Origin of the sequence: Streptomyces sp. NBC_01446, assembly GCF_026340095.1 — a bacterium.
GTDB lineage: Bacteria > Actinomycetota > Actinomycetes > Streptomycetales > Streptomycetaceae > Streptomyces > Streptomyces aureus.
The window spans coordinates 3176389-3234059 of the sequence record NZ_JAPEPO010000001.1 but is presented as its reverse complement, the minus strand read 5'-3'; the positions used below and the strand labels follow the sequence as shown (position 1 = coordinate 3234059).

Annotated in this window: 40 protein-coding genes and 1 pseudogene (2 of these 41 only partly in view); 31 read left to right on the top strand and 10 right to left on the bottom strand. The window is 68.6% G+C overall.

The features are described 5' to 3' along the window. The 3 genes from OG456_RS14315 to OG456_RS14305 form a co-directional block, all read right to left on the bottom strand. Nucleotides 1-1578, bottom strand: partial view of an FG-GAP-like repeat-containing protein gene (locus OG456_RS14315; RefSeq protein WP_323136329.1) — the 5' portion only. The gene continues 1104 nt to the left of window position 1, outside the view; the window shows 1578 of its 2682 coding nt (coding positions 1-1578); its start codon is at nucleotides 1576-1578; its stop codon lies off the left edge, out of view. A 217-nt stretch (nucleotides 1579-1795) separates the two neighbouring features. Beyond that, on the bottom strand, nucleotides 1796-4192 hold the full coding sequence (locus tag OG456_RS14310; protein WP_266560918.1) for an N-acetylmuramoyl-L-alanine amidase: 2397 nt from the start codon (nucleotides 4190-4192) through the stop codon (nucleotides 1796-1798). After that, nucleotides 4189-4812, bottom strand: a complete 624-nt coding sequence (locus OG456_RS14305) for a hypothetical protein (RefSeq protein WP_266560916.1) — start codon at nucleotides 4810-4812, stop codon at nucleotides 4189-4191. The genes OG456_RS14310 and OG456_RS14305 overlap by 4 nt, the downstream gene beginning before the upstream one ends. A 1621-nt stretch (nucleotides 4813-6433) precedes the next feature. On the opposite strand from OG456_RS14305, the gene OG456_RS14300 reads away from it, so the two are divergent. The 7 genes from OG456_RS14300 to OG456_RS14270 all read left to right on the top strand — a co-directional run bounded on the left by OG456_RS14300 (nucleotide 6434) and on the right by OG456_RS14270 (nucleotide 18693). Next, nucleotides 6434-14164 carry a DNRLRE domain-containing protein gene (locus tag OG456_RS14300; RefSeq protein ID WP_266569229.1) on the top strand — a complete coding sequence of 2577 codons (7731 nt, stop codon included), beginning with the start codon at nucleotides 6434-6436 and terminating at the stop codon, nucleotides 14162-14164. Between the two features lie 66 nt (nucleotides 14165-14230). Next, nucleotides 14231-14863, top strand: coding sequence for a hypothetical protein (locus OG456_RS14295; protein WP_266560914.1), 633 nt, complete (start codon nucleotides 14231-14233; stop codon nucleotides 14861-14863). Between the two features lie 329 nt (nucleotides 14864-15192). Continuing rightward, nucleotides 15193-15654 carry a hypothetical protein gene (locus OG456_RS14290; RefSeq protein ID WP_266560912.1) on the top strand — a complete coding sequence of 154 codons (462 nt, stop codon included), beginning with the start codon at nucleotides 15193-15195 and terminating at the stop codon, nucleotides 15652-15654. Continuing rightward, nucleotides 15647-16219 (top strand): SMI1/KNR4 family protein, encoded by a 573-nt coding sequence (locus OG456_RS14285; protein ID WP_266560910.1) that lies wholly within the window; start codon nucleotides 15647-15649, stop codon nucleotides 16217-16219. The genes OG456_RS14290 and OG456_RS14285 overlap by 8 nt, the downstream gene beginning before the upstream one ends. 80 nt (nucleotides 16220-16299) lie before the next feature. Continuing rightward, nucleotides 16300-16782: an SUKH-4 family immunity protein gene (locus OG456_RS14280; RefSeq protein ID WP_266560908.1), complete on the top strand. Its 483-nt coding sequence runs from the start codon at nucleotides 16300-16302 to the stop codon at nucleotides 16780-16782. Nucleotides 16783-16957: 175 nt separating this feature from the next. Beyond that, nucleotides 16958-18082, top strand: coding sequence for a hypothetical protein (locus OG456_RS14275; RefSeq protein ID WP_266560906.1), 1125 nt, complete (start codon nucleotides 16958-16960; stop codon nucleotides 18080-18082). Nucleotides 18083-18123: 41 nt separating this feature from the next. Beyond that, nucleotides 18124-18693, top strand: coding sequence for a DinB family protein (locus tag OG456_RS14270; protein WP_266560904.1), 570 nt, complete (start codon nucleotides 18124-18126; stop codon nucleotides 18691-18693). Nucleotides 18694-18702: 9 nt separating this feature from the next. Here OG456_RS14270 and OG456_RS14265 read toward each other — a convergent pair whose 3' ends face one another. Both OG456_RS14265 and OG456_RS14260 read right to left on the bottom strand, forming a co-directional pair. After that, nucleotides 18703-18957 (bottom strand): DUF397 domain-containing protein, encoded by a 255-nt coding sequence (locus tag OG456_RS14265; RefSeq protein WP_266560902.1) that lies wholly within the window; start codon nucleotides 18955-18957, stop codon nucleotides 18703-18705. Next, nucleotides 18947-19755, bottom strand: a pseudogene (locus OG456_RS14260) (Scr1 family TA system antitoxin-like transcriptional regulator). Before OG456_RS14260 ends, OG456_RS14265 begins: the two are co-directional and overlap by 11 nt. Nucleotides 19756-19873: 118 nt before the next feature. Here OG456_RS14260 and OG456_RS14255 point away from each other — a divergent pair. From OG456_RS14255 to OG456_RS14200, 12 genes are all read left to right on the top strand, one after another. After that, nucleotides 19874-20092 carry a hypothetical protein gene (locus tag OG456_RS14255; protein WP_266560900.1) on the top strand — a complete coding sequence of 73 codons (219 nt, stop codon included), beginning with the start codon at nucleotides 19874-19876 and terminating at the stop codon, nucleotides 20090-20092. 196 nt (nucleotides 20093-20288) lie between these two features. Further along, nucleotides 20289-21098: a hypothetical protein gene (locus OG456_RS14250; protein ID WP_266560898.1), complete on the top strand. Its 810-nt coding sequence runs from the start codon at nucleotides 20289-20291 to the stop codon at nucleotides 21096-21098. Between the two features lie 119 nt (nucleotides 21099-21217). Further along, nucleotides 21218-22027, top strand: a complete 810-nt coding sequence (locus OG456_RS14245; RefSeq protein WP_266560896.1) for a hypothetical protein — start codon at nucleotides 21218-21220, stop codon at nucleotides 22025-22027. A 233-nt stretch (nucleotides 22028-22260) separates the two neighbouring features. Then, nucleotides 22261-30885, top strand: a complete 8625-nt coding sequence (locus OG456_RS14240; protein ID WP_266569227.1) for a DNRLRE domain-containing protein — start codon at nucleotides 22261-22263, stop codon at nucleotides 30883-30885. Nucleotides 30886-31011: 126 nt separating this feature from the next. Beyond that, the gene (locus OG456_RS14235; protein WP_266560894.1) at nucleotides 31012-31455 is read left to right on the top strand and encodes a hypothetical protein; all 444 of its coding nucleotides are present in this window, start codon (nucleotides 31012-31014) and stop codon (nucleotides 31453-31455) included. Continuing rightward, complete coding sequence (locus tag OG456_RS14230; RefSeq protein ID WP_266560892.1) at nucleotides 31452-31904, top strand: hypothetical protein; 453 nt, start codon at nucleotides 31452-31454, stop codon at nucleotides 31902-31904. Before OG456_RS14235 ends, OG456_RS14230 begins: the two co-directional genes overlap by 4 nt. A 142-nt stretch (nucleotides 31905-32046) precedes the next feature. Further along, on the top strand, nucleotides 32047-32967 hold the full coding sequence (locus OG456_RS14225; RefSeq protein ID WP_266560890.1) for a L,D-transpeptidase family protein: 921 nt from the start codon (nucleotides 32047-32049) through the stop codon (nucleotides 32965-32967). Between the two features lie 248 nt (nucleotides 32968-33215). Next, nucleotides 33216-33626 carry a hypothetical protein gene (locus tag OG456_RS14220; protein ID WP_266569225.1) on the top strand — a complete coding sequence of 137 codons (411 nt, stop codon included), beginning with the start codon at nucleotides 33216-33218 and terminating at the stop codon, nucleotides 33624-33626. 97 nt (nucleotides 33627-33723) lie between these two features. Further along, nucleotides 33724-34341: an RNA polymerase sigma factor gene (locus OG456_RS14215; protein WP_266569223.1), complete on the top strand. Its 618-nt coding sequence runs from the start codon at nucleotides 33724-33726 to the stop codon at nucleotides 34339-34341. Then, the gene (locus OG456_RS14210; protein WP_266560888.1) at nucleotides 34338-35075 is read left to right on the top strand and encodes a hypothetical protein; all 738 of its coding nucleotides are present in this window, start codon (nucleotides 34338-34340) and stop codon (nucleotides 35073-35075) included. Before OG456_RS14215 ends, OG456_RS14210 begins: the two co-directional genes overlap by 4 nt. Nucleotides 35076-35397: 322 nt before the next feature. Then, on the top strand, nucleotides 35398-36084 hold the full coding sequence (locus OG456_RS14205; protein WP_266560886.1) for an RNA polymerase sigma factor: 687 nt from the start codon (nucleotides 35398-35400) through the stop codon (nucleotides 36082-36084). Further along, nucleotides 36084-37238 carry a hypothetical protein gene (locus OG456_RS14200; protein ID WP_266560884.1) on the top strand — a complete coding sequence of 385 codons (1155 nt, stop codon included), beginning with the start codon at nucleotides 36084-36086 and terminating at the stop codon, nucleotides 37236-37238. The genes OG456_RS14205 and OG456_RS14200 overlap by 1 nt, the downstream gene beginning before the upstream one ends. 210 nt (nucleotides 37239-37448) lie before the next feature. Here the strand turns inward: OG456_RS14200 and OG456_RS14195 are convergent, their stop codons facing one another. Then, nucleotides 37449-38291, bottom strand: a complete 843-nt coding sequence (locus tag OG456_RS14195; RefSeq protein WP_266560882.1) for a L,D-transpeptidase family protein — start codon at nucleotides 38289-38291, stop codon at nucleotides 37449-37451. Between the two features lie 232 nt (nucleotides 38292-38523). Between OG456_RS14195 and OG456_RS14190 the strand changes: the two genes are divergently transcribed. Both OG456_RS14190 and leuE read left to right on the top strand, forming a co-directional pair. After that, entirely contained in the window at nucleotides 38524-40113 is a 1590-nt protein-coding gene (locus tag OG456_RS14190) for a methylmalonyl-CoA mutase (protein ID WP_266560880.1), read from the top strand. A gap of 65 nt (nucleotides 40114-40178) precedes the next feature. Next, a complete protein-coding gene (gene leuE, locus OG456_RS14185) occupies nucleotides 40179-40835 on the top strand; it encodes a leucine efflux protein LeuE (RefSeq protein WP_266560879.1) in 657 nt (218 codons plus the stop codon). A 50-nt stretch (nucleotides 40836-40885) separates the two neighbouring features. Here the strand turns inward: leuE and OG456_RS14180 are convergent, their stop codons facing one another. From OG456_RS14180 to OG456_RS14165, 4 genes are all read right to left on the bottom strand, one after another. Beyond that, entirely contained in the window at nucleotides 40886-41785 is a 900-nt protein-coding gene (locus tag OG456_RS14180; protein WP_266560877.1) for a class I SAM-dependent methyltransferase, read from the bottom strand. A gap of 94 nt (nucleotides 41786-41879) precedes the next feature. Beyond that, nucleotides 41880-43025: an acyltransferase gene (locus OG456_RS14175; RefSeq protein WP_266560875.1), complete on the bottom strand. Its 1146-nt coding sequence runs from the start codon at nucleotides 43023-43025 to the stop codon at nucleotides 41880-41882. Then, complete coding sequence (locus OG456_RS14170; RefSeq protein ID WP_266560873.1) at nucleotides 43022-44359, bottom strand: polysialyltransferase family glycosyltransferase; 1338 nt, start codon at nucleotides 44357-44359, stop codon at nucleotides 43022-43024. The genes OG456_RS14175 and OG456_RS14170 overlap by 4 nt, the downstream gene beginning before the upstream one ends. Beyond that, nucleotides 44356-45336: a glycosyltransferase family 2 protein gene (locus tag OG456_RS14165; protein WP_266560871.1), complete on the bottom strand. Its 981-nt coding sequence runs from the start codon at nucleotides 45334-45336 to the stop codon at nucleotides 44356-44358. The genes OG456_RS14170 and OG456_RS14165 overlap by 4 nt, the downstream gene beginning before the upstream one ends. 198 nt (nucleotides 45337-45534) lie before the next feature. Here OG456_RS14165 and OG456_RS14160 point away from each other — a divergent pair, with 198 nt between their 5' ends. The 10 genes from OG456_RS14160 to OG456_RS14115 all read left to right on the top strand — a co-directional run. Continuing rightward, nucleotides 45535-46851: a DUF6716 putative glycosyltransferase gene (locus OG456_RS14160; RefSeq protein WP_266560869.1), complete on the top strand. Its 1317-nt coding sequence runs from the start codon at nucleotides 45535-45537 to the stop codon at nucleotides 46849-46851. A 26-nt stretch (nucleotides 46852-46877) separates the two neighbouring features. Continuing rightward, nucleotides 46878-48179: an N-acylneuraminate cytidylyltransferase gene (locus OG456_RS14155; protein ID WP_266560867.1), complete on the top strand. Its 1302-nt coding sequence runs from the start codon at nucleotides 46878-46880 to the stop codon at nucleotides 48177-48179. A gap of 14 nt (nucleotides 48180-48193) precedes the next feature. Next, nucleotides 48194-49132 (top strand): N-acetylneuraminate synthase family protein, encoded by a 939-nt coding sequence (locus OG456_RS14150; RefSeq protein WP_116510705.1) that lies wholly within the window; start codon nucleotides 48194-48196, stop codon nucleotides 49130-49132. An 86-nt stretch (nucleotides 49133-49218) separates the two neighbouring features. Next, complete coding sequence (locus OG456_RS14145; RefSeq protein ID WP_266560863.1) at nucleotides 49219-50307, top strand: hypothetical protein; 1089 nt, start codon at nucleotides 49219-49221, stop codon at nucleotides 50305-50307. A gap of 181 nt (nucleotides 50308-50488) precedes the next feature. Further along, nucleotides 50489-51271, top strand: a complete 783-nt coding sequence (locus OG456_RS14140) for a glycoside hydrolase domain-containing protein (protein ID WP_266569221.1) — start codon at nucleotides 50489-50491, stop codon at nucleotides 51269-51271. A gap of 158 nt (nucleotides 51272-51429) precedes the next feature. Next, nucleotides 51430-52689, top strand: coding sequence for a M20 family metallopeptidase (locus OG456_RS14135; protein ID WP_266560861.1), 1260 nt, complete (start codon nucleotides 51430-51432; stop codon nucleotides 52687-52689). A gap of 209 nt (nucleotides 52690-52898) precedes the next feature. After that, nucleotides 52899-53960, top strand: a complete 1062-nt coding sequence (locus tag OG456_RS14130) for a BMP family protein (RefSeq protein WP_266560859.1) — start codon at nucleotides 52899-52901, stop codon at nucleotides 53958-53960. Nucleotides 53961-54183: 223 nt separating this feature from the next. Then, nucleotides 54184-55722: an ABC transporter ATP-binding protein gene (locus OG456_RS14125; protein WP_266569219.1), complete on the top strand. Its 1539-nt coding sequence runs from the start codon at nucleotides 54184-54186 to the stop codon at nucleotides 55720-55722. Beyond that, a complete protein-coding gene (locus OG456_RS14120; RefSeq protein ID WP_266560857.1) occupies nucleotides 55719-56864 on the top strand; it encodes an ABC transporter permease in 1146 nt (381 codons plus the stop codon). The genes OG456_RS14125 and OG456_RS14120 overlap by 4 nt, the downstream gene beginning before the upstream one ends. Further along, a protein-coding gene (locus OG456_RS14115) for an ABC transporter permease (RefSeq protein ID WP_266560855.1) crosses the window boundary here: on the top strand, nucleotides 56861-57671 show its 5' portion. The gene runs 479 nt beyond the window's last position; only the first 811 of its 1290 coding nucleotides appear in the window; it begins with the start codon at nucleotides 56861-56863; the stop codon falls past the right edge of the window. The genes OG456_RS14120 and OG456_RS14115 overlap by 4 nt, the downstream gene beginning before the upstream one ends.

The window sequence follows — 57671 nt, the reverse complement described above, 5'->3', positions numbered from 1 at the left end:
GCCGTCGCCGTTTATGTCACCTTCGGCGACGGCCGCGCCCCACTGGTCGCCGGACTCGTTCGAGCCGGGGACACCGGTGCTGGACTGGGTGAGGGTCTTCTTCGCCGTGTACACCGGCCCGTTCGTGCCGCCCGGCAGGACGGTGATGGAGCCGCCGGAGGACGCCTTGGGGGTGCCGGCGACGAGGTCGGGCAGGCCGTCGCGGGTCGTGGCCGTCGGCGCGGCGGACGAGTAGATGTCCGACGTCTTCAGGGCGTGCGAGACGCCCGGGGCCGAGGCCAGGGTCCGGATGGTGGCGAGCTTCTTGTAGAGGTTGTCGCCGGGGCACAGCGTGGTGCCGGTGTCACGGTGTCCGAAGACGCGGTCAAGAGTGATCGACTGGCCCATGGGGATCTTGTTGTCGGACACGCCCTGATCGCCGTTGGACTGCAGCGTCACCTTGCTGTTCGCGGTGATGCCGTACTGGCCGAACTTCCAGGCGACGACCCGGGCGATCGAGTTGAGCGCGGCCTGAGTAGGCGTCGCCGACATGAAGTTGCCGATGTACGAGATGCCGACCGTGTCGGTGTTGAAGCCGTAGTCGTGGGCTCCGTGCACCGGCAGGTCCATGCCGCCGCTGCGGCCCTCGAATATCTGCCCGCACCGGTCGACGAGGAAGTTGTAGCCGATGTCGTACCAGCCCTTGGCCATGTGCTCCTGCTGGATGGTGTGCACCCGCTGGCGCGACTGAGAGCAGGGCACCGTGTTGTCGGGGTCGACACCGGTGTGGTGGATCACGGCGGCCTTGATCGAGTCGTCGTACTCGGGCGTGCCGTTGTAGTCCGTGTCCGCGCCCCACTCGGCCTGCGTGATGATCGGCGGCTTGACGACCGTCGACGGGCGGGCGGCCGGGACCGTCTCGGACGGCTCGGGCGACGCGGACGCGCTCGACGACGGGTCGGCGGAGGCCGAGGAGGACGCGGGCGCGGAGGGGGTGCCGGAGTCCGAAGGGGCTACTGCGGGGGCGCTGCTCGCGGGGTCCACGGACGCGGAGTCGGTGGTGGCGGGGGGCGTCGTGTCCTCGGAGAACGCGGCGGGCTGGGCGGCGCCCGCACCCTTCGCGGGGGCGAGTGTGCCCGGGTCGAGCAGCTTGACGTCCATGCCGGACGGCAGGCCGGATGCTGTGCCGTCCTTGGCCACGACCCGCACCTCGACGGCGTCGGAGTCGCCGGTCCACACGGACTCGGTGCCGCCGCGGACGCCGCCGTCGGCCTTGGTCTCCTTGCCGTCGGTGCCGAGCTGCTCGACCGGCATGGTCAGCCAGTCCGTCCAGTCGCCGGTTGCGACGTTGCGCGCCCGGACCTGGGCGGTCCCGTCGAGGGTGGTGTGCGGGTTCTTCCACGTGACGACGACGGCGCTGAAGCGGTCCGTCGACTTCTGCGGGACGACCTTGCGGTCGGCGCCCTTGGTGGTGAGCCCGAGTGTGTGGATCGCCGACGCGCGGCGCGGCTCGCCCTGGGGAGACGCGCCGTTCCCGGGGTCGGCCATGGCGTAGGTCATGACGCCCGCGCCGCCCAGGACGACGGCTCCCACTGTCACCCAGGCCCTGCGCTTGAGACTCAGCGGTTTGTACGCATGTGATCTGCGCGCACGCGAATTACGCGGGCTCAAATGCCCCACCCCTCGAAGAAGTTCACAAATGCCACACCAGTTACACGGGTAACTGCTCTATTCAGCGGTTGACCGTCGGTAAACGTCACTGGTTGTACTGGTGTGCTGTAACTCACCTGTAAGTAGTCCGGAAGACACCTGGCGGTCACCTGGTCAGTTCACCGCCGATACCGGCACCGGCGGTCGTTCCGAGAGCGGTCGGCCCGTACGAGGTTCCCGTTCCGCCGCTCACGGTCATCACGGTCCCGTCGCCCGCGTTCTCGCCTTCGGCGCCGATCGCCAGACCGGCGATGCCGTCCCCGGTGAGATCGGCGACGGTGACGGCGGAACCGAACCGGTCACCGGCCTCGGCCGCGCCCGGCACCGGGCCCGCTCCCTGGACGTACGTGACTGCGCCCGCCACGCCGAGCCCGTTCGCGCCACCGCGCAGCAGGAACGCGCGGCCCGCGCCGGAGTCGTCTCCGGGCGCACCGGCGAGCACGTCGGCGTACCCGTCGCCGTCCGTGTCGCTCACGGCCACGGAGGCACCCAACTCGCCCCCGGATTCCGCTCCTTCCAGCTCACCTCGCGCCACGACAGCCGCACCGGTCGTCGTGAGCCCGTCCGCCGAGCCGTGGTACGTGGTGATCTCGCCGCCGTCCACCACGTCGGGACGCCCCACGGCCAGGTCGGTGAAGCCGTCGCCGTTCAGGTCGCCGGAGGCCAGGGACCGTCCGCCCGCGCCCGCGAGGACGGCGGGCTCGGAGGTATCCAGTCCGCTCGACGAACCGCGCACCACGACGAGGGGCCTGTCGCCCGCCGCCGTGCCGAACGTGATCGCCGCGTCGTCGAATCCATCGTGGTCGAAGTCCCCGGTGGCCACGGAGGCGCCCTGCACCGGACCGTCGGAGAGGGCGATCGCGGGGGAGAAGGCCCGGTCGGCGCCGTCGACGGTCCAGGCACGCCCGGCTCCGGGCGCCACGGCGAGGATGTCGTCGCCGCCGTCCCCGTCGAAGTCACCGGTGGCGAGCGTGGCCCCGAACTTCGCGCCGTTCGTGCGCACCGCAGCCGGCTCGTTGATCATTCCGGCCTGTCCGGTGAGCCCGTTGGCCGTGCCGCGCAGCACGCTCACGCCGCCCTCGTCGCTCGCGCCCGCGGTGACCTCCTCGCCGGGAGACGCGACCACGAGGTCGGTGTAACCGTCGTGGTCGAGGTCGCCGTACGCGGTCGCGGAGCCGAAGCCGTCTCCGGCCTCGGAGCCGCCGGGCACGCCCTCGGACTCCTGCGTGACGACTGTCTTGTTTGCCGCGTAGGGCGAGGTCCGGGCGCCGGGTACGACGCTGACCTGGCCGGCTCCCGCCAGATTGTTCGCGGTGGCTTTCGGGATGTCGGCGGCCAGGTCGGCGTGGCCGTCCCCGTTCACGTCGGCGCCCTTGGCGGGTGTGTTCTTCGACGCGGCGAGCGTGCGGATGGCGGGCAGGTCGCCGTAGAGGTTGGTGCCGGGGCACTCGGTCGGGTAGCCGTCGCGATGCCCGGAGATCCGGCTCATCGTCACCAACTGGCCCTGCGTGAACTTCCCGTTGTCCGCCCCGGCCGCCATCACCACGGTGCCCGCCGGATTGATCCCGTACAACCCGAGCTTCCATGCGGCGAGTTGGGCGATCGAGTCCCGCACCGCGGGGGTGGAGGTCGCGGTGTTGAAGTCGCCGAGGACGGCGACTCCGCTCGTGTCGGTGTTGAAGCCGTAGGTGTGGGCGCCGTACACGGGCTTGTCGAGCCCGCCGGCGCGGCCCTCGAAGATCGTGCCGCACTTGTCGACGAGGAAGTTGTAGCCGATGTCGTTCCAGCCGTTGCTCTTCACGTGGTACGTGAGGATGCCGCGGATGATCGACGCGGACTCGGCGCACGTGTAGTCGTTCGTCCCCGCCGTGTGGTGCACGAACACGGCCTTCGTGTCGGTCGTGTACGTCGGCGGGTCGGGGACGATCGACTCGTCGGCGCCCCAGCCGGCGCGCGAGGTGATGTCCGGCTGCCCGGCCGCCGAGGCGGTCCTCTCCGTCGATTCCGCGGAGACCCGTGCTCCGGCGTCGGGGTCGACGAGGTCCATGCGCAGCCCGGCGGGCAGCTTCGCGCCGGTGACGCGCGCCTGCACGCCGTCGGACGCGCCGACCCACAGGGGCTGGGTCCCACCGCGCACGCCGGCCTTCGTGTGGTCGGGGCCCGACTCCGGTGCGTGGACGTCCAGTTCCAGCGTGCGCCAGGCCGACCAGCGCCCGGTCTCCGCGCTGCGGGTACGGATCTCGGCGGTGCCGTCACCGAGCGTGGCGTCAGGGTCGGACCAGGTGACGCCGAGCATGCTGAACGGCTCGGTCGAACGGGCGGTGAGGACACCCCTGCCGGGGTCGGTCCCGTGCGGCACGGCGACAGTGTGGACGGCTCCCTTGTGCACGGTGGCATGCGCGGCGGCGGGCTGCGACCGCCCCGACAGGGAGACGACGCTGAGCACGACGGCGGCGGCGAGCGCGGTACGGGCGGCCTGGCGGCCGAGACTCGGGTACATCATTGCTCTCCCTGCGCGCTCGCCGGGGACTCGGAGACCTCGGGCGCGGGCAGCTCGCCCTGGCACGTGGCGCGGCCGAACTTGCCGTAGGCGGTGGCTGTTTGGACGTGCTTGCCGCGGACGGCGAGCTGGCAGCTGGCCCGCCCGCCCTTCTCGCCGAGCGTGATGGTCACGATGGGCGGCTTGCCGAGCGGCACGCGCACCGTCTTCTTCCAGGGCAGCGTGACGCCGCGCGCTTCGACGGCCTTGCCGGACTCGCTGCGGGCCTGCCAGGTGAGATCGGCGGTGCCTTCGCCACTGACCTCGTATGTCACGGAGGCGGTGGGGACGTGACGCTCGGGCTTCTCGTCGGTGTCGAGCACGCCGTAGAGCACGAGCCCGGCACAGGCGGCGACGACGACGGCGCTGGCGGCTATGCCTCGACGGTCAACGCCCTTGCCGTGCTTGGCGTCGTCGGCGCCATCCGTGTTCTTGGACTCGTCCGAGGACTGCGGCTCCTTCGCCTCCTTCGCTCCCTCGGTGTCCTTGGTGCCCGCGGCTTCGTCGGGCGCCTCGGCTGCTTCCGTGGTCGTTTCCGCCGTGTCGGTGGGTTCGGTCGGCTCTGACTGTTCGGGCGATGGCATGGGCCTGGCTTTCGTGAGGCGAGCATTCCTCGCGCGAATGCGTCGCGCTCGGCGGAGAACCGGGCGGTTATACCGCATCGGGGCGCGGCGGTTCCAGCGTCCGGAACAAACGGGCGAAAGGGACGGAGCCCAAACGTACTCAGAACACCCCGCGGAACGCCCCGAATTGTGCCCGCAGTTGACCCGGAACTGTTTCGGTGAATAGAAACCGCGCCGTCGTTTGTCCCGCCGGCTGTATACCGGCCCGGCATGCGCTTGGAGCGGGTGCCGGGTCTAGATCATCTCCGGGTGATCCGACCCGTGACGGGCCAACTGCCCGATTGATTCCCCCTGTTGACATGGCCATGTGCGCCTGATTAGAAATCGTCCGCCCACGAAGGAGGAAACCAGAAACCGACCGACGCATGCCCGGAAGGCCTTTTCGGCCATGGGCCTTCCGGACGTACGTCGGTCAATCCGCGCTGCCCAGATGCCGACCCTCCCGAGTGGCACACACCAGACGTCCGGACGCAATTCGCCGTTCGGAGATCAGGCGTGCCCGCATTACGTGCGCAGGGAATACCGCACGGAAGGGGGGCGTGCCGCAAAGGAAAGGGCACAGGACGTGAAAGTCCGCTATGGGAGATTGATCTCCTGCCTTGTGGTGTCGGCGGTGGCGAGTACCGCACTGCCGCAGATCGCCTACGCCTCCGCGCCGGGTTCCGGCAAGCACGGAGACGACAAGGGCGTCTTCGACACGGTCAAGGGCTGGTTCTCGGACGACGACGGCGAGGATCAGGCCAAACCGCCGACGGGCGGGAAGCTGGAGATAGCCAGTCGCGAGAAGCTCCCGAAGGGCAAGAAGGCCGCTAAGCCCAAGCGGGTCAAGGAGCTGACGTCCCGCCGCACGGAGCACGCGCGCTTCTGGCGGCTGTCCAACGGGCAGATCCAGGCTGAGCTCTCCCAGGTACCGACCGCGTACCCCACGGGTTCCGGCAAGAAGAAGTCGTGGAAGTCGATCGACACGGGTGTCGACGCGACCAAGGCCAAGGGCTACGACTTCGCCAACACATCCAACTCTGCGCGCAGTTGGTTCGGTTCGGACCCGGACAAGCTGCTGAAGTTCCAGGCGGGCGCGGACGGTCCGGCGGTGACGCTGGGTCTCAAGGGCGCCGGGAAATCGGTCGACCCGAAGGCCAAGGGTTCGACCGTGGTCTACAAGGACGCGGCGGCCGGCGGTGCGGACCTGGAGTACCGGGTCGGTCCTGGCCGGGTGAAGGAGAACATCGTCCTGGCGAAGGCGCCGGACGGGCCCGTCTCCTACACCTTCACTCTCGACACGGACGGTCTGACGCCGAAGGCGCGGAAGAACGGCTCGATCGAGCTGTACGGCGAGCTGCCGAACACGCCCGTGATGACGATTCCGGCCGCGTACATGTCGGACACCCACAAGAACGCGGGCTCCCCGTACGGGGTGTCGTACAGCCCCAAGGTCCAGCAGAAGCTGGTCAAGGACGGCAAGCACTGGCAGATCGTCGTCACGCCGGACGCCAAGTGGCTGGCTTCGCCGAAGCGGCAGTACCCGGTGTCGATCGATCCGACGATCACGATCACGCCGACTCCATCGCAGTCGCAGGACACGATGGTCCTCTCGGACCAGCCGGCGGCGAACTTCAACAACACCTGGAAGATGTCCGCCGGCAAGACCGACACGGGTATCGCGCGGTCGCTGATCCAGTTCCCGCTGGACGAGATCCCGGCGGGGACGAAGATCGACTCGGCGCGTCTGGGTATGTACTTCGACCAGGCGCACACGACCAACGCCAATGACGTCACGATGGAGGTCCACCGGGCCACCGGCCCGTGGACCGAGTCGGGCGCCACGTGGTCCAACACCAGTGCGCTGTCGGGTGAGCTCTCCGGTACCACCGTCCAGATCGATGACGGCGACACCGGTACGGCCGCCGTCGGCGAGTGGCCCCGGGCGACGACGACCGGCGGGGCTGCGACCAACGACGACTTCGCCTACAACAAGAACAGCCTGACCGGCGAGACGTACACCTGGCAGCCGCAGATCGCGGAGACGGCGTCCTACCGGGTCGAGGCGCACTTCCCGCCGGCCTCGGACGGGGCGACAGCGGCGCCATACACGATCACGCACCGGGACGGCACCGGGACCGGGACGGTCAATCAGTCGGGCACCGCGGCCGCGTGGAAGACGGTGAACAGCACCCAGTTCTACTTCTCCAAGGGCAACGCGGGGAAGATCGTTCTGGGGGACACCGGCAGTTCCACGACCCGGAACATCGCGGACTCGATCCGTCTGGTGAACCCCGCCCAGATCGTCAAGAACACGGGCGAGTACAACCAGTGGCACGACTTCGCGGTGACGGACACCGTGCAGAAGTGGGTCTCGGGCACGGCCACGAACAACGGCTTCGTGATCCAGGCGAAGGACGACACTCTGGCCGCGACGCCCACCGGTGGTCCGCGGTACGAGTCCGGTGACGGCGACTACGGCGGCGAGACCTCCTCGTACCCGCGCCTGACCGTCACGTACGGCAAAGTCGGCTCGGCGCTCAACTCGCCGACGATCGTGCACGACACGGGCCCGGAGCTGTCCTGGTCGAAGTACATCAACTCGACCGGCGACACCGGCCAGGACATCGTCGAGTACCAGCTGCACCGCTCCACGCAGCAGGTGTTCACGCCGAGCGCGGCCACGCTGGTGGCCCCGGTCGACAAGGCGAGCACGGTCTACACCGACACCACCGCGACTCCGACGCCCGATTCGTCCACGGACGAGATCGGCCGCTCGTACTACTACCAAATCGCGGTGAAGACGAAGGACGGCTCCGTCATCGGGTCGCCCACACGCATCGTCGGCGTGCCGAAGGCGGGCCGGACGATGAAGCTGATCCAGGGCACGGCGGGCGGCGTCACCGACACCACCCTCTCGTCCCAGCAGCCGACGACCAACGAGGACACGATCCTCTCGTACACGCCGCAGAAGTGGCTGAGCGTCGGCAACAACTCGGGCACGTACGGCAAGACGCGTTCGGCGCTGAAGTTCCCGACGAGTTCGATCCCGGCAACGGCGACGGTCCTCGACTCCAAGCTCTACATGTGGGGCGCGGAGACGACGACCGACACCAACGGCGCGATCTACGAACTCCACGGCCTGAACAAGGACTTCGACGAGACGACGGCGACCTGGAACAACGCCACGTCGACCACTCCCTGGACGGCTCCGGGCGGCGACTTCTCCGCCACGGTGTCCGACACGGTCGCGCAGGTCTCGGAGGTCGGGCGCCACTGGTGGGACGCCACGTCGCTCACGCAGGGCTGGGTGAAGACCCCGTCCAGCAACAAGGGCGCCATGGTCAAGCTGGCCAACGAGGCCACCGGGCCCCAGGAACGCACCCTGTTCCTGTCATCGGAGACCGCCGACCAGCAGCTCGGCCCGCTGCTTCGCGTGATCTACGTGGACGCCACGTCGGAGAACACGTACTACGCGCCGCAGACGCCGGCCCGGATGACGCCGAACTCCACGTACTCCGTGGACGTGACGGTGACGAACACGACCGGCACCGAGTGGCTCGCGGGTGAGCGGCAGCTCTCGTACACCTGGAAGCTGCCCGACGGCACGGATGTCACCAACGGCGGCAACCAGCTCTCCACGGCGGTCCCGAACCTGAAGCCGGCCCAGTCGGCGACGGTCCACGCCCAGGTCAAGACGCCGATCAACTCGGACGAGGGCAACAAGCGCACGGACTACGTCCTCGGCTGGGACGTCCGCAAGATCTCGGACGGCAGCTGGCTCTCGGCGGGAACGGGCGGCATCCCGTCCCTGAAGCAGAACGTGGCGGTCGAGGACCCGACGTCGAACTCGCTGGGCCTGGAGAAGTTCTACTCCTACACCGGCAAGAACACCGGCGCCGGTTCGACCGTGATGAGCAACCTCGCCTCGGGCAACACGGTCTGGTCGTACAACGCGTTCACGAACCCGGGCCGTGGCCTCACCACCTTCGCCCGGTTCTCGTACAACTCCCTCGATACCTCGGACACCGTCTCCGGCGCGGGTTGGTCGGCGCAAGCGGCGGGGCCGATCCGGCTCGGCGCCCCGCTGGACTTCCATCCGAATCCGAACCCGACTGAGATCCGGCTGCCCGACGGTGACGGCACCACGCACGTCTTCACCAAGCAGGCGGACGGGACGTGGAAGGCTCCGGCGGGCGTCCACTACAAGGTCACGATGAAGTCGGGCCTGGACTGCACGCCGAACAACGACCCGATCCCCGACGCGTGGACCCTGACGCGCCCCGACGGCACGCGCTTCGTCTTCGGTTGCGACGGCTACATGACGTCGGCGATCGACAAGAACGGCAACACGCAGACGTACACGTACGAGGAGCGCAAGTCCAACAACAAGCCGACCAAGTTCCTCACCTACATCACCGACCCGGCCGCGCGACAGTCACTGACGGTCGACTACTACAAGAAGGGCGACGCGTCGTACGACTACATTGACGACACGGGCGCCAAGGTAACCGGCACGAACCTGACCAACTCCAAGATCTACGACCACGTGAAGTCCATGACGGACATCTCGGGCCGCAAGATCTCCTTCTTCTACACGGACAAGGGCCTGTTGGGCCAGTTCGTCGACGGTGACGGCTCCACGCAGCCGAAGGTCTTCAAGTTCACCTACGACGCCACGCAGGGCAACAAGAACGTCAAGCTGGTCAAGGCCACCGACCCGCGCGGCAACTCGACGTCGATGGCGTACTACGCGCCCTCGACGGGCGACAACCCGAAGTACCACTGGTGGACCAAGACGATCAGTGACCGCGTTGGCGGCGGCACTGGATTCGCGTACGCGGTGAACGCCACGAACGCCAAGTTCGTCGACGCGACGGTGACGGACGCTGAGTCGTACGCCACGAAGTATGTGACGGACGACTTCGGGCGTCCGGTGCAGACGACGAACGCGAAGTCGCAGACGTCGAAGATGAGCTGGGACGCCGACAACAACGTCACCTATGTCGAGGAGGCGAACGGCGCGAAGACCGCGTACTGCTACGACCAGAAGACGGGCTTCCCGTTGTGGTCGCGCGACGCGGAGAACAACAAGGCGGGTGTGCCTCCGGCCTCGGACTGCGTACCGGGCACGTATCCGGCGAACTCGCAGCAGTACGCATACCAGACGCGTCTCGACGGCTTCTCGGCCGACCTGTTCACGAAGACGTCTCCGGAAGGCCGCAAGTGGCAGTTCGGGTACGACTCGTTCGGCAACCTGAAGACGGTCACGGACCCGAAGGGCGTCGCCACGGCGACGGCAGGGGACTACACGACGTCGTACGAGTACGACGCGTACGGCCAGATGACCAAGGTGACGGACGCCAACGGGCACGCCGGCACGAACAGCGAGTTCGGTCCGACGGGATTCCCGGCGACGATGACCGACGCGCTGAACAAGGCGACGACGTTCGTCTACGACGAGCGAGGCCAGGTCACCGAGGTCACCGACGCGCTGGGCAAGAAGGTCACGCAGACCTACGACGCCTTCGGGCGGGCGCTGGTCAGCACCGCGCCCAAGGACCAGGCCGCGGGTGTACTGATCACGACACCGGCGCCGGTGTACGACGCCAATGACAATGTCACCAAGTCGACGGCGCCGAACGGAGCGGTCTCGACGGCGGTGTACGACAACGCGGACCAGGTCACGTCGGCGACCGCGCCGACGAATAACAACACGACGGTTCCCCGTACGTCTTCGTACACCTACGACAAGGTCGGCAACCTGAGGACCACGACGGAGCCCAAGGGCTCCGTGACCACGTCCGACGCCACCGACTACGTCACGACGAACAAGTACGACGAGCTGTATCAGCTCAGCTCCGTGGTCAACGCAGACCAGGGCAAGATCTCCTACGAGTACGACACGGTCGGCAACGTCACCAAGGTCATCGCGCCGACCAAGAACGCGTCGGCGGACACCACGGACTTCACGTCCAGGACCGATTACGACATGGACCACCGGGTCACCCAGGTCACGGACGCGGCGGGCAAGTTCACCAAGCAGTCCTACGACCGCGACGGCCTCGTCACCTCTTCCACGGACCAGGAGAACAACACCTCGACCGTCACCTACGACGAGCGGGGCATGCAGTCCGAGGTCAAAGTGCCCTACGACGGCACCACCTACCGGATCTCCAAGTTCGAGTACGACCAGGTCGGCAACACCACCAAGGTGATCACGCCGCGCGGTACCGCGACGGCGAACGCGGACGACTTCGCGTCCCGCACCACGTACGACGAACTCAACCGTCCCAAGCGGCAGTACCAGCCCTATGACCCGAACGACGCCCGCTACAACAAGGCGGACGTGTATACGGAGACCACATACGACGCAGTCGGGCGGGTGGCGAAGACCTCGATGCCGCCGTCACAGGGCGAGACGGTTCGCAACGACACGGTCTTCGAGTACTTCGACAACGGCTGGCCGATGAAGTCCACCGATCCGTGGGACATCGTCACCACTTACGAGTACGACGACCTGGGCAAGCAGACGAAGCGCACGCTCACCTCGGCGGGCGGCTCGTCGGACCGCACCATGACGTGGGACTACTACCCGGACGGTTCCCTCAAGTCCAAGGCTGACGCCGGTGTTCCGGTGGGCAAGTCGGTCGTCCTGACCGACAACTCCGACACCCAGAACACCTCGTCCACGGGCACGTGGACGAAGGGTGACATCACCGGCCAGCAGGGCTACGACCACCGCACCCACGCGGCGGGCACGGGCACTGACGCGTACACGTGGACGCTGAACGTCCCCACGGACGGCACGTACACCGCGTACGTGAAGTTCCCGAAGGTGACGGGCGCCGCAACCACGGCCAAGTACACGCTCACCCATGGCACGACGGCCGAGCCCCCGGTGTCGAAGGACCAGAGCGCGGGCACCGGCACGTGGGTGTCCCTGGGCTCGTACAGCCTCAAGCAGAGCGAGGAGACCAAGCTCAAGCTCGACCAGAACAGCGCCGGCACCGCCGTCGCGGACGCAGTCAAGCTGGTCCGTGACACCACGGGTGTCACGGACAACGAGAAGAAGTCGTTCACCTACGCGTACGACGTCAACGGCAACCTCACGTCGATCGACGACACATCGTCCGGCGCGGTGATCGACGCGTACACCGTTGCCTACACGGGGCTCAACCAGGTCCAGAAGGTCACGGAGGCGCTGGCCGGCCAGGAGAAGAAGGCCACGTCGTACACGTACGACGCCAACGGTCAGCCGGAGACGGTCACGCATCCCGACCAGTTCTCCAAGTACACCTACGACCTGCGCGAGCTGGTAAAGACGGTGTCGGTCGGCAATACGCCCACGGACGCCTCGCCGAAGGTCACCGCGTACACGTACACGGACCGTGGGCAGGCGCTGCGGGAGACCAAGGCCAACAGCAACACCGTCGACTACGAGTACTTCGCCAACGGTGCGCTCAAGTCGACCACGGAGCAGAAGGGATCGGGCACTCTCGTCTCCTCGCACACCTACGCCTACGACGCCAACGGCAACAAGGCGCAGGACGTCGCGAAGAAGATGAACGCCGACGACCATGCGGCGTACCTGGCGTCCACCACGGACTACAGCTACGACCCGGCCAGCCGGCTCACGAAGTCGGTCAAGACCGGTAACGGCGCGGCGGCGGAGACCTACGTCCACGACGACAACGCCAATGTCGTCAGTCAGACGGTCGGCGGCGTGTCCACGACATTCGACTACGACCGCAACCGGCTTCTGAGTGTCACCTCGGCGGGCGCGTTGCCGACGAACTACACCTACGACCCGTTCGGGCGTCAGGAGTCCGTGCAATCGGGCGGCAAGGTCATCGAGCGGAGCGTGTACGACGGCTTCGACCATGTCGTCGAGTCCGAGAAGACGGACGACGCCGGCACTGTGAAGTCGACCAAGTACACCTTCGACCCGCTGGACCGCACGGCGTCGAAGACGGCGGACGGAAAGACCACCGACTTCGACTATCTCGGCCTGTCGGGCGAGGTCCTCGATGAGAAGGTCGCGGGTCAGCTGACCAAGTCGTACCAGTACAGCCCTTGGGGACAGCGGCTTTCCCAGGCCACGCGCAACAGCGACGGTACGACGGAGGACGGCTACTACGGCTACAACAGCCACACCGACGTCGAGACCGTCACCGACAAGAACGGTGATGCCAAAGCCACCTACGGCTACACGGCCTACGGAGCCGACGACAAGTCCGAGTTCACCGGCATCGACAAGCCCGACACCGCCGACCCCACGAAGGAGGCGTACAACCCCTACCGGTACAACGCCAAGCGCTGGGACGCCCAGTCGGGCACGTACGACATGGGCTTCCGCGACTACAGCCCAGGCCTGAACCGCTTCACCACCCGGGACATGTACAACGGCGCGCTGGCGGACATGGACCTGGGCGCGGACCCGTTCACGGGTAATCGCTACGCGTTCGGCGGAGGCAACCCGACCAGCTTCGTCGAACTCGACGGACACCGTCCGGCCGACTGCAACGAGCCCGGTGCCACGTGCCGCATGAACAGTGCCGGCGGCTGGGACGTCGGGTTCGCCGCAGCTGCGCTGCCCGGAAAGTACGGGAACAAGACGTCACGTCACGATGAGGCCCAGGCACGGGCGATCCTGGAAATCGAAGCACAGGCGGCCAGCGCCGGTGCGACGGACTTCCAGGTGCTTCCGCCGACGAAGATCGCCGGAGCCAACAAGGAATGCATGTACCCCCGCAATGGAGACCGCGGAAAGGTGCGTGGAAACCGTGGCCTTGCGGTTCCCGACTGCAGCTACGGGACGCCGGACATTCTGGGCTATGACGCCAAGTCGGATGTCTATTACGTCTGGGAGGTCAAGTCGGCCGGTGACGCGAACAAGGCAGTGCCCGAGGCGCAGTGGTATGTGAATCGGTTGCGCTCACAAGGCAAAAAGGCTGTTCTCGGTTGGATGATGGGCGGCCCTTACGATGTCGGAAACGGCGACAAGGTAATGGGTCCAGAGGAGGGTGCCGTTATCTACGGTCGGCAGTCCAACAAGAAATTCCAGAAGATCTACAACAACAGTCCGATGGCGGTGGCGCGACAGGCGCTCCAGAACAACACGCCACAGCCTTCGGCAGGTCCTGGGCCCGGAACCTATCCGGGAACGGTGTACCAGCCGGGCGTGGGGACAAGACCGCAGTCCAGCTCGGGGGGATTCGACCCGATGCTCATCCCCATTGTTGTTCTGGTGGTGGGCGGAGGCATAGCCCTGGCGCCTGAAGAGGCCGCGGCGACAGTCGTCGCGGGAACCATCTACGGTTTGGCGGCATGATGTTGGTTCGGGTCCTCGCGTGATAGATTCGCGAGGGCCCGGGCCCTCTCTTCTTTGGCGGTTTTCGTGAAGATTCTCAATGATTTCCTTCGGGAGTACGTGACTCCCGTGATGAGTGCGGCTGGGTTCAGGAAAAAGGGAGCAGAGTACAGATTTAAGAATGAATCCGGAGATTCAGTATTCCTGACCTTCTCGACCACGAGGATCGACCCCGAAGCGTGCGTCTTCTTCGCTACCTGCTCCTTCGTTCCCGAGCCCTACTGGGAATGGCTGAACAGGCAGCACGTGGAGGCCGGACTTCCGCCGGCTGATTCGTCCGGAGTGCTTGCCGCGTACTCCGTGCTGCCGCCGGACTCCTGTGCCCACGCGCCGACGGCCCCCGGGCTAGCCCGCGCGCGCTGGGCTTTCGGTGGCCGGAACCGGTCCATCGTGGGTGCGGGACTCGCCGGTCAGCTGGAGGCGGAGGAACTTCCCAGGATCGGACGCCTTCTGGTGCGACCCGGGCTTTTGGCGGAGATCACTTCGTCCCGGTCGCCTTCCGTCCGGCGCTGGGGTGTGGTCCAGTCCGAACTGGTGCTCATGGTCGACGACTACACGGCCCAGCAGAAGGAGGCACTCCTCGCGGTGCCCGAGTTGGATGACACTTTCCGGCGGGACTACCGGGAGTGGGCGGGGAACCGGGCGAAGTCGGGTGTGTGACGGCGCGCGCACGCCGCACCGTTGACGACTGAAACTCATGCAGACGAAGGCGCGAGAGGGCGGATGGGTTTCGGGGGATCTTTGCTCCTCGTGAGGTCGGATGACCCGGTGAGCGCACAACTTCCGGCCGTCGCGGAGTCATTGCACGGGAGGTAAAGGGCTTGTCCCCTAGGGCTCCATGGAGTCGGCCGATCTGGCCCATCGGAGGATCGACAGGTTCTTATCGCCTGAGTACCGTTCAATAACGTCTTGGTCCAGAACAGCACGGATTGGTAGACGACATGACTGGTCGGAGTTCCCGGTTGGTGCCGTTTTGATATCGGGGAGTCATGTTTAGCGTAACCTTCGCCACGGAATCGCTGCGTGAAATGACCGATAAGCAGCGTGAGAAGCTGGAACGTGCCAGTGAAATGGACCTGCGCTACGAGTACTTCTGGGCGGATTTTCGGCTGGCCGCAGGTGGCCTTGGGGTCGAGGAGTTCCCAGGAATTCCGGTGCTCGACTTCATGTTCTGCCTCCTGCTTTCCTCGCAGGAAATCAGAGAGGGGGACGCTGGCAGCGTCGCCTTCACGGAGAGTGACCTGTTGATTGAACTCGTGCCCAGTGGTGAAACCCTGACCATCTCGAGGTCTTGGGACCCGGTGGCGGGGAACTGCACAATTGCAGAGTTTCTGGTCGACGTCTCCAGGTTCTCCGGCGATACGTTGGAGTACATCGCTCGCAGGTACCCGGACTTCCAGGGGCACCCCACTCACCGAAAGTTGATGGACATGCTGGAACAGCTTGGGTGAACAGCCCGGATTGGCGGACGACATGCTGAAGATCGAAGGACTGGAGGCCGCGCTTCCGTCGATGACGCAGTGGCGTGTGGCGGCGGGGCGCAGCGTGGACTGGGCCGCCCTTGAGGCGGTCCTCGGGACGGCGCTGCCCTCGGACTTCCGTTCTTTGGCGGAGGCGTATCCGGTTCTGGTCATCGACGACTTCCTGAGCGTGTCCGTTCCCCGACCCGGCACCGAGGAGTCATGGGCGTCCCAGTCCAGGGAGGACGAGATCCTTCAGGATCTGTACGAGATGGGCGATACGGAGGACTACGTTCCCTACCCGCAGTCGGGAGGCCTGATTTCCTGGGGGGATTCCAATTCGGGGGACGTCTTGTACTGGAAGACGAGCCCCGCGGACCCGGACGCTTGGCCGGTGGTCGTCCGCACGGACAACGCCGAGTGGTTCGAGTTCCCGGTCGGCGCCGTCGAGTTCCTGGCCGGCGTGTACGGGCGCACCATCGATGTGCCGGGCATGCCCAGGAACTTACCCAGAAGCAACCCGCAGGTGCTGGGCCTGAGCGACCGTATCGACTGAGTGGCAGCCCGGGTAGGCCGAAGGAGTCCGTGCCACTGTTGGCGGCGCCACCTCTGCCCGTCGTCCAAGAGGAGCTGACCATGGGCGCCACCCCTCCCGAAATGCCCGCCTTTTCCATGGTTCTGCTTGAGGCGGACCGGTCGTCGCTCGAAGTTCCGGCGGAGTCGATCGGGTACGCGTACTGGGCGGCGGAAGAGCTGGAGCCCGTCGTCATCGGCGGGACGCGGTTCATCTGCTTCGGGCATACGGGTGCCACTGGTTCCATCTTGCTGAATACGGTCACCGGTGCCGTGGTCGAGTCTCACGATGAGTTCGAATCGACAAGCCTCGTCAACTCGTCCCTGGAAAAGTTCTCCGCGTGCGTCAAAGGCGTGATCGAGCAGTTCCCGTTCTATTCGGAAGACGCCGAAGGGAGCGAATGGGAATCAGCGGCTGACGATGTGGTGGGCCTTGTGCGGAAAGTCGACCCTGCGGCATTCATCGAGGGCGGATATTGGCATGAGTTGACCTCGGACATCATGATGGGCGACTACGCGACGGAAGCCGTGCTGGGTGCCGAGTGAGATTTTCTGTTGAGCGTGGAAAGCTGTCGCCGTCCGAAGAGACTCCGGCGTGCCTTCACCACCAGCCGGCGCGACCGGATCGCTTCGGTTGCTTCATTCGTTCCGTTTGTTTCGTCGTTCGCGTGTGAGGGGTGCCGTGTTGTAGAACCGGGGCCGTCGTCGGGCTGGAGGGGCCATGAACCGGCTGCTCGGTTATGGGATGTGCTGGGTGGCCGTCATGGGGTCGATCGCCCTCGGGGCAGGGGAGTCCGGTGTCGACCGGCTGGCGTCGGGGCTCGCGACGCTTCCCGCGTGGGCGTACATCGGCTTCCGTGTCCGGCGGGAGATACGGGCGATCAGGGAACACGGCGGGCTCGCGCGTGAGCGCGGGAAGCGGAGGAAGTTCATGGAGCGCGACGAACTGGTCGACGCCGTCACGCGGTTGGTCGGAGGCGACCCGGAGCCGTTGAAGTGCTGCGGGAAGGGGCACAGCGCCGGGCACGTGTGCGTCGCTATATCCGATGAACTCGACCTCGCCGGCGTGGTGGACGGAATCAGCAGCCGGTACGGGTCCTCCCGCAGTCTCGCCCTGCGCGGCTTCGCCGATCCCACCGTGGACGCGACGACCGGGCTTCCCCTGCTCGCGCCCTTCGGCACCGACGTGATCGACATGCGGGCCTGGGCACACGCCGGTTCGTGGATAGGGGCCGGGACGGTCCGGACGGGCGGCGACGTGCAGCATGTCGTCCTCGTCGCCGAGCGGGCCGTGCCCGTCGTGGAGGGGCTGCCCGCCGACGCGACGTGGGTGGACCGGGTCGTCGCCGTGACCGGGTGGGCCGGTGAGGCCCGTACGGTCGACTGGGATGCGGTGGAGGCGCGGCTCGGCACCAGGCTGCCCACGGACTTCAAACAGCTCGCCGAGATCTTCGGACACGGCGCCTTCGACGGCTTCCTCACCCTCTACGTGTCCGAGTCCGACGTCCCCGGCATGGACTTCGTGGAGCACGCGGAGTATCTGGCCGGGTTCGCGGCCCGCTCGGGCACGAGCCTGTGGGAGCCGTACGGCATCCATCCGGCGCCCGGCGGACTCCTGGAATGGGCGTCGTCCGAGCAGGCGGACCAGTTCTACTGGCTCACCGAGGGCGACGACCCCGACCGCTGGCCCGTCCTGGCGTCGGAGGACATCCCGGACACCTGGACCCGCTTCGACGGCACGGCCGCCGAGTTCGTCTTCCGCATGCTGACCGAGCGCTCGCATCCGCACTCCGTCGCCCGCTATTACGACACGCACTGGTTCCAGAGTTACGAGGACGAGGACTAGCTCGGCAAATCAGTGGCGGGCCCGGACCCCCACCGACGACCATGCGACGTATGACTGACCAACCCGCACGATGGAGCCAGGCGACCGTCTACCCCGACATGTGGGCCGACCCGGACGACGACCCCCGCAGCAGCGAAGGCGTCAGAGCGGAAGGCGAACTGGAGACGCTCCGGACTTTCCTGGCGGACTACCGCCTGACCCTCCGGATGAAGTGCGAGGGCCTGGACCCGGAGCAGCTGGCCCGCCGGTCGGTTGCGCCGTCGACGATGTCACTGCTCGGGCTGCTGCGGCACCTTGCCGAGGCGGAGCGGGACTGGCTCAACTGGATATCCGACGGCGAGCCGCTGCCGAAGCTGTACGGCGAGCCTGACGGGGACTTCGACGGCGCTGTCGCCGAGCAGGCCGTGATCGACGCCGCGTACGCCGATCTCGAACGCGAGCAGGCCGCGACCGACGCCGCGCTCGCCGGGCACCCGGATCTGGGCGAGCGTCTCGGGAAGGTCGAGATCCCGGTACGGGAGCTGCTGGTGCACCGGGTCGAGGAGTACGCCCGCCACTGCGGCCACGCCGACCTGCTGCGCGAGTGCATCGACGGAAGGGTGGGCCAGTAAGCCCGTCGCTCAGCGGCGCGGGCGGTCGGCCGCCTTCACCGCACCGAGGAACGCCGTCCACGCGCCGCTCGTGAACACGACCGCAGGGCCGTGAGGGTTCTTGCTGTCACGTACGGGGACGTGGGCGGCGCAGGGGCAGTCGTTGACCTCCAGGCAGTCGCCGCTTTCGCCGCCGCTGTAGCTCGACTTCCGCCACATCGTCAGGGATGAGGCATCGGCGACGCGGGCGTGCTGCCGCTGCTGATCACTGCTGCTATGCGTCATGTGCGTAATCCTTTGCGACGGACCTGATCAGCGCCAGGGACTTACGGTGCGACAGCGCGTCGCCCATGGCGTGATCGTAGGCCGCCTGACATTCGCCTACCACGGAGGGGAGTTCAAGGACACGTCCCGTTTTGAGACCCTCTACGTAGGCGACCGGTGGCAGATCATCGAACCGCATCAGGACCACGATGCCCTCCAGGAGGGCGTGGTAGCCCACAGAGAACGGCAACACGTGCACGCGAATGCGGCGGCGTTCGCCTAACTCCGCAATGTGACAGAGCTGTTCGCACATCACTGCCGGACCGCCCACCGGGCGTCGCAGAACTGCTTCGTCGAGGAGATACCAGGCCACCGGCGAGGTGAAGTCGTCCAGGATCCGGGCCCGGTCCAGGCGTGTGACAAGGAGCTTGTCACGTTCCTCGTCGGTCTTCGGCGGGAAGCCGGACTGGAGCACTTCGCGGGCGTACGCCTCGGTCTGGAGCATGCCGGGCACCAGCTTTGGCGCGTACGTCCTGATCACCGTCGCCTGTCGCTCCAACTCCATTGCCTCCGCGAAGTGTTCGGCGACGCGGCCGGCAGGAAGTTCTCGAATACCCCGCCCGTAGTCAGCACTTGGTCCAGGCGTCGCGCGTCCTCAAGGGACGGCCGGCGACGTCCCGCCTCGATGTGGGCGATGTGCGTGCGGGACATGATCGCCCGCACGCTCAGCTCTTCCTGCGTGAGTCCGGCGGCCTCGCGGCGGCGCCTCAGCTCATCCCCGTAACTCGTCCGCGACCCGGGATTGTCCTCGATCGCCATCCGCAACTCCCGTATGTGCAACTTGCGTTGTCACGCTCGGACCACTGGCGAGCCTAGCTGCGGCGACCTCACTCTGTGACCGGTTTTCCACGGAGAGCGAGATCGAGAGGCAGTGTCGATGCAGCACGGGGAAGGCGCGTTCGTCGCCCACACGGGTACGGACGTCTACGGGCCCGGCAAGGTGCTCGGTGTCGACGGGGAATCGCGGCGCGTGCGCTTCGTGTACTTCGTGGCGACGATCGCGGCGCGAGACCTGCGGCCCGCGTCCGCGAGCGAAGAGGTATGGGTGCGGGCGTGGCTGCGGGAGCGTGCGCAGAGATACGGCGGGCAGTGGTGACTACGTCAAGTGACCGTTCGCGTACGCAAGTTGCGGTACGGTGAGCGCGACAGCGCGCCTCGAAGTCGCTTCGATCGGACATGAGGCGGCCCTCAACGCCGGTTCCCGCCAGCGAAGAGGGCCTTCATCACCAGTGGTTAGGGTCCACCGGAAAATGCTTCGTCATGCTATCGCGCCTGCCCGTTTCTTCAGTCAGGTGCCGAACGAAATCCTCCGCCATCCGCGCCTCTCATCGGACGCTGTACGGCTGTTGACCTGGCAGTTGTCACTCCCCGATGACGCCAAGGACCCCTTGTCGAAAACCGCCCGTCAGGCCGGGATCGGCAAGTGCGCCTTCAGCCGCGCCAAGAGTGAACTGAAGCGCGAGGGCTATCTGCACGAGTGGCGCCAGCAGGGTGGCCGTGGACTGTGGTCGACCGTGCAGCTCGTCTCCAATGTGCCGCTGAAGCCGGAGCAGGCGCTCGCCTTACGGGACGGGGCTCCGGCGGGCGGAAACCCGGCCGCCGGTGAGCCGACCGGCCGGACCGTCGGTCGTCATCCAGAGAAACCCGTTCTTGAGAACACCCCCCACCATCCCGGGACGCCTCCCGAGGCTCCTGCGGTGACGGATGCCGGGCGCCAACTCGTTGCAAGCATCCTGGACCTGGAGCCAAGGCTCCGCGTGCCTCGGGGCATGCTGCCGGAGCTGGCGGCACTGGCAAGCGCCTGGCTCGAGGCGGGGCACGCACCCGGTGGCGTACGGGCGCATGTGCAGCGCAGCTTGCCGGGGCCTAAGCAGCCGGTCCTCAAGCCGGGCGGCCTGCTCCGGTACATCCTGAGCGACGTACCACCGGCCCCTGTCGAGGAAGAGTCCCGCCGTCCCGAACCCGTACAGCCACGTATCGCCCAACTGCGGGAATGCGAGGGCGTGCATACGCAGGCGCGCCTGTTCCGGCCGGCGGGCGACGAGGAATTCTGCGGCGAGTGCCTGCGGGGGCGGGTGGCTGACGGCGCGGCGCGGCTGTAGAGCCGCTCCGGGCGGCCCGATTGCCGGGATGCGGAAGCTGGTACCTCCCACGGACTGCCGTCCGACCTCGTTGTGTCCCCGTTTCCAGCTCACGGAGGATGGGGCGGAGGGGGTGGGCCATGACGGAACGGGCGAGGGCTACGGCTCAGAGTGTGGGAGGGCTGCCGGGCAAGGGCGGTGCCCGCCGGCGGACACCGGGCTGGACCCGGTTCATGGGCGTGCTGCTGATTCTGCTGGCCCTGATATCGGCGGTGCTCTGCTACATCGCGTTCAGTTGGTGGCTGCCCTCTGACAGGGATCGCTACCGGGACTACGTGGCAGCCGAGCCGTGCCCCGCCCGTGCGACGGCGCAGATGCGGAAGGACTGCCTGAGCACCTGGCATTTCACCGTCGTGAAGACGGTGATCAAGAACGGCGGGAGGACTTCCACCTATAAGGCGACGCTGAAGGACGGGCACTCCTGGCAGGGAGTCGTGGACTTCGGCGACCCGGGGCCGCTCCTGGAGCGGCTGGAGACCGGCGACCGGGTCACGGCCACCGTCTGGCGCCGCGACATCGTCGTACTCAGCAAGGACGGCGTCCGGCAGGACAGCTCCGAGGCACCCCGCGACGAGCTCCAGATGAACGCCGCCATGGGCATGCTGGCCGCGTTCTTCGCGGCTCAGGCGTTGGCTTTCGGCGCGGTACGCCTTGTCGTGCCTCGTGCCTACGCGCCCTTCACCTGGGACCCGTACGGCAGGCGGCTGCTCTTCACCAGCATCGCTGTCTGCTTCGGGGTGGGGCTCCCGGCGGTCTGGATCGGCATCCCGTGGTGGACCGTGCCCGCCCTCGGGCTCCCGGCCATGGCGTGCGCGGCGGTGCTGATGTACCCCCGCCTGGAGCGCACGACCGCGGGCAGGGAAGTCGGCGCGCGCAGAAAGACGCCTTGACCTCCATCTGCCCGAAATGGGAGTCGAGTTGACTCGCGACTCCCTGAATGAATAGAACTCCGTCGCCATATCTAAATATTCGTCGGCCGGGCATGCCCGGCCGACTCTTCGGCATGCCTGGATTCCGGGCTGAGCCGAGCAAAGGCGAAGGGTTACTGGACGTGAAAGTCCGTTATGGGAGAGTGATCTCCTGTTTGGTCGTGTCGGCGGTGGTGAGTGCCGCGTTGCCGCAGATGGCGTACGCGGCCTCCTCCGGGGACGATGACAAGGGAGTCATCGACTCCATCGCAGGCTGGTTCTCCGACGACGACGAGGACGGCGACAAGCCGCCCACCGGCGGCAAGCTGGAGATGCCGAGTCGCGAGAAGCTGCCCAAGGGGAAGAAGGCCCCGAAGGCCAAGCGGGTCAAGGAGCTGACGTCCCGCCGCACCGAGCACGCCCGTTTCTGGCAGTTGTCCGATGGGCGTATTCAGGCCGAAGTTTCTGCCGTGCCGACCGGCTACCGATCCGGCAAGGGGAAGAAGGCACCCTGGAAGACCATTGAAACGGGCGTCGGAACCACCCACGCCAAGGGATTCGATTTCGCCAATACGTCGAACTCCGCGCGCAGTTGGTTCGGTGGTGATTCCCGGCGGCTGCTGAAGTTCCAGGCCGGCGTCGACGGTCCCGCCGTCAGCCTCGGCCTCAAGGGCGGCGCGGACGCCAAGTCCCTCGACCCGGTCGCCAAGGGCTCGACGGTCACGTACAAGGACGCCGCCGCCGGTGGCGCCGATCTGGAGTACCAGGTCGGGCCCGGGCGCGTGAAGGAGAACATCGTCCTGGCGCAGGCGCCGGGCGAGGCAGTCTCCTACACCTTCACCCTCAACACCGGTGGTCTGACGCCGAAGGCCCGTAAGGACGGGTCCATCGCGCTGTACGGCGAGCTGCCGAACACGCCGGTGATGGTGATCCCGGCCGCGTACATGTCGGACACCCGTAAGGACGCGGACTCCCCGTACGGGCTCGCCTACAGCCCCAAGGTCTCCCAGAAGCTCGTCCGTGACGGGAAGAACTGGCTGATCAAGGTCACCCCGGACGCCAAGTGGCTGGCGGTGAAGGCCCGTCGGTACCCGGTGACGATCGACCCGACGATCACCATCGCGCCGACCCCGTCGCAGTCCCAGGACACGATGGTTCTGTCGGACCAGCCGTCGGCGAACTTCAACAACACCTGGAAACTGTCGGCGGGCAAGACCGACACGGGCATCTCGCGGTCGCTCATCAAGTTCCCGCTGAATGAGATCCCTTCGGGCACGAAGATCGACTCTGCCCGTCTGGAGATGTACTTCGACCAGGCGCACACCACCAACGCCAACGACGTCACCATCGAGGCTCACCGGGCGACCGGCGCCTGGGACGAGTCGACAGCGACCTGGGCCAACACCAGTGCGTTGTCGGGTGAGTTGTCGGGCACGACGTACCAGATAGATGACGGGGACGCCGGTACGGCCGCGGTGGGGGAGTGGCCTCGTGCCACGACCACGGGCGGCGCTGCCACCAACGACGACTTCGCCTACAACAAGAACAGCACGACGGGCGAGTCGTACACCTGGCAGCCGCAGATCCCGGAGACCGCGTCCTACCGGATCGACGCGCACTTCCCGCCCGCGACGGACGGCGCGACAGCCGCCCCGTACACGATCAACCACCGGGACGGCACGGCGACCGGCACGGTGAACCAGTCGGGTTCGACGTCGGCGTGGAAGGCGGTGAACGCCAGCCAGTTCTACTTCGCCAAGGGCAACGCGGGGAAGATCGTCCTCGGTGACACGGGCAGCTCCACGACCCGCAACATCGCCGACTCGATCCGCCTGGTGAACCCGGCGCAGATCGTCAAGAACACCGGTGAGTACAACCAGTGGCACAAGTTCCCGGTGACGGACACCGTCCAGCAGTGGGTCTCGGGTACGTCCACGAACAACGGTTTCGTGCTCCAGGCCAAGGACGACACCGTGGCCGGCACGCTCACCGGCGGCCCGCGCTACGAGGCCGGTGACGGCACCTCGTACGGCGGCGAGACCGCGACGTATCCGCGGCTGACCGTGACGTACGGCAAGGTCGGGACCGCTCTCGACTCGCCGACCGTCGTCCACGACACCGGCCCGGAGCTCACCTGGAACGCGTACAGCAACACCACCGGCGACAGCGGGCTCGACATCGCCGAGTACCAGCTCCACCGCTCCACCCAGCAGGTGTTCACCCCGTCCGCCGCGACCCTCGTCGCGCCGATCGACAAGACGGCCACCGCCTACACCGACACCACCGCGACCCCGACGCCCGATTCGTCCACGGACGAGATCGGGCGTTCGTATTACTACCAAATCGCGGTGAAGACGAAGGACGGCTCCGTCATCGGGTCGCCCACACGCATCGTCGGTGTGCCGAAGGCGGGCCGGACGATGAAGCTGATTCAGGGCACGGCGGGCGGCGTCACCGACACCACCCTCTCGTCCCAGCAGCCGACGACCAACGAGGACACGATCCTCTCGTACACGCCGCAGAAGTGGCTGAGCGTCGGCAACAACTCGGGCACGTACGGCAAGACGCGCGCCGGGCTGAAGTTCCCGACGACGTCGATCCCCGCGACGGCCACCGTTCTCGACTCCAAGCTCTACATGTGGGGCGCGGAGACGACGACCGGTACGGACGGCGCGATCTACGAACTCCACGGTCTCAACAAGGACTTCGCGGAGACCGGCGCCACCTGGAACAACGCCACGGCGACCACCCCCTGGACCGCCGCGGGCGGTGACTTCGGGGCGACCGTCTCGGACACCGTCGCCCAGGTCTCGGAAGTCGGCCGTCACTGGTGGGACGCCACCTCGCTCACGCAGGGCTGGGTGAAGACCCCGTCCAGCAACAAGGGCGCCATGGTCAAGCTCAAGGACGAGACGACCACCGGACCCCAGGAGCGCACCCTGTTCCTGGCGTCGGAGGCCGCCGACCAGCAGCTCGGCCCGCTGCTGCGTGTCATCTACGTGGACGCGACGACGGAGAACACGTACTACGCGCCGCAGACGCCGGCCCGTATGACGCCGAACTCCACGTACACGGTCGACATGACCGTCACCAACACCACCAACAGCGAGTGGCTGGCCGGTGAGCGGCAGCTCTCGTACACCTGGAAGCTGCCCGACGGCACGGACGTCACCAACGGTGGCAACCAGCTCTCCACCGCCGTCCCGAACTTGAAGCCGGGACAGTCCGCGACCGTCCAGGCGCAGGTCAAGACGCCGATCAACTCGGACGAGGGCAACAAGCGCACGGACTACGTGCTCGGCTGGGACATCAAGAAGGTGTCGGACGGCAGCTGGCTGTCGGCCGGGACCGGTGGCATCCCGTCCCTCAAGCAGAACGTGGCGGTCGAGGACCCGACGTCGAACTCGCTGGGTCTGGAGAAGTTCTACTCGTACACCGGCAAGAACACGGGTTCCGGGTCGACCGTGATGAACAACCTGGCCTCGGGCAACGCGGTCTGGTCGTACAACGCGTTCAACAACCCAGGCCGCGGGCTCAACACCTTCGCCCGGTTCTCGTACAACTCGCTCGACACCAGTGACACCGTGCTGGGTGCCGGCTGGTCCGGCCAGACCGCGGGCCCCGTCCGCCTGGGCGCGCCGCTGGACTTCCATCCGAATCCGAACCCGACGGAGATCCGTCTCCCGGACGGTGACGGTACGACCCATGTCTTCGCCAAGCAGGGCGACGGCACGTGGAAGGCGCCCGCGGGCGTCCACTACAAGGTCACGATGAAGTCGGGCCTGGACTGCACGCCGAACAAGGACCCGATCCCCGACGCCTGGACGCTCACGCGCCCCGATGGGACCCGTTTCCTCTTCGGCTGCGACGGATATCTGACCTCGGTCGTCGACCGGAACGGCAACACGCAGACCTACACGTACGAGGAGCACAAGGCGGGCGGCAAGCCCACCAAGTACCTCAAGTACATCACCGACCCGGCGGGGCGGCAGTCGCTGAGCGTCGACTACTACGACAAGAGTGAGGCGCCCTTCCCGAAGGTCATCGACCACGTCCAGTCGATGACGGACATCTCGGGCCGCAAGCTGACGTTCGAGTACTCGGACAAGGCGCTCCTGACGAAGCTGACCGACGGCACCGGATCGTCGCAGCCGAAGGTGTTCGGCTTCGAGTACGACGCGACGCAGGGCAACAAGAACGTCAAGCTGGTCAAGGCCACCGACCCGCGCGGCAACGCCACCGGTCTGGCCTTCAACGAGCCCAAGGCCGGTGACGACCCGAAGTACCACTGGTGGACCAAGACCATCACCGACCGCGCGGGCGGCGACACGGGCTTCACGTACGCGGCGAACGCCACGAACCCGAAGTTCACCGACTCGAAGGTCACCGACGCCGAGTCGCACGTCACCACGCACGTCGCGGACGACTTCGGCCGTCCGGTGCAGAACACCAACGCAAAGTCGCAGACCGCGAAGATGGGCTGGGACGCGGACAACAACGTCACGTACCTCGAAGAGGACAATGGCGCCAAGACCGCTTACTGCTACGACCAGAAGACCGGTTACCCGCTCTGGCAGCGCGACCCGGAGAACAACAAGGCCGGGGTCCCGCCTCAGTCGGACTGCGCCCCGGGCACGTACCCGGCCAACTCGGCCCGGTACGAGTACCAGAACCGGATCGACGGCTACTCCGCCGACCTGTACACGAAGACGTCCCCGGAGGGGCGCAAGTGGCAGTTCGCGTATGACCCGTTCGGCAACCTGAAGACGGTCACCGACCCGAAGGGCGTCGCCACCACCGGCACCGCCGGGGACTACACGACGTCGTACGAGTACGACTCTTACGGTGAGCTGGCCAAGGCGACGGATGCCAACGGCAACCCGAGCACCAACAGCGACTTCGGCCCCACGGGGTACCCGGCGACGATCACCGACGCCCTCGGCAAGTCGACGTCGTTCGTCTACGACGAGCGCGGTCAGGTCACTCAGGTCACCGACGCGCTCGGCAAGAAGACCACGCAGACGTACGACGCGTACGGGCGTCCACTGAGCCGGAGCGTGCCGAAGGACCAGTCCGCGGGTGTCCTGATCACGACGCCGGCGCCGGTCTACGACGCCAACGACAACATAACGAAGTCGACGTCGCCCAACGGCGCGTTCTCCACGGCTGTCTACGACAAGTCGGACCAGGCCAGCGAGGCCACGGCCCCGAAGGACACGACCACGTCCGACGAGCGCAAGACGACCTACACGTACGACAAGGTCGGCAACCTCAAGACGACGACGGAGCCCAAGGGTTCCCTGACGTCGACGGACACCACCGACTACGTCACCACCAACAACTACGACGAGATCTACCAGCTCACGTCCGTGGTGAACGCGGGGGGCGACAAGGTCTCGTACGGCTACGACAACGTCGGCAACACCACCAAGGTCGTGGACCCGAAGAAGAACGCGACCTCCGACCCGGACGACTACACCACCAAGACCGACTACGACCTGGACCACCGGGTCACCACGCTGACCGACGCCGCGGGCAAGACCAGCAAGAAGTCCTACGACAAGGACTCCCTCGCCATCTCGACCACGGACGCCGAGAACAACACCGTGAACGTCACCTATGACGAGCGCGGCAAGCAGACCGAGGTCAAGGTCCCGTACTCGGGCACCGCGCCGATCACGTACCGCTCGACGAAGTTCGAGTACGACCAGGTCGGCAACACCACCAAGGTGATCACCCCGAGGGGCGTGGCGACCGCGGCCTCGGACGACTTCACCGCGCGTACCGAGTACGACGCGCTGAACCGTCCGGTCAAGCAGTACCAGCCGTACGACCCGGCGGACGCCCGCTACAACAAGGCGGACGTCTACACGCGGACCGACTACGACGCGGTGGGCCGGGTCGCCACGACCTCGATGCCGCCGTCGGAGGGCCAGACGGTCCGTAACGACACCGGCTACAGCTACTTCGACAACGGCTGGACGAAGTCGTCGACCGACCCGTGGGACATCAGGACCACGTACGACTACGACGAGCTCGGCAAGCAGACCGCTCGCACGCTCACGTCGGCCGGCGGCTCCTCGGACCGCACCATGTCGTGGTCGTACTACCCCGACGGCAAGCTGAAGTCGAAGTCCGACGACGGTGTGCCGGTGGGCAAGTCGGTGGTCCTGGTCGACAACTCCGACACGCAGAACACGTCCTCGACGGGAACCTGGGCGACGGGTGACATCCCGGGGCAGCAGGGCTATGACCACCGCACGCACGCGGCGGGCAGTGGCACCGACGCGTTCACGTGGACGCTGAACATCCCCAAGGACGGCACGTACACGGCGTACGTGAAGTTCCCAAAGGTGACCGGCGCCGCGACCACGGCGAAGTACACGCTCACCCACGGTACGACGACCGAGTCGGCCGTCACCAAGGACCAGAACGCGAACACCGGTACGTGGGTCAGCCTCGGCTCCTACTCCCTCAAGCAGGGCGAGGATTCCAAGCTGAAGCTGGACCAGAACAGCGGCGGCATCGCGGTCGCGGACGGCGTGAAGCTGGTGCGCGACACGGCAGGCGATCCGGCCGACACGGAGAAGAAGTCCTTCGCATACGCCTACGACGCCAACGCCAACCTGACGTCCATCGACGACACCTCGTCCGGCGCGAAGATCGACGCGTACACGCTGGCGTACACGGGCCTCAACCAGATCTCCAAGGTCACCGAGGCGCTGGCGGGCCAGGACAAGAAGACGACGTCCTACACGTACGACGCCAACAGCCAGCCGGACACGGTCACCCACCCCGACCAGTTCTCCAAGTACACCTATGACCTGCGTGAGCTGGTCAAGACGGTGTCGGTGGGCACGTCGGCCACGGACGCGTCGCCGAAGGTGTCCTCGTACGCCTACACCGACCGCGGCCTGAAACTGAAGGAGACCAAGGCCAACGCGAACACCGTCGACTACGGCTACTACCTCGACGGTTCCCTCAAGACCCAGACCGAGAAGAAATCCAACGGCACCCTGGTCAGCGACCACACCTACGCCTACGACCCGAACGGGAACAAGGCGCAGGACATCGCGAAGAAGATGAACGCCGACGACCACGCGGCGCTCCTCTCCTCGACCACCGACTACACGTACGACCCGGCCGACCGGCTGGCGAAGTCCGTGAAGACCGGCACGGGGGCGGGAACCGACACCTACGTCCACGACGACAACGCCAACGTCGTCTCGCAGACGGTCGACAGCACGACGTCGACGTACGACTACGACCGCAACCGGCTTCTCACGTCGACGACTTCGGGCACGACGTTCTCGTACGACTACGACCCGTTCGGCCGGCAGGAGTCGGTCACCGGGGGCGGCAAGACCATCGAGCGGAGCGTCTACGACGGGTTCGACCACGTCGTCGACGCGCAGAAGCTCGACGACTCCGGCACCCTGAAGTCGACGAAGTACACCTTCGACCCGCTGGACCGCACCGCCTCGAAGACGGCGGACGGCAAGACCACCGACTACGACTACCTCGGTATGTCGACGGAGGTCATGGGCGAGGAAGTCGCCGGCAAGCTGACCAAGTCCTACCAGTACAGCCCATGGGGCGAGCGCCTGTCGCAGATCACGCACAACAGCGACGGCACGACCGAGGACGGCTACTACGGCTACAACGGCCACTCCGACGTCGAGACCCTGACGACGAAGGACGGCGACACCAAGGCCACCTACGGATACACCGCCTACGGCAAGAACGACGACTCCGAGTTCACCGGAATCGACAAGCCCGACGCGGCCGACCCCACGAAGGATGCGTACAACCCGTACCGCTACAACGCCAAGCGGTGGGATGCCAATTCGGGCACGTACGACATGGGTTTCCGGGAGTACAACCCGGGCCTGAACCGCTTCACCACCCGGGACATGTACAACGGCGCCCTCGCCGACAGTGACCTCGGCACCGACCCCATGACCGGCAACCGGTACGCCTTCACCGGCGGCAACCCCACGAGCTTCGTGGAGATGGACGGCCATGCGCCGTGTGCCGAGGGCATCATGGACGTGTGCGGCGGATCGCTGGACATGGGCGGTGTCTGCCTGATCTGTGTGGCCACGCCGAACCCCGGCGCGTCCAAGCCGATCGCGCGAAAGCCGGCCGTCGCGAACACGGACCTGGACAAGGCGCTCGACCAGCTGTATGCGCGCGACTTCGTCAAGGACTCGGACGTCTTCGGTGACGGCAAGACCACCACGGCGCTCCTCCAGGAGTTCAACTCCGGTCAGAAGACCGGAAAGCTCTGGCACATGCAGAAGGCGTCCAACGCGATGGTCGCCCTCTCGAAAATTCTGGAGAACGACCGCCGGGCCCGGGTCAAGGGGAACGGGCTGCTCAACGACGCCGACCTGAAGGTCGCCCAGGCCGAGGCCGGCGAACTGTGGAACGCCCTCAACTCCAAGGACGTCGCGGGTGCGCTGACCAAGGACGTGTCGGCCAACCCCGAGATGCTCGCCGCGGTCAACACGAACCGGGCCACTGTCGCGGGGACGCGCGCCATGCAGGACCTGACGGGGCAGGAGTTCGCCCCGGCCCATCCCCTGGCGCGACAGACGCCCGTGGGTGAGCCCGTGAAGATGCGGGGCGCCTTCAAGACGCTCGGCATCGTCGGAGGTGTGGTCTCGGCAGCCCAGGCGCCGAGCTACATCAAGACATACGGCTGGGGCAGAGGGGCATGGGAGATGTTCAAGGACACCTTCGACCCCTTGGGCGTCGCCAACAGTTACGGTGACCCCTTCGTCGACGACGGCAGCGGTTCGAACATCTGCGATCCGTCGAGCGGGAACTGCGCCTGACCGGTAACGGCTGACCACAGCTGATTCCTGGGCCCGCCGCGCACCCAGCGTGGCGGGCCCTTTCCGCGCCGGTATTTCCCGCCGGCATTACAGTGCATCCGTACTCAGGAAAGAGGTTCGAGAAGAGTGACTTCGACAGGGGCCGGTCGAGCGGTCGAAGAGTTCCTGCGCATCGTCCCTGGGGCGCGCGCTGTGCTCGACGAGGTGATCGCCGCAGATCCGGAGTACTACGGGGCCTGGGCGCGGGGGCGCGTCGACGATCTGCTGGAATTCCTGCTCCAGGCGTTCTCGCGGCCCGTGCTGCTGCCCCTGCTGAGGGCCGGCGCCACTGCCGACGGGGCGTCTGTCCGTGCCTGCTTCGAGTACGTCGAATCCCTGGCATCCGACCCGAACTCCTATGTGGAGAGCTCCGTCTACTTCGGAATCCTGGAACAGTTCCTGGAAAGCGAGGGAATTCTGCTGGCGGCCCTGCGGTCCAGCCTTCCCGTGACACGGGCGAAGATCGTCTCGATGCTCGAGGAATATCCGGCGACACTCCGTGAGCTGCGAGCGGCGGGGGCGCTCGAGTGACCGGGCCCGACATCGGCAGGCACCAGATCCCCGGTCTCCTCCTGATCATGGTCCCGGAGTCCCGGGACGGGATCGAGGCCGTGGCGGGGATGTCCGCGGAACAGGCCGTCTCCGGGGATCTCGACTGGTTCGATCTCTACGACTTCCTGCGTGACGTGGTCTTCCGCGACCTGGTCCGGCCCGAGCTGCTCACGCCCGAGGCGGAACGTGACACCGAACTGCTCGGCCGGTGCGCCGAGTTCACCGAGAACCTGCTCCTGAACTCGACCCAGCCCGTGGCATCCGCCGTGTTCTACCAGCTGGTGGAGCCGCTGTACGCGAGCGAGGAACTCCTCGTCGCGGCCGTCCCCCTGATGCAGCCGGAGATGCTGCGCGTCACGCTCGAGGACATGGCGGTGGACCGGCTTTCGGCGTCGGCGCGCGCCGCGTTGGCGGATTACCTCCACTGATCGCCGTGGAACCCGTGCAACCTGGTGGAGTTGGGCGGATTCTGAAGGGTGCGCCCGGAATGTCTTTCGGGTCGCGGGCGTGTGAGGGGCTCCTATATAAACGGGCCGCCTCCCCACACCAGCCCACTCGAAGGGTCTCTTCGTGCTGCCTGTTTCCCGTTGCCGTACCGGAATCGTCTCCGCGGGCGCCGTGCTCCTGCTGGCTGCCACCGCCGCGTGCGGGCACCAGGACAAGCCGGGGGCGTCCGGCGCGGACCAGGTGCGGGCCGAGGACGCCGGTGCCGCGGCCGCCCCGGCATCCACGTCCCCCTCGCCCTCCGCATCCAAGAAGTCGAAGCAGCCGAAGAAGGCGAGCCCGAGCGGCTCCCCCTCCGCGTCCGCCTCGAAGTCCGCCTCGGCCACGTCCTCCGCCGGATCCCCGGCCAAGTCCGGCGCCACCGGGTCCAAGGCCCCCGCCCCGGGCTCCGCCCCCGACTTCCCCGTGCCCGTCGAGGTGGGCAACGCCACCCAGGTCATCACCGTGAAGTCCAGCGGTTCGTACGCGACCGTCACCGCCTGGGCCAAGGGGTCCGCCGGGTGGAAGTCGGTCCTCTCCACCAGCGCGGGCCGCGTGGGCTCCAACGGCGTCGTCCCCGGGTCGACGCGGCGTCAGAGCACGTACACGACGCCCTCGGGCACGTACACGCTCACCGAGGGGTTCGGGGTCGAGGCGGGCGGGACGAACATGCCGTACACCCGCGTCAACTCCACGCACTGGTGGGTCGAGGACTCCGAGTCGAAGTTCTACAACTCGATGCACTCCGCTGCCGGCGCTGACTTCCCGCTCACCGAGAGCGGCGACCGGGGCAGCGAACACCTCGTCAACTACCCGACGCAGTACGCCAAGGCGCTCGTCATCAACTTCAACCGCTGGCCCGCGGTGCCGGGCCGCGGTGCGGGCATCTTCCTCCACGTCAACGGATCGGGCGCGACCGCCGGCTGTGTCTCCGTCCCGCGCGCCACGATGGACCGCATCATGAGCTGGGTTCAGCCGGGCGCGCATCCGCGCATCGCGATCGGCTGACGCCCGGAGCTCTGGAAACACCTCGTTCCGCCCCTCCGTGCAGGGGCCACGTAGACGCACAGTTGCTTCAAAGGTTGTACGGCCTTTGCCAATTGGTCATGTGAGAAGCGACATGTGTGTGACGCGTGATGCTTCGGTGACGCCATCCGCTGGGCCATGCGGGGAGTCGCGATGGCGGCTCCCCGGTACCGGACCGAGGGGCGGACACCATGGGAGTGGGCCACAAACCTGAGCCGAACGCGGCGGACATGCGGCGGCACGCCGCGGGATTCGTCGCGCACGCCACCGCGCGCAACCGGCTCCCGCTCGACTACACCGTCGCCAGCCTGCGCGTCGCGGACTTCCTCATCGACGGCCTGCGCAAAGGGACTTCGGACCGGACGTCCGTCACGGGGGCCCTGTTCGGCATCGGCGCGTACGTGGGGGAGGTGCTCGTGCGGCGGGCCGGCGCCGTCTGGGTCGACTTCGACGCCGCCCAGCGCCTCTACTTCGGCCAGCCCGCCGGCGTCCGCATGCCCGACGAACGCGTGTGGAACCCCCTCGGGAAAGTCGTCAACCGCTTCGAACTCGGCCGCGAGGAATCCCTCCAGACGTTCTACCTGACGCTCCACGGGCGCGGCGGCGACCGCGGCAAGGGAGAGACCTGCGCCGCCCTGTGACATTTCTGTGGGCCGGAACGCTGATGACCGTGGGGGCATGGACACGATGACCTGTGTCGCGTCGGGCCGGTACGCGGACGTACGAAGAGGACAACGGTTGGGCCAGGTGGGGGAGCCCCGTCGCGCGCACGCGCGTGACGAGGAGCTGGGCGCGGCCGTCGCGCGGGCACAGGACGGGGACGAGATCGCGTTCGCGGTCGCGTACCGGCTCGTGCAGCCGGGGCTGGTCGGCTATCTGCGCGGCCTCGTCGGGGACGAGGCCGAGGACGTGGCCGGTGACGCCTGGCTGGAGATCGCCCGCGACCTCGGGCGCTTTCGCGGCGACGGCGCGGGGTTTCGCGGCTGGACCGCGACGATCGCCCGGCACCGCGCCCTCGACCTGCTGCGCCGCCAGAAGGTGCGCCCGCGCACCTCGGGCCTCGAACAGGACATGCTCGAACTCCCCGGTACCCACAGCACGTCCGACCAGGTCCTGGAGACGATCTCCACCGAAGAGGCGCTGAGGCTGATCAGCGGCCTCCCGCGCGACCAGGCCGAGGCGGTGCTGCTGCGCGTCGTCGTCGGGCTCGACGGAGCGTCCGCCGCGCGCGTCCTCGGCAAACGTCCCGGCGCCGTGCGGACCGCCGCGTACCGGGGCCTCAAGAAGCTCGCGGCACAGCTGGGCGCGCGAGGTGTGACGGATGACGGCCCCACGACGCTGGGGGAGTCGAGATGACTGAAAACCCACTTGTGTCCGAGGACGAGCCGGCCGGCCCGGCGGGTGCCGGGAGCTTCGAGGCCCTGCTCGCGGCCGCGGTGCGTTCCGCGGGGCCGCGGGATGACGCCGAGGAGCGGGCCGTCGCCGCGTTCCGCGAGGCCCGCGACCGGGGCGCGCACTCGGCCAGGCCGCGGCGCCGCGACGACTGGCGTCCGCGCTCCCGAGGCCTCGCCCGCTGGTCACTGCGCACCACCGTGGGCACGCTGGTCGCGGGCGTCACGCTGGGCGGCGTCGCGATGGCCGGGATCGGTGCGGTCGGGGACGCCCCGGACGACGATGCCGGCCAGCGGCCTTCGCCCAGGCGGAGCGCCTCCAGCACCCCTGGCCGGTCCACGCCCGACCAGGTCCGGCCCTCCGCCACCATGCCCGCCCCGTCCCACGCGCCCGGCCGGTCCGCCGGTCACCCGGACCAGGCCGGGCACACCCTCGCCAAGTGCCACGCGTACGCATCCGTACGGGACCAGGGCACGGCGCTCGACTCGCCCGCCTGGCAGCGTTTCCTCACGGAGGCGGGTGGAGAGGCCTCCGTGGACGCGTACTGCGCGGCGGAGCGGGCCCGCCAGGAGACCGGCGGCGGCAACAACGGCAACAACGGCGGCGACAAGGCGGCCGGCGAGAAAGCCGACGGTCAGCAGAACGGGCACCCGAGCCCGAGCCCGAAGCCGAGCCGGGCGAAGAATCCGAAGAAATAGCTGAACCCCGAGAAGCAGGGGAGTCCCCGGCGCGTAAGGGTGCGGGGGCGGCACCGGCACGCCTCGGCGCGCCCGCCCCGAAGGGCACCGCCGGGACGGCCGAGGCCGCCACCCCCCACAGGAGAGGCCCCGGCCGTCGCGCGGTACGGGCCGCGCGGCGGCCCGTACTACCTTCAGCGCCGCGCGTGCGGTTTCTGTCACACCGCGTTGTGTCACGTGCTAGTTGCGGGTTGTACCAAACGTGGACGGGGAGCCGTATCAGGCCGTAGCGTGCTGGTTCGCGTCGGTGAGCGGCGCAGGGTTTAAGCGCAAGGGTGGCGCAGTGCTGGGGGACGACGCGGAGCTGACGGCCGCGGTGCATGCGGCGCAGGACGGGGACGAGACCGCGTTCCGGACTGTGTACCGCGCGGTGCATCCACGCCTGCTCGGGTACGTACGGACACTCGTCGGTGAACCGGACGCGGAGGATGTCGCGTCCGAGGCCTGGCTGCAGATCGCCCGGGACCTCTCCCGGTTCAGCGGCGACGCCGACCGCTTCCGCGGCTGGGCCGCACGCATAGCCCGTAACCGCGCCCTCGACCACATACGGATGCGGGGACGCCGGCCCGCCATAGGCGGTGACGAGACCGAGCTCACCGGCCGGCCCGCGATATCCGACACCGCCGACGAGGCGATGGAACTCCTCGCCACCGGTGACACGCTCGCGCTCATCGCCCAGCTTCCGCAGGACCAGGCCGAGGCCGTCGTCCTGCGCGTCGTCGTCGGGCTCGACGCGAAGAGCGCCGCCCAGACCCTCGGCAAGCGTCCGGGCGCCGTCAGGACCGCCGCGCACCGCGGCCTCAAGCGCCTCGCCGAGCTGCTCGGCGCCGAGGGTTCGCATGTGCAGACGGCGCACGCGGGCCCGGACGGCACGCTCGACGCCGTACCGCCCCCGAGAGAGCCGCGCGGGCACGCGGTGACGTCCGCCGGTGTGACGCATTCGCGGACGCGGACGCAGAAGGACATGTGATGGCCGACGAGCACAACAAGTGGCTGGACCGGGACGCGGCCGAGCGTCTGCTGCGCGGTGAGCCCCTGGAAGCCGTCGACGCAGCCACCCGCGCCCGGGCCGCCCGCCTCGCCGGGACACTCGACGCACTCGCAGTGACACGCGTAGACGGAGGCGAGCTGCCGGGTGAGGCAGCCGCGTTGGCCGCGTTCCGCAAGGCGCGCGAATCCGGCGCGCAGGAGCCCGGCTCGGCGACCCTGAAGGCACGCCATGCCAGGCCCCGCGGGGCTCTCGCCCCGGTCTCCTCGCTCCACGGACCCGTGGGCCATGAGAACGACGCGAACGCGAACACGAACGCCGCGATCGGCGGGCACGCCGGTTCCGACGTCGGCAGTGTCCGCCTCGCGAGACCCGACGCGCGGCCCGTCCGCTGGGGCCGCCCGGTACGGTTCGGGATGGCCGCCGCGCTCGCCGGATGCATGATCGGCGGCGTCGCCGTCGCGGCCGGGACCGGAGTGCTTCCGTCGCCGTTCGGCGGCCGCGGCGAACCCGGGCCCGCCGCCAGCGTCTCCGCCGCCGCGTCTCCCGAACAGCCCCTCACCTCACCGTCGCCCGAAATCTCGGACACCGACGGCGGACGCTCGGGCAGCGCCGTGCCCGACGGTCACTCGCACGAGCCCGGCTCGGGCGCCCCGTCCCAGGACGACACGGCGGGCCGGGCCGGCCCGACGACGACGCAGCCCGGCACCGGCCCGCGCGCATCGGACGCCGCGGACCGGGAGGCCGGGCGGCAGCGCCTGGTCGACGCCTGCCGCAAGTACCGCGGCGGCGCCCTGAGCGACTCCGAGAAGGAGCGCCTCCGGGCCGCCGCGAAGCGCGTCGCCACGAAGAAGGGGGACCGTGACCTCGACCGGTTCTGCGCCCGCGTCCTCGAAGAGGAGGCCGCCGACTCCGGCGGCGGGGACGACGGCGGCGGCAACAAGAACGACGACAAGAACAGCGGCAAGGACGGCGGCGAGGACAGCCAGAACGGCGAGGACTCCGGCGTCGTCGGCGCCGTGCCGACCGCCTCGTGGGTCCCGTCCGACCCGGGCGGCGACGCTTCGGGAACCGGGCCGGCGACGCCGTCCGCGACGGCCTCGGCCTCGTACAGCGCCGCGGCCTCGCAGCCCTGAGCCCGCCCTGACCTGCGGGAACAAAGAATTTCCGAGGCGGGTGTGACGTTTTTGGACGGCATGGCGCAGTAACAAGTGAGCCGACTGGTCATCGGCCGTGCACGAGCCGCGGGTTCCCCCCGTACCTTCGGCTCTGTGCCACTGGCGCGGGCGGGACACGTTCCCCCGGTCCCGCCCGCGCCCCACTCCCTCTCCCCACCTGTACGCAGGTCACCAGTAGACGACGACCTTGTCGCCGTTGCGGACCTGCGCGAACAGCGACGCGATCTTCCCCTCGTCCCGCACGTTCACGCACCCGTGCGACGCCCCGCCGTAGCCGCGGGCCGCGAAGTCCGCCGAGTAGTGCACCGCTTGGCCGCCGCTGAAGAACATCGCGTACGGCATGGCCGTGTGGTAGATCGTCGAGACGTGGTGCCGGGACTTCCAGTACACGCTGAAGACGCCCTCGCGGGTGGGCGTGAACTGCGAGCCGAACCGCACGTCCGTGGTCATCAGCGCCTTGCCGTCGATCATCCACGTCAGCGTCCGGCTGGTCTTGCTGATGCAGACGACGCGGCCCGTCATGCAGCGCGGGTCCGGCTTCGCCGCGGGCTGCCCGCCGTTCGCGTACAGCTCGTCGCGCGTCGGGGCGTGCGTCATCTTCACCAGCCGCGCCCAGGTCACCGTGTCGGTGTTCCCCGTGCGCGGCAGGCCCCGCTTGCCCTGGAAGCCCTCGACCGCCTTGGTCGTCGCCGGGCCGTACTTTCCGTTCGGCCCCTCGAAGAGCCACGCGATCTGCCGCAGCCTGGCCTGGAGTTCGCGCACCTTGGCGCCGCTCGCGCCGCGCGCCATGAGGACCTTCGGCGGCGGCGTCGGTCTGACCGACGGGGTGCGGGAGGGGGACGGGGACGGGTCCGGCCTCTTCGCGTCGTCGGACGGGGCCGGTGACGCCGCGCCGTTCGTCTTCGGCGGCGGCTGCTTGCCCCCGCTGTCGACGGCCCCTGTCCGGCAGCCGCCGACCAGGGCGATGACCCCGGCGACGGCGAGTGATCCACGCATGAAGGTCGCACGCATCCGGGCCCCCGCAGTCTCGCCACTAGTCCGATGTGCCAACAGAGATGTTTCCCGCGCGCGTCCGGTTGCGAACTCGGCGTGAGTGCCGCGCATTGTGGGATGGAGAAACGTGACGGACGCGCTGTGAGCAAGGTCCCAGCATGCGGCTCTCCACCGCGAGCAGGCGCGCCGCTACAGTCCGTCGCGGGGGTCGAACCGACTGGCAAGTAACAACCGAGCTGGAGGCACAACCATGGCGCGCGAGTCTGAGTCAGGACTGCCCATCGAGCCGGTCTACGGCCCCGATTCGCTGGCCGACTGGAACGCGGCCGAGAAGCTCGGCGAGCCCGGAAAGTACCCGTTCACGCGGGGCGTCTACCCGTCGATGTACACCGGCCGTCCGTGGACGATGCGCCAGTACGCCGGCTTCGGCACCGCCGTCGAGTCCAACGCCCGTTACAAGCAGCTCATCGCCAACGGCACGATGGGCCTGTCCGTCGCCTTCGACCTGCCCACCCAGATGGGCCACGACTCGGACGCCCCGATCGCGTCCGGCGAGGTCGGCAAGGTCGGCGTGGCCATCGACTCGATCGACGACATGCGGATCCTGTTCGGCGGCATCCCGCTCGACAAGGTGTCCACGTCGATGACGATCAACGCCCCGGCGGCGCTGCTCCTGCTCATGTACCAGCTCGTCGGCGAGGAGCAGGGCGTCCCCGCGGACCAGCTGACCGGCACGATCCAGAACGACGTGCTGAAGGAGTACATCGCGCGGGGCACGTACATCTTCCCGCCGAAGCCCTCCCTGCGGCTGATCGCCGACATCTTCAAGTACTGCCGGGCCGAGATCCCGAAGTGGAACACGATCTCGATCTCCGGCTACCACATGGCCGAGGCCGGTGCCTCGCCCGCGCAGGAGATCGCGTTCACGCTCGCGGACGGCATCGAGTACGTGCGCACGGCCGTCGCGGCCGGCATGGACGTCGACGACTTCGCGCCGCGCCTGTCCTTCTTCTTCGTGGCCCGGACGACGATCCTGGAGGAGGTCGCCAAGTTCCGCGCGGCCCGCCGGATCTGGGCCAAGGTCATGAAGGAGGAGTTCGGCGCGAAGAACCCCAAGTCGCTGATGCTCCGCTTCCACACCCAGACCGCGGGCGTGCAGCTCACCGCCCAGCAGCCCGAGGTCAACCTCGTCCGCGTCGCCGTCCAGGGCCTCGGCGCCGTGCTGGGCGGCACGCAGTCGCTGCACACGAACTCCTTCGACGAGGCCATCGCGCTGCCGACCGACAAGTCCGCGCGCCTCGCCCTGCGAACCCAGCAGGTCCTCGCCTACGAGACCGACGTGACCGCCACCGTCGACCCGTTCGCCGGGTCGTACGTCGTCGAGAAGATGACGGACGACGTGGAGGCCGCCGCCCTCGAACTCATGACGAAGGTCGAGGACCTCGGCGGCGCGGTCGACGCCATCGAGCACGGCTTCCAGAAGAACGAGATCGAGCGCTCCGCGTACCGCATCGCGCAGGAGACCGACTCCGGCGAGCGTGTCGTGGTCGGCGTCAACCGCTACCAGCTCGACGCCGAGGAGCCCTACGAGCCGCTGCGCGTCGACCCGGCGATCGAGGCCCAGCAGGCCCAGCGCCTCACGAAGCTGCGCGCCGAGCGCGACCAGGCGGCCGTGGACACGGCGCTCGCCGCGCTCAAGAAGGCGGCAGAGAGCGACGCGGACTCGGCCAACGTCCTCTACCCGATGAAGGACGCCCTGCGCGCCCGCGCCACCGTCGGCGAGGTCTGCAACGCGCTGCGCGACGTGTGGGGCACGTACATCCCGACCGACGCGTTCTGAGGCCGCGTATCACCCTCTGACCAGCGAGTGTCGTATAGCCATATAGGCGTGCGACACTCCCTTTCATGCTCGGTGTCATCAATCTCCCGACCTATCTGGCCGGTCTCGTCCTCATCGTCCTGCTGCCAGGACCGAACTCTCTCTACGTGCTCTCCGTGGCCGCCCGCAAAGGCATACGCACCGGATACGCGGCCGCCGCGGGTGTCTTCACCGGGGACACGGTCCTGATGACACTGGCCGCGCTCGGCGCGGCCTCCGTGCTGCAGACGACGCCGGTCCTCTTCCTCGTCGTGAAGTACGCCGGAGCGGGCTATCTGACGTGGATGGCGATCGGCATGATCCGGTCGGCGCGGGCCCTGTGGAAGCAGCGCGGTGAGCCCGTCGTGGAGAGCGAGGCGCAGCCGGCGACCGGGAGCGGTGACGAGCACCCTTACCGCCGCGCCCTGATCGTCAGCCTCTTCAACCCGAAGGCGATCCTCTTCCTGATCTCCTTCTTCGTTCAGTTCGTGGACCCCGGTTACGCCTACCCGGCGCTGTCCTTCCTGGTCCTCGGCGGGCTGCTCCAGACCGCGAGCTTCCTCTACCTCTCCACCCTGATCTTCAGCGGCACCCGCCTGGCCGGCGCCTTCCGGCGCCGCAAGCGGCTCTCGGCGGGCGCGACCACTGCGGCGGGCGTGCTGTTCCTGGGCTTCGCGGTGAAGCTGTCCCTCGCGGGGGCCTGAGCGGCTTTCCGCCGGTCCGGCCTCTGGCGGTGCGGCCTCCGACGGTGCGGCTAGCCCCTGACGGCGCGGCGCACGGCCCGGGTGACCACCGGTGGCGTCAGGTCCACGGCGATACGGCGGGCACGGCTCCGCCTGCGTACGGGGGCCGGCTGCGGGGCGGGCGCGGCCTTCGGTTCCGCCGTCACCTCCACGTGGTGGCGGGAGCGCGGGGAGGCGGGTGCCTTGACCGCCTTCGACTTCACGCGGACCAGACGGTGCCCGGCCGCCTGCTGCACGCTCAGGGCGATGTCGTCGCGCTCCCTGAGCATGGCGAGTAGCTCGTCCTGGAAGGGCTCGGGGTCCTCCCACGTGGCGTACAGCTTCTGGGTGCTCAGGCACAGCGGGCGCAGGCCGCGGTTGAGCACGGCCTCCCACGCGGCGACGGAGACGCCCGGCGTGTGCTCGGAGCGGAAGTCGTCCAGGACGACGATGCCGTCAGGGCCGAGCAGCTCGCGGGCCGCGCCGATGTCGCCGTACACATGCTCGTAGAGGTGCGAGGCGTCGATGTGGACGAAGCGGCAGGTGCTGGGGTCGACCTCGCCGGAGATCACGGAGCTGGGCGCCTGGACGACCTGCGGCAGCTCGTCGTGGAACGAGAGGTAGTTCTCCTCGAAGGCCTGCCGGGTCAGTGAGGCGTACGACTTGGTGGATTCGGCCTGGTTCGCCTCGTCGGGCGCGTCGCCCTCGAACAGGTCGCACACGGTGAACTTCTCGGCGCCGTGCAGGTGCTGTCCGAGAAGGACCGCGCTCTTGCCCATGTAGACGCCGAGCTCCAGCAGGTCGCCGCGGACCTCCTGTCGCGCCTGCCGTTCGAGGAACCAGGTGAACAGGAGTCGGTCGAGCGGGGGGAACCAGCCGGGTACGTCGTCGAGGTCGATCGGGCGCCGGGCGGTGGTGTGCACAGCAGTCATGGGACGCGAACCTATGAGCTTCTGATCGACAGGGTCAAGACGCTCACAGATCGCATCCGCCAATCGTTCAGCAAACTCCGCACGGCATGAATCCTCAGTGAATCCTGGCCGAAGTGGGGTTCAGTCGTTTGCGCAGGAAAGGTGCAAGCGGCTTCTCTATGAAGCGGTTCAGGAGCCATGCCAGGGTGAGCATCGAGGCCACCGTGAGGGCGAACGTCACGGCCGACGGCAGCCCGAGACGCCGGTGCAGCACCTCGATCGTCACCCAGCCCAGATGCTCGTGGACCAGGTAGAACGGGTACGTCAGCGCACCGGCGACCGTCAGCCACCCCCAGTTGACCCGGTTCAGCAGCCCGAGCGCGATCGCGCCCACCGCCACGAAACCGAGCGTCACTATCAGGATGATCGTTCCCGACCCGCGGTACGAGAAGAAGTGAGGATTCGGTGCGTGCCACAGTGCGGCCACCGCGTAGTGTTGACCTATCAGCCAGCTCACCACGACGATGCCCCACGCGGTCATGTCGCGGCGGTCGAGGTGGAGCAGATACAGGCCGACGCCGCCGATGAAGTAGGGCGCGTACTCCGGCATCAGGATGACCTTGAGGGCCGGCTCGCCGGACGCCTGGGTGATCGCGGCGGCGAGCGTCCACACGGCGCAGAACAGCACGATGCGGCGCCGGTTCGCGCCCGGCAGGACGACGCACAGGGCGAACAGCGCGTAGAAGCGGACCTCGGCCCACAGCGTCCAGCAGACGCCGAGGACGCGGTCCACGCCGAGCGGCTGCTGAAGCATCGTCAGATTGAGGAGCGCGTCACTGGGCGAGACCGCCTTGTACGCGACCGCGGGCAGCGCGAAGACCGCGGTCACCAGGATCACGGCCGCCCAGTACGACGGCAGCAGACGGGACGCGCGGGAGGCGAAGAACGAGCGCAGGGGCTTGCCCCAGCCGCTCATGCAGATCACGAAGCCGCTGATGACGAAGAAGATCTGCACCCCGAGGCAGCCGTAGGCGAACCACTGGTGCAGTGAGGGAAATTGGACCTTCGGTGAGGTGCCCCATGCCTGGGACACCTCACCGTCGCGGCCGCCGTAGTGGTACGCGGCGACCATCAGGGCGGCTATGAGCCGTAGGCCGTCCAGGGCTCTCAGCCGCGGTGCGTGCGCGCCGGAGCGCGCGGTCCGCACCGTGGCGTCCGCTCCCGGGGAAAGCTTCGGGAGCGTCGTCTCTGAAGTACTCATCCGAGGGCGGCCCGCTTGAACGAGCGCGCGCGGCGGGCGACTCTGCGCACCGTCGCGTTGCGCGGAATGAACGCGAGCTGGGCCGGGACGGCGCCGGGCAGCGCGAGGGACGTGAGCCGGCGGCGCTTGAAGTAGCGCCACGTGTGGTCGTTCAGACGGGTGGAGAGGTAGCGCTCGGCCGCCGTCCGCAGCTCCGGGTAGATCTTCGGCTGCATCGCGAAGCCGACCGCGCGCACCAGCTGGTTCAGCTCGGCGGTCGCCGTTCCGGACTCCTGCGCGGTCACGGCCGCCTGCTCCGACAGCTCCGGCAGCAGCGCGTCCACGATCGTGACCGGGACGCGGTTGCTGTTCTGGTACGGCGCGAGGCGGTCGAGGAGGGTGCCGGTGCCGATGCGGGCGACCGGGATGCCGTAGAACGCGGACGCGGTCAGCAGGGCCGTCGAGAAGCAGCCGACCACCAGGGCCGGGCGCATCCGCTGGTACAGAACCTCGGCGAGCACGGGCGTGTCGAGGACGGTGAGTTCGACGCCGAGCTTCTCCGCCTCCGCCTCCAGCGTGCGCGACCAGGTGGCCGGCGCCGTCGGATGGGGCTTGAAGACGATCCGCGTGTGGCCGAGGGCGACCGCGCCGCGCATCATCCGCACGTGCAGGTCCTCCTCCTCCTGCGCGGTGAGGATGTCGAGCGCGGACAGGTACTGCCCGAGCAGCACGGCCGGGTCGGGCCCGACGGGCGGCAACTCGCCGCTCACATCGGCCAGTTCGGCCAGCACCTTCACGAAGACGTCCGTGGGGAGGATCTCGGGCTCCACGCCGAACTCCGTGAGGAGCAGCGGCTTCAGGTCCGGCACGAGGTCCAGATGCAGCAGCCGCCGTACGCGCGTGCCGACCAGCGGGTCGATCTTGTTGCGGGTGGGGCCGTAGCTCATCAGGCCGTCCGCGTACACGTCGACGGGGACGCCGGTGAAGATCTGCGCCACCGCCATCGCGGGGTTGACCTGGATCGACTCCACGGCCAGCTCGACGTCGTCGTCGCCCAGATCCCAGGCGAGACGCAGATGGCGCTCCCACAGCGGTACGTCGTCCGGGCGCGGGGCCCAGCCGCCCGGGTGGAACGGCGTGATGGTCTCGTTCCACGACACGACGTCGTCGAAGCGGCCGCGCAGCCGCTCGAAGCCCGGCATCTCGTCGACGGAGGGCGTCGTCTCCGGGGTCGCCGCGTTGTTGGCGACGAGCAGGATGCGCCGGTCCGCGGGCGCGAAGCAGTCCGCGTCGAGGGCCGCGGCGAGCGTCGCGGTCCCGTACACCGTGGAGGCCAGGAAGATCTGCGTGGTCACGCGGCAGCCACCCCCGCCGCGGCGGGGCGGCGCCGCAGCCGGCGCAGGCGCGTCGCCCGCTGCACGTCCATCGAGTCGAGCGCGTCGTCGAGCACGTCCTGCGGCATGCGCTTCAGCGCCGCGGAACTCATTGTCTTCAATTTGCGCGCCACTGCCGGTTCGAACCTTTCGATGGATCCCAAGTGGTGGGAAATAATCGCGCAGTACGTACGGACGGCCTTCGGCAGAAGGTTTTCCGCGTCCTTGTCCTGCGCCGTTTCGGCCACCACCTGGTCGAACGCCTTGATGAAATCGAGCTGCCGGACGTCGCCGATCTGCGTCAGTGACGACGCGACACCGCGCCGGTAGAAAACCCCGAGAAGTCCGACTGCGGCAAAGGATTTCGCCTCGCGGTGCAGGCGCCAGATCCACGGCCGGTCCTCGGCCGTGCGCAGGCCGTCGGTGAAGTGGAGGAGGCCGGCGTCGGCGAGCCTGCGGTGATACATGCCGGCCCACGCGTACGCGTAGTCGACGGACGTCGAGCGGTCGGCGGGCAGGATCGCCTCGCGCGGATCCATGACGACACCGCGCCTGCCGGTCGGCACGCGGTGGACGGTTCGGGCCCGCGCGGTGCACTGGACATGGTCCGTGCGGACGAAGTCGCAGCCCAGGCCCTCGATGGAGGCGAGCAGTCGCTCGTAGTATCCGGGGGCGAGCCAGTCGTCGCCGTCCAGGAATGTCAGGTACTCACCGCGCGACGCGTCGAGTCCGGTGTTGCGCGCGGTGGCCAGGCCTCCGTTCTTTTCGTGTCTGACCAGGACGGCGCCGGGCAGCTCGCGCTCGGCGCGCGCGAGAATGTCCGGGGTCTCGTCCTTCGAGCAGTCGTCGACGAGAATGAATTCGAAGTCGTCGCGCGCGTTGGCGCGGAGACTTCTGAGGGTGTCGGGCGCGTATTGCTGCACGTTGTAGAACGGCACGATGACGGAGAGCTTGACCACGTGAAGGACACTAGGCGGCGGCCCGGCATTCGTCTTGACCGATGGTGAGATGTCAGGTGAACGACGCGTGGCGGAATAGTGAACCCGCCTGCTTCCCGCCTGCTTCCCGACCGGATTCGCCATTCGTCGGTGCGCTGTTAACCGTTTGTTGCACTCCGGTTGGGCCGCGGTCTCAAATCGCTTCCTAGCTTCTTGGGTGTGCCAGCAAGTACCTCTGAGACCCGACGGGTCGCCGTGCTCGCGGACTCCGACACCCGGTGGAAGTGGGGCGCGCTCACCGCGCGCCGCCTCACCACCGACGAGAGCCCGCTCAACGGATTCCTCCTGCGCGGCCGGGCCACCCCCACACCCCGCCAACTCGACGAAGTCGGCGTCCGCGCCGACAGCCTCGACGAAGTCACCGCCGTCGAATTCCTGCGCCGTATGGAGCAGGACGCCGAGCGGTACGACGTCGTCGTCCTCGCCCTCGTCGGCGGCGCCGTCCAGGCCGTGCTCCACGGCCTCGCGCGGGCCTGGCAGGGCCGGGCCAAGCGGCCCGTCGTCGTCACCGGCTACGTGGGAGTCGTCTACGAGAAGCTCGCCGACGGACTGCTCCTGCGGCACGGCGCCGACCTCGTCCTCGCCAACTCCCGCCACGACGCGGACCGTTTCCGCGCCGTGTACGAGGGTGTGGACGCCGACGCCTCCTCGGTGACCGAGTGCGCGCTGCCGTTCCTCGGCGGCACGCCCTACGAGGAGAAGCACGACCCGTACACCGTCGTCTTCGCCGCGCAGCCCTCCGTACCGGACACCCCCGCCGACCGCGCCTACCTGCTCAAGCGGCTCGTCGGGCACGCCCGGCTGCACCCCGAGCGCGAGGTACTGCTCAAGCTGCGCAGCAAGCCCGGCGAGCACACCACCCACATCGAAGAGGCGCCCTACCAGAAGCTCGCCCAGCGGATCGACGGCGGGCTGCCCGCCAACTGCCGCCTCGTCTACGGGCACATGGGCGAGGTACTCGACCGCACCGACCTCCTGGTCACCGTCAGCTCGACGGCCGCGCTCGAAGCCCTGCACCGGCGCATCCCCACCGCCCTGCTCACCGACCTCGGGGTGCGCGAGGCGCTCGGCAACCACCACTTCACGGGCTCCGGGTGCCTCGCCTCCTGGGACCAGCTCGACGCGGGCCACCTGCCGAAGGCCGACGAGGAGTGGGTGGCACGCCAGGGCGTCGCGGCCGACGGCACGTACGACACCGCCTTCGACGAGGCCCGCGCCCGGGTCACCGGCCTGACCGGAGCCGACCGGCTCCCGCCCCTGGCCCCCTACTACAGCCTCACCACCGCCCCCGGCTATCTGCCGCGGATCCTCGCCCGCCACCACCTCGCCCCCGACGGGACGCCGCTGCCCGGCGCACCCGCCGCCGGCAAGGAGCCCGGCCCCGTCCGGCAGATCGTGCGCCGCGCCGCCCGTGGCGCCTACCGGCACGGAGTGCAGCGCGTGGCGCCCGTCATCCGGCGGATGGGCGAGCTGTGAACGCCCGTACCCCTCAAGGAGACCTGATGACCAACCCGGAAGCGGGCACAGCGGCACCGGTCCGCCGCGTCCTCGCCGTGATCCCCGCCCGTGGCGGCTCCAAGGGAGTGCCCGCCAAGAACCTCGCCCCGGTCGGCGGCGTGCCCCTCGTGGCCCGCACCGTCCGCGAGTGCCGCGCCACCCGGCTCGTCACGGACGTCGTGGTCTCCACCGACGACGCCGCGATCGCCGCCGCGGCCCGCGAGGCGGGAGCCGAGGTCGTCCTGCGGCCGGCCGCCATCGCCGGCGACAAGTCGAGCTCCGAGGCGGCCGTGCTGCACGCCCTCGACGCCCACGAGGCCCTCCAGGGCGCAGCGGTCGACGTCGTGCTCCTCGTCCAGTGCACCAGCCCCTTCATCGTCCGCGAGGACATCGACGGCGTCGTCAACGCGATCGTCGAGAAGGGCGCCGACACGGCCCTGACCGTCGCCCCCTTCCACGGTTTCGTGTGGCGCGACGCCGATGACGAGCCGGCCGCGCCCGCCGCGGTCGAGCGCGCCTCCGTCGAAGGCGGCACGGACACACTGGTCGCCCCCGCGGCCACCAGCGGCGGCTACGGCGTCAACCACGACAAGTCCTTCCGCCAGATGCGCCAGGACCGCCCCCAGGACCTCCTGGAGACCGGCGCGGTCTACGCCATGGACGCGAGCGGCTTCCGCGAGGCCAAGCACCGCTTCTTCGGCCGCACGGAACTCGTCCGCACCGACCCCGCGCGGGTCCTGGAGATCGACGACCCGCACGACCTCTCCCGCGCCCGTGCCCTCGCGCCCCTCTTCGACGCGAACAGGCCCGGTTCCCTCCCGACCGCCGAAGACATCGACGCGGTCGTCCTCGACTTCGACGGCACCCAGACCGATGACAAGGTGCTGATCGACTCCGACGGACGGGAGTTCGTCACCGTGCACCGCGGTGACGGCCTCGGCATCGCGGCCCTGCGCAAGTCGGGCCTGCCGCTGCTGATCCTGTCCACGGAACAGAACCCGGTCGTCGCCGCCCGGGCCAGGAAGCTCCAGATCCCGGTCCTGCACGGCATCGACCGCAAGGACCTCGCACTGAAGCAGTGGTGCGAGGAACAGGGCATCGCGCCCGAGCGCGTGCTCTACGTCGGCAACGACGTCAACGACCTCCCGTGCTTCGGCCTCGTCGGCTGGCCCGTGGCGGTCGCGAGCGCCCACGACGTCGTACGAGGCGCCGCCCGTGCGGTCACCACGCTGCCCGGTGGTGACGGCGCGATCCGAGAGATCGCCACCTGGATCCTCGGCCCTTCTCTCGACTCCCTCAACAAGTAAGGAATTCCCCAGTCATGAGCACCAACTCCCGCCTGCGCACGTTCGGTTCGAAGACGGCCGGCCCCGGTAACCCCGTCTACATCACGGGCGAGATCGGCATCAACCACAACGGCGACCTCGACAACGCCTTCAAGCTGATCGACGTGGCCGCCGAGGCCGGCTGCGACGCGGTCAAGTTCCAGAAGCGCACCCCGGAGATCTGCACCCCGCGCGACCAGTGGGACATCGAGCGCGACACCCCCTGGGGTCGCATGACGTACATCGACTACCGCCACCGCGTCGAGTTCGGCGAGGACGAGTACCGCCAGATCGACGAGCACTGCAAGAAGCGCGGCATCGACTGGTTCGCCTCCCCGTGGGACACCGAGGCCGTCGCCTTCCTGGAGAAGTTCGACATCCCGGCCCACAAGGTCGCCTCCGCGTCGCTCACCGACGACGAGCTCCTCCGCGCCCTGCGCGCCACCGGCCGCACGGTCATCCTCTCCACCGGCATGTCGACCCCGAAGCAGATCCGCCACGCGGTCGAGGTCCTCGGCAGCGACAACATCCTGATGTGCCACGCCACTTCGACGTACCCGGCGCAGGCCGAGGAGCTCAACCTCCGCGTCATCAACACCCTCCAGGCCGAGTACCCGAACGTCCCGATCGGCTACTCCGGCCACGAGACCGGCCTGCAGACCACGCTCGCCGCCGTCGCCCTCGGCGCCACCTTCGTCGAGCGTCACATCACCCTCGACCGCGCCATGTGGGGCTCCGACCAGGCCGCCTCCGTCGAGCCGCAGGGCCTCACCCGCCTCGTGCGCGACATCCGCACCATCGAGGCGTCCCTCGGTGACGGCGTGAAGAAGGTCTACGAGTCGGAGCTCGGCCCGATGAAGAAGCTCCGCCGCGTCGCGGGCGTCGTCGCCGAGTCGGAGATCGCCGTCGCCGCGGGCGAGCCGGTCGGCGTCTGACCGTCCGACGTCCGCCCGTGTGGGCCGGCGCCCAGCCGGGCGCCGGCCCACGGGCCCCAACCCCCCACAGGTCCCTCGGAGGGCCCATGTCGCCCATGTCAGCAGCACGCTCCGGACGCCGCTCCGGAACCCTGTGTTTCGTGGAGAGCCCCGTCCAGCTCCTCAACGTCCTGGAATGGGCGCATCGCGCCGAGAGCACCGACACGACGGACCGGATCACCCTGGTCGTCCTGTCGCCCACGGACCCCATGACCCGCGGCCAGCTGCGCCGCATGGCCGAACTCGCCCGCGACGAGGGCCACACCGTCCGCTGGGAAGAGGCACGCGGCGGCGCCGGCGCGCCCTTCCACACCATCGGCGGACTCGCGGGGGCGCTGCGCAAGGCCGCCCGCATCGTCATCGGCGACCCGTTCTCCCGCTACGTGCAGCTCCTGCTGACGATCACCCGGGCCGCCGAACTCGTCGTCGTCGACGACGGCACCGCGACCATGGAGTTCGTCTCCCAGCTCGCCCGCGGTGAGCGCCTCGTGCGCTGGCACCGCCGCGGCGGCCGCCCGGGACCGCGCGACGTCGTCTTCGCGCCCGTCTCCGCCGCCGCCCGCCGCCGCCTCACCCCCGACGGCACCCGCCGCACCGTCGAGGTCTTCTCGGCCATGCCGATCGACTCCGTCCCCGACGGCGTCCGCGTCACCCGCAACGACTTCACCTGGACCCGCGCCCGCTTCGGCCCGCCCCGTATGACGAAGGGCGCCGACCTCGTCGGCACGTCCCTCGTCGAGACCGGCGTCGTCGACCCGGACCGCTACCTGGAGGCCGTCCAGGCCCTGGCCCGCGCCCACGGCGCGACCCGCTACTTCGCCCACCGCCGCGAGAGCTCCCACAAACTGCATCGCCTCGCGGTCGAGACCGGCCTGGAGATCGTCCGCCCCGACCTCCCCCTGGAACTGATCGCCCGCCGCGGCCCCATCGGCCGAACGATCCTCAGCTTCCCCTCGACGGTCGTCCACACCCTGCCCCTGGCCCTCGCCGGCACCGAGGTCCGCGTCGCCGTCTGCGACATCGACCCGGCCTGGATGACGGAGAACGCCTCACCGCGCGCCCAGGGCTTCCTCTCCGGCGTCACCGGCACCGCACGCGACGTACACCGCCTCGCCTCGGTCGCCCCGGCGATGTGAGCCCCAGCCTCCGGGATCTTGGCCAGACCTTGGTGATCGCATAGCCATCCGGAGGGCAACGCGACGGGGCGCGGGCCGGTCAAACCCACCGCACCCCCCACTCCGCATCCGTACAGAGCGCCCAGAGGAACCCGTGACGCACCCCCGGCACCGCCTGTCCAAGAGACGCCGCTACCTCGCCATGTCCGCCGCAGGCGTGGCACTGGCCGCCACCGGAGCGATCGTGGCCCAGTCCGCGACAGCGACCACCCTGCCCGCGGCCAAGACGTACACCGGCCGCGCCTTCGACACCTGCACGGCCCCCTCCCTCTCCGCCATGAAAGCCTGGAAGACCGGCTTCTACGGCGCCGCGGCCGTCTACGTGGGCGGCAAGAACCGCGGCTGCGCCCAGCCCAACCTCACCGCCTCGTGGGTGAAGTCGGTCAGCGCCTCCGGCTGGAAACTGATCCCGCTCTACGTGGGCGCCCAGCCGCCGTGCCAGTCCGGCTCGAACCCCGAGAAGATGACCGCGAGCACGGCCGCGACGCTCGGCGCGACCGACGGCGCCGACGCCGTGGCCAAGGCCGCCGCCCTCGGCATGAAGGCCGGCTCCCCGCTCTACCTGGACATGGAGTCGTACGACACGACGAACACGTCCTGCAACAACGCGGTCCTCACCTACGTCCGCGCCTGGGACAAAGCCGTGCATGCCAAGAGCTACCGGACCGGCTTCTACGGCTTCCGCAGCTCCAGCGCGAAGGCCGTCGCCACGACGACGAACCGCACCGACATGCCGGACATCCTCTGGTACGCGCTCTGGGACAAGGTCAACACGACGACGTCCGACTGGCCTTTCGCCTCCACCCTGTGGACGGGCCACCGCCGCGCCCACCAGTACATGGTGAACAGCAAGGAGTCCCGCGGCGGTTACACGATCACGGTGGACCGGGACGCCTGGGACGCGCCGGTGGCGATCGTCGGGTAGCGGAGACCGGTGGGGGGTATGAAAGAGACGTCATACCCCCGTACGGGTAGGCCATGCGAGCCGGGCCTGAGTTTCTTACCCCAATTCGGTTGAACTTTTGTTGATCGTGGGGCGGTCGCCCCCCGCCCCGGCCTACCCTTCAAAGGGTGAACCAATTGATGTCCCGAGGATCCGAGGCCGGTCAGCCCGCGGAAGCGGTCACCGCAGGAGCGCTGCCCGGCACGCTGTCCGAAGAGCTCCGTGCCGAACTGGTCGCCTTCCGGCGTGACTTGCACATGCACCCCGAGCTCGGCAACCAGGAGTTCCGCACCACGGCGGCGATCAGGGCCCGCCTGGAGAAGGCCGGACTCACGCCACGCATCCTGGACATCGGCACCGGACTCGTCTGCGACATCGGAACCGAGGACGGCGAGTGGCGGGGCGGGCGCCCCATGCTCGCCCTGCGCGCCGACATCGACGCGCTCCCCATCCCGGACACCAAGGCGAGCTGCGCCTACCGCTCCACCGTGCCCGGCCGGGCCCACGCCTGCGGTCACGACGTGCACACGACGGTCGTCCTCGGGGCGGGCCTGGTCCTCGCCGAGCTGCACCGGCAGGGCCGGCTCCCGCACCCCGTACGCCTGATCTTCCAGCCCGCCGAGGAGGTGCTGCCCGGCGGCGCCCCCGACGCCATCGAGTCGGGCGTCCTCGAAGGCGTCGGGTCGATCATCGGCGTGCACTGCGACCCGAAGGTCGACGCGGGCCGGATCGGACTGCGGCAGGGCGCGATCACCTCGGCCTGCGACCGTCTGGAGGTGGCGCTCGACGGGCCCGGCGGGCACACCGCGCGCCCCCACCTCACCACCGACCTCGTGACCGCCGCCGCGAAGGTGGCCACCGAGGTCCCCGCGCTCGTCGCCCGCCGCATCGACGCCCGTTCGGGCCTCGCCGTGACCTGGGGGCGTATCGAAACCGGCCACGCGTGCAACGTGATCCCGCAGCACGCCGAGCTGTCCGGCACCGTCCGCTGCCTCGACCTGGAGGCGTGGCGGCAGGCACCCGACCTGGTGCACGGCGCGATCCAGGAGATCGCCGACCTCTACCGCGCCAAATCGGAGATCAACTACATCCGCGGGGTGCCGCCCGTCGTCAACGACCCGGAGGTCACCGACCTCCTGACCGCGGCGATGATCCTGCGCCGCGGCCCCCACTCCGTGGAGGACACCCAGCAGAGCCTGGGCGGCGAGGACTTCTCCTGGTATCTGGAACACGTCCCCGGCGCGATGGCCCGCCTCGGGGTGCGCACCCCCGGCGAGCGCGGCGGACGCGACCTGCACCAGGGCGACTTCGATGCCGACGAGTCGGCGATCGCCGTAGGGGTGGAGCTGTTCACCGCGGCGGCGCTCATGGATGGGGCAGCACGGGAGCAGGAGGCGTAAATCGGTGCGGGGAAAGGGTCGGTGTGGGCGGCATGTAACCCACCCGACCCACCCCCGTAACGCCCCGTAGACCGGACCGCCGGGCGGCGTTCGCGTCAATCCGATAACGGCTGCGGAACGGCCCTTTATCTGACATCTACGCGCGTTACGATCCGTCCGAAAACCAGCGCCGGGAGCCCGGCGCTCAGGTCAGGTCGAAGGAGCCTCCCTTGCGCCGGGTAGCCAAAATCTCTGCTGCGTGCATAGCCACCGCGGCACTCGCTCTCACCGCCACCGCATGTGGCGGCACTTCCTCGGACAACGAGTCCTCGGGCTCCTCGTCGGACTCCGGCAAGAAGGGCGGCGTCAAGATCGGCCTCGCCTTCGACGTCGGCGGTCGTGGCGACCACTCCTTCAACGACTCCGCCGCGCGCGGTGCCGACAAGGCCAAGAAGGAGTTCGGCGGTGACCTCAAGGAGCTGACCGCCAAGACCTCCGACACCGAGGCCGACCGTGAGCAGCGCCTGTCCGACCTGGCCGACGCCGGCTACAACCCCATCATCGGGGTCGGCTACGCGTACGCCACCTCGATGACCAAGGTCTCCGCGAAGTACCCGAAGACCACCTTCGGCATCGTCGACTCCGTGGTGAACGCCAAGAACACCGACTCCATCGTCTTCACCGAGGAGCAGGGCTCCTACCTGGCCGGCGTCGCCGCCGCGCTGAAGACGAAGAAGGACCACGTCGGCTTCATCGGCGGTGTCGACGTCCCGCTGATCAAGAAGTTCGAGGCGGGTTACGTCCAGGGCGTCAAGGCCACCAACCCGAAGATCAAGGTCGACGTCCAGTACCTGAGCCACGGTTCGGACACCTCCGGCTTCGCCTCCCCGGACAAGGGCAAGGAAGCCGCCCAGGGCATGCTCGACAAGGGCGCCGACGTCGTCTACTCGGCCGCCGGCTCCTCCGGCAACGGCTCCATCGAGGCCGTCGCCGGCACGAAGGGCGCCTGGGCCATCGGCGTCGACTCGGACCAGTACAACATCCCGGGTCTCGCCAAGTACAAGTCCTCGATCCTGACTTCGGTCGTCAAGAACGTCGACATCGGCGTCTTCGACCTGATCAAGTCGGTCAAGGACGGTTCGCCGAAGACCGGCACCAACACCTACGCCCTGAAGGACGGCGGCGTCTCGCTCGCCACCTCCGGCGGCTACATCGACGACATCCAGGCCAAGCTGGACGCCGCCAAGGAGCAGATCGCGAGCGGCAAGGTCAAGGTCAAGACCACCCCGTGACCTGAGGCCCCTGAGGGCCCGGCTCGGCGGGGGGAGTGGCGAAAGCTTCCCCTCGCCGGGCCATAACAATGTGTCAACTCTACGCGTGTAGCTAAGAGTTGGCGTATTACCGTCGCCGACGCGCCCCCGCGCGGCTCCGCGCGACCGTTCACCCCTTCCGTACGTACGTCCTGTCCCCCGAGGAGAGTGCGCCATCAACGCGTCCAGCCCTCCCGCCGTCGAACTGCGCGGCATCACCAAGCGCTTTCCCGGCGTCGTCGCCAACCGCGACATCGACATCACCGTACGGCGGGGCACCGTCCACGCCCTGTGCGGTGAGAACGGCGCCGGCAAGTCGACCCTGATGAAGATCCTCTACGGCATGCAGAAGCCGGACGAGGGCACCATCGCGGTCGACGGCACCCAGGTCGCCTTCGCCACGCCCGCCGACGCCATCGCGCGCGGCATCGGCATGGTCCACCAGCACTTCATGCTGGCCGACAACCTCACCGTCCTGGAGAACGTCGTCCTGGGCGCCGAGAAGCTGCACGGCATCGGCGGCAAGGCGCGTACGAAGATCCGTGAGATATCCGAGGCGTACGGCCTCGGGGTGCGGCCCGACGTCCTCGTCGAGGAGCTCGGGGTCGCCGACCGGCAGCGCGTCGAGATCCTCAAGGTCCTCTACCGGGGCGCCCGGACGCTGATCCTCGACGAGCCCACCGCGGTCCTCGTGCCGCAGGAGGTCGACGCGCTCTTCGACAACCTGCGCGAGCTGAAGTCCGAGGGCCTCACCGTCATCTTCATCTCCCACAAGCTGGGTGAGGTGCTCTCCGTCGCGGACGAGATCACGGTCATCCGGCGCGGGACGACGGTCGGCACGGCCGACCCGAGGAACACCAGCACCAAGCAGCTCGCCGAGCTGATGGTCGGCAGCGAGCTGCCCTCGCCGGAGACCGAGGAGTCGACGGTCACCGACACCCCGATGCTCCACCTGGCGGGGGTGCGCCTCACGCAGACCGACCTGGACGGCGTCGAGCGCGTCATCCTCGACGACGTCACCTTCACCATCCGCCGCGGCGAAGTCCTCGGCATCGCGGGCGTGGAGGGCAACGGCCAGTCCGAACTCGTCGAGGCCATCATGGGCATGCGGACCGCGGACCGCGGCACCGTAGCCCTCGACGGCGCCGACGTCACCCGGACCCCCACCCGCAAGCGCCGCGAAGCCGGTGTCGGGTACATCCCCGAGGACCGGCACCGTCACGGCCTCCTCCTCGAAGCGCCGCTGTGGGAGAACCGGGTCCTCGGCCATGTCACCGAGCGCCCCAACTCCAAGCGCGGGCTGCTCGACCTGAAGGCCGCCCGCGCCGACACCGAGCGCATCGTGCGCGACTACGACGTCCGCACCCCCGGCATCGAGGTCACCGCGGCCTCCCTGTCCGGCGGCAACCAGCAGAAGCTGATCGTCGGCCGCGAGATGAGCCACGCGCCCAAGCTGCTGATCGCCGCCCACCCCACCCGCGGTGTGGACGTCGGCGCGCAGGCGCAGATCTGGGACCAGATCCGCCGAGCCCGCCGCGAGGGCCTCGCCGTGCTGCTCATCTCGGCCGACCTGGACGAGCTGATCGGCCTGTCCGACACCCTGCGGGTGATGTACCGCGGCCGCCTGGTCGCCGACGCCGACCCCGCCACCATCACCCCGGAGGAGCTGGGCTCCGCCATGACAGGTGCGGCCTCCGGCCACCTCCAGCACACGGAAGACGCCGAAGGCGGGGACGCCCGATGAAGACACTGATATCCCGGGGCAAGTCCCGGATCGACAAGGAGCGGCTGATCCTCGCGGTCGCCGCCCCGCTCCTGGCGATCATCGCCGCGCTCGTCGTGACCGCCGTGATCATCGCGGCGACCGGCAAGGACCCCTTCGCCGCGTTCAGCGACATGGTGACCTACGGCTCCGCGAGCGACAGCCAGGTCTACATCCTCAACAAGGCGACGACGTACTACCTCGCGGGTGTCGCGGTGGCCATCGGCTTCCGCATGAACCTGTTCAACATCGGCGTCGACGGCCAGTACCGGCTCGCCGCGTTCGTCGCCGCCGTGCTCGGCGGAGCGCTCACGCTGCCCGGCTGGCTCTCCATCCCGCTGATCATGCTCGCCGCCATGGCGACCGGTGCCCTGTGGTCCGCCATCGCGGGCATCCTCAAGGTGACCCGCGGGGTCAGCGAGGTCATCTCGACGATCATGCTCAACTCGATCGCGACCGCGATCATCGCCTACCTGCTCCAGCCCGAGCAGCTCGGCCAGCTCGACGACGCCGGCACCCTGGTCTCCACCAAGCCGCTGCCGAAGTCCTCGTACTTCTTCACGATCGACGTGGGGCCGGCCGGCCAGGTCTGGGGCTTCATCGTGATCGCCGTGCTCGTCGGCATCGCGTACTGGTTCGTCCTCGGCCGCACCCGCTTCGGCTTCGACCTGCGCACCGTCGGCCAGTCCGAGTCGGCGGCCGCCGCGAGCGGTGTCAGCGTCAAGAAGATGGTCGCCACCAGCATGATCATCTCGGGTGCCGTGGCCGGTCTGGTCGGCATGCCGACGCTGCTCAACGACAGCCACCAGTACGACAACAGCTTCCCGGTCGGCCTCGGCTTCACGGGCATCGCCATCGCGCTGCTCGGCCGCAACCACCCGGTCGGCATCGCGCTCGGCGCCCTGCTGTGGGGCTTCCTGGAGCGCACCACCAACCACCTGGAGTTCCAGGGCTACGACAAGGAGATCCTCGGCGTGATCCAGGGCGTCATCGTCCTGTGCGTCGTCATCGCCTACGAGGTCGTACGCCGCTACGGGCTCAAGCGCCAGCAGCAGCGGGTCGGCGCCGAGCTCGCCGCGCAGGCCGCCGCCGTCCGCACCGACAAGCAGGAGGTGGCCGGATGAGCGCCACGAAGACCGACACCCCGCCTCCCGCGGCCCCCGCGGTGAGCGGCGCCAAGAAGGCGCGCGGCCGGCTCTCCACGGGCCAGACCCTGATGATCGTCGTCGGCGCGCTGTTCCTGGTCTCCGCCGTCCGCGTCATCACGGGCGCCGACCAGCTCACCTCCGGCGGCCAGATCAGCGCCGCGCTCGGACTCGCCGTGCCCATCGGCCTCGCGGCCCTCGCGGGCCTGTGGTCGGAGCGGGCCGGGGTGGTCAACATCGGCCTCGAGGGCATGATGATCCTCGGCACGTTCGGCGCCGGCTGGCTCGGCTGGCAGACCAGCCCGTGGCTCGGCCTCGTCTGCGGCATCGGCTTCGGTGTCCTCGGCGGTCTGGTCCACGCCGTCGCCACCATCACGTTCGGCGTCGACCACATCGTCTCCGGTGTGGCCGTCAACCTCCTCGCCCTGGGCGCCACGCAGTACCTCGCCAAGCTGTTCTTCGCCGACGGCGAGCCCGCGGCCAAGGGCGGCAACCCCAAGCAGTCGCCGCCCGCCGAGTCGCTGGGAGACGTCACGATCCCGGGCCTGTCCAGCGGGCTGCACTCCATCGAGCAGCACCACTGGTTCCTGGTCTCCGACCTCGCCGGCATCCTCGGCGGCCTGGTCACCAACGTCTCCGTGATCACGATCCTCGCCGTGCTGCTCTTCGTGGGCAGCTGGTGGGTGCTGTGGCGCACCTCGTTCGGCCTGCGCCTGCGCTCCTGCGGCGAGAACCCGGTCGCGGCCGAGTCCCTCGGCGTCAACGTGTACGCGCACAAGTACGCGG

Bases quoted from the DNA above. Each gene is read 5' to 3' on its own strand.
- OG456_RS14180 (WP_266560877.1), bottom strand. From the start codon at position 41,785: ATGACTGCTGTGCACACCACCGCCCGGCGCCCGATCGACCTCGACGAC.
- OG456_RS14140 (WP_266569221.1), top strand. From the start codon at position 50,489: ATGTCCGCCGCAGGCGTGGCACTGGCCGCCACCGGAGCGATCGTGGCC.
- OG456_RS14305 (WP_266560916.1), bottom strand. From the start codon at position 4,812: ATGCCATCGCCCGAACAGTCAGAGCCGACCGAACCCACCGACACGGCG.
- OG456_RS14300 (WP_266569229.1), top strand. From the start codon at position 6,434: ATGGTCCTCTCGGACCAGCCGGCGGCGAACTTCAACAACACCTGGAAG.
- OG456_RS14120 (WP_266560857.1), top strand. From the start codon at position 55,719: ATGAAGACACTGATATCCCGGGGCAAGTCCCGGATCGACAAGGAGCGG.
- OG456_RS14200 (WP_266560884.1), top strand. From the start codon at position 36,084: ATGGCCGACGAGCACAACAAGTGGCTGGACCGGGACGCGGCCGAGCGT.
- leuE (WP_266560879.1), top strand. From the start codon at position 40,179: ATGCTCGGTGTCATCAATCTCCCGACCTATCTGGCCGGTCTCGTCCTC.
- OG456_RS14245 (WP_266560896.1), top strand. From the start codon at position 21,218: ATGACGGAACGGGCGAGGGCTACGGCTCAGAGTGTGGGAGGGCTGCCG.
- OG456_RS14220 (WP_266569225.1), top strand. From the start codon at position 33,216: ATGCGGCGGCACGCCGCGGGATTCGTCGCGCACGCCACCGCGCGCAAC.
- OG456_RS14135 (WP_266560861.1), top strand. From the start codon at position 51,430: ATGTCCCGAGGATCCGAGGCCGGTCAGCCCGCGGAAGCGGTCACCGCA.
- OG456_RS14290 (WP_266560912.1), top strand. From the start codon at position 15,193: ATGTTTAGCGTAACCTTCGCCACGGAATCGCTGCGTGAAATGACCGAT.
- OG456_RS14280 (WP_266560908.1), top strand. From the start codon at position 16,300: ATGGGCGCCACCCCTCCCGAAATGCCCGCCTTTTCCATGGTTCTGCTT.
- OG456_RS14265 (WP_266560902.1), bottom strand. From the start codon at position 18,957: ATGACGCATAGCAGCAGTGATCAGCAGCGGCAGCACGCCCGCGTCGCC.
- OG456_RS14310 (WP_266560918.1), bottom strand. From the start codon at position 4,192: ATGATGTACCCGAGTCTCGGCCGCCAGGCCGCCCGTACCGCGCTCGCC.
- OG456_RS14275 (WP_266560906.1), top strand. From the start codon at position 16,958: ATGAACCGGCTGCTCGGTTATGGGATGTGCTGGGTGGCCGTCATGGGG.
- OG456_RS14210 (WP_266560888.1), top strand. From the start codon at position 34,338: ATGACTGAAAACCCACTTGTGTCCGAGGACGAGCCGGCCGGCCCGGCG.
- OG456_RS14195 (WP_266560882.1), bottom strand. From the start codon at position 38,291: ATGCGTGCGACCTTCATGCGTGGATCACTCGCCGTCGCCGGGGTCATC.
- OG456_RS14150 (WP_116510705.1), top strand. From the start codon at position 48,194: ATGAGCACCAACTCCCGCCTGCGCACGTTCGGTTCGAAGACGGCCGGC.
- OG456_RS14145 (WP_266560863.1), top strand. From the start codon at position 49,219: ATGTCGCCCATGTCAGCAGCACGCTCCGGACGCCGCTCCGGAACCCTG.
- OG456_RS14240 (WP_266569227.1), top strand. From the start codon at position 22,261: ATGGCGTACGCGGCCTCCTCCGGGGACGATGACAAGGGAGTCATCGAC.
- OG456_RS14270 (WP_266560904.1), top strand. From the start codon at position 18,124: ATGCGACGTATGACTGACCAACCCGCACGATGGAGCCAGGCGACCGTC.
- OG456_RS14255 (WP_266560900.1), top strand. From the start codon at position 19,874: ATGCAGCACGGGGAAGGCGCGTTCGTCGCCCACACGGGTACGGACGTC.
- OG456_RS14190 (WP_266560880.1), top strand. From the start codon at position 38,524: ATGGCGCGCGAGTCTGAGTCAGGACTGCCCATCGAGCCGGTCTACGGC.
- OG456_RS14175 (WP_266560875.1), bottom strand. From the start codon at position 43,025: ATGAGTACTTCAGAGACGACGCTCCCGAAGCTTTCCCCGGGAGCGGAC.
- OG456_RS14155 (WP_266560867.1), top strand. From the start codon at position 46,878: ATGACCAACCCGGAAGCGGGCACAGCGGCACCGGTCCGCCGCGTCCTC.